At 74.0% G+C, this 57,671-nt stretch carries 47 protein-coding genes (2 of these 47 running past the window's edge); 26 read left to right on the top strand and 21 right to left on the bottom strand.

The genetic code is table 11. The features are described 5' to 3' along the window. Nucleotides 1-977 carry the 5' portion of an ABC transporter substrate-binding protein gene (locus FHX71_RS24875; protein WP_182620209.1) on the bottom strand. 538 nt of this gene lie to the left of the window's left edge, so the window shows 977 of its 1,515 coding nt (coding positions 1-977); its start codon is at nt 975-977; its stop codon lies beyond the left edge, outside the window. 37 nt (nt 978-1,014) lie between these two features. On the opposite strand from FHX71_RS24875, the gene FHX71_RS24870 reads away from it, so the two are divergent. Next, entirely contained in the window at nt 1,015-1,839 is an 825-nt protein-coding gene (locus tag FHX71_RS24870; RefSeq protein WP_182620208.1) for an exodeoxyribonuclease III, read from the top strand. 143 nt (nt 1,840-1,982) lie between these two features. Further along, a complete protein-coding gene (locus FHX71_RS24865; RefSeq protein WP_182620207.1) occupies nt 1,983-3,926 on the top strand; it encodes a septum formation family protein in 1,944 nt (647 codons plus the stop codon). Here FHX71_RS24865 and FHX71_RS24860 read toward each other — a convergent pair. Both FHX71_RS24860 and clpB read right to left on the bottom strand, forming a co-directional pair. Continuing rightward, a complete protein-coding gene (locus tag FHX71_RS24860) occupies nt 3,904-4,959 on the bottom strand; it encodes an ArsR/SmtB family transcription factor (RefSeq protein ID WP_182620206.1) in 1,056 nt (351 codons plus the stop codon). The genes FHX71_RS24865 and FHX71_RS24860 overlap by 23 nt on opposite strands. Nucleotides 4,960-5,161: 202 nt before the next feature. Continuing rightward, complete coding sequence (gene clpB / locus FHX71_RS24855; RefSeq protein ID WP_182620205.1) at nt 5,162-7,804, bottom strand: ATP-dependent chaperone ClpB; 2,643 nt, start codon at nt 7,802-7,804, stop codon at nt 5,162-5,164. A gap of 128 nt (nt 7,805-7,932) precedes the next feature. Here clpB and cpt point away from each other — a divergent pair, with 128 nt between their 5' ends. Both cpt and FHX71_RS24845 read left to right on the top strand, forming a co-directional pair. After that, the gene (cpt, locus tag FHX71_RS24850) at nt 7,933-8,490 is read left to right on the top strand and encodes a chloramphenicol phosphotransferase CPT (protein ID WP_182620204.1); all 558 of its coding nucleotides are present in this window, start codon (nt 7,933-7,935) and stop codon (nt 8,488-8,490) included. Next, the gene (locus FHX71_RS24845) at nt 8,474-9,268 is read left to right on the top strand and encodes a sulfite exporter TauE/SafE family protein (RefSeq protein WP_182620203.1); all 795 of its coding nucleotides are present in this window, start codon (nt 8,474-8,476) and stop codon (nt 9,266-9,268) included. Before cpt ends, FHX71_RS24845 begins: the two co-directional genes overlap by 17 nt. 92 nt (nt 9,269-9,360) lie before the next feature. Here FHX71_RS24845 and FHX71_RS24840 read toward each other — a convergent pair whose 3' ends face one another. The 3 genes from FHX71_RS24840 to FHX71_RS24830 are packed head-to-tail and all read right to left on the bottom strand — an operon-like array spanning nt 9,361 to nt 13,291. After that, nucleotides 9,361-10,803, bottom strand: coding sequence for a carboxyl transferase domain-containing protein (locus FHX71_RS24840; protein ID WP_312877205.1), 1,443 nt, complete (start codon nt 10,801-10,803; stop codon nt 9,361-9,363). Further along, nucleotides 10,776-11,954 (bottom strand): CaiB/BaiF CoA transferase family protein, encoded by a 1,179-nt coding sequence (locus tag FHX71_RS24835; protein ID WP_182620202.1) that lies wholly within the window; start codon nt 11,952-11,954, stop codon nt 10,776-10,778. The genes FHX71_RS24840 and FHX71_RS24835 overlap by 28 nt, the downstream gene beginning before the upstream one ends. A 5-nt stretch (nt 11,955-11,959) precedes the next feature. Continuing rightward, complete coding sequence (locus FHX71_RS24830; RefSeq protein WP_182620201.1) at nt 11,960-13,291, bottom strand: SLC13 family permease; 1,332 nt, start codon at nt 13,289-13,291, stop codon at nt 11,960-11,962. Nucleotides 13,292-13,399: 108 nt separating this feature from the next. Here FHX71_RS24830 and FHX71_RS24825 point away from each other — a divergent pair, with 108 nt between their 5' ends. The 9 genes from FHX71_RS24825 to FHX71_RS24785 all read left to right on the top strand — a co-directional run bounded on the left by FHX71_RS24825 (nt 13,400) and on the right by FHX71_RS24785 (nt 25,429). Further along, a complete protein-coding gene (locus FHX71_RS24825; RefSeq protein ID WP_312877204.1) occupies nt 13,400-14,113 on the top strand; it encodes a FadR/GntR family transcriptional regulator in 714 nt (237 codons plus the stop codon). Beyond that, entirely contained in the window at nt 14,110-14,871 is a 762-nt protein-coding gene (locus tag FHX71_RS24820; protein ID WP_182620200.1) for a sulfite exporter TauE/SafE family protein, read from the top strand. Before FHX71_RS24825 ends, FHX71_RS24820 begins: the two co-directional genes overlap by 4 nt. Before the next feature lie 121 nt (nt 14,872-14,992). Next, nucleotides 14,993-15,619: an ArsR/SmtB family transcription factor gene (locus FHX71_RS24815; protein ID WP_182620199.1), complete on the top strand. Its 627-nt coding sequence runs from the start codon at nt 14,993-14,995 to the stop codon at nt 15,617-15,619. Then, nucleotides 15,616-17,028 (top strand): MFS transporter, encoded by a 1,413-nt coding sequence (locus FHX71_RS24810; protein WP_182620198.1) that lies wholly within the window; start codon nt 15,616-15,618, stop codon nt 17,026-17,028. The genes FHX71_RS24815 and FHX71_RS24810 overlap by 4 nt, the downstream gene beginning before the upstream one ends. Beyond that, a complete protein-coding gene (locus tag FHX71_RS24805) occupies nt 17,025-17,972 on the top strand; it encodes an alpha/beta hydrolase (RefSeq protein ID WP_182620197.1) in 948 nt (315 codons plus the stop codon). Before FHX71_RS24810 ends, FHX71_RS24805 begins: the two co-directional genes overlap by 4 nt. Before the next feature lie 90 nt (nt 17,973-18,062). Next, nucleotides 18,063-22,436 carry an SCO7613 C-terminal domain-containing membrane protein gene (locus FHX71_RS24800; RefSeq protein ID WP_182620196.1) on the top strand — a complete coding sequence of 1,458 codons (4,374 nt, stop codon included), beginning with the start codon at nt 18,063-18,065 and terminating at the stop codon, nt 22,434-22,436. Nucleotides 22,437-22,468: 32 nt separating this feature from the next. After that, nucleotides 22,469-23,062: a GNAT family N-acetyltransferase gene (locus tag FHX71_RS24795; protein WP_182620195.1), complete on the top strand. Its 594-nt coding sequence runs from the start codon at nt 22,469-22,471 to the stop codon at nt 23,060-23,062. 34 nt (nt 23,063-23,096) lie between these two features. Further along, nucleotides 23,097-24,815: a DNA-3-methyladenine glycosylase 2 family protein gene (locus tag FHX71_RS24790; RefSeq protein ID WP_182620194.1), complete on the top strand. Its 1,719-nt coding sequence runs from the start codon at nt 23,097-23,099 to the stop codon at nt 24,813-24,815. 68 nt (nt 24,816-24,883) lie between these two features. Continuing rightward, on the top strand, nt 24,884-25,429 hold the full coding sequence (locus FHX71_RS24785; protein WP_182620193.1) for a methylated-DNA--[protein]-cysteine S-methyltransferase: 546 nt from the start codon (nt 24,884-24,886) through the stop codon (nt 25,427-25,429). A 94-nt stretch (nt 25,430-25,523) separates the two neighbouring features. Here FHX71_RS24785 and FHX71_RS24780 read toward each other — a convergent pair whose 3' ends face one another. The 3 genes from FHX71_RS24780 to FHX71_RS24770 form a co-directional block, all read right to left on the bottom strand. Further along, nucleotides 25,524-26,453, bottom strand: coding sequence for a carbohydrate ABC transporter permease (locus FHX71_RS24780; protein WP_182620192.1), 930 nt, complete (start codon nt 26,451-26,453; stop codon nt 25,524-25,526). Next, nucleotides 26,450-27,436 carry a carbohydrate ABC transporter permease gene (locus FHX71_RS24775; protein WP_182620191.1) on the bottom strand — a complete coding sequence of 329 codons (987 nt, stop codon included), beginning with the start codon at nt 27,434-27,436 and terminating at the stop codon, nt 26,450-26,452. Before FHX71_RS24775 ends, FHX71_RS24780 begins: the two co-directional genes overlap by 4 nt. 122 nt (nt 27,437-27,558) lie before the next feature. Continuing rightward, nucleotides 27,559-28,959 (bottom strand): ABC transporter substrate-binding protein, encoded by a 1,401-nt coding sequence (locus tag FHX71_RS24770; RefSeq protein ID WP_246403544.1) that lies wholly within the window; start codon nt 28,957-28,959, stop codon nt 27,559-27,561. Nucleotides 28,960-29,247: 288 nt separating this feature from the next. On the opposite strand from FHX71_RS24770, the gene map reads away from it, so the two are divergent. Then, complete coding sequence (gene map, locus FHX71_RS24765) at nt 29,248-30,024, top strand: type I methionyl aminopeptidase (protein WP_182620190.1); 777 nt, start codon at nt 29,248-29,250, stop codon at nt 30,022-30,024. Nucleotides 30,025-30,080: 56 nt separating this feature from the next. Here map and FHX71_RS24760 read toward each other — a convergent pair whose 3' ends face one another. The 7 genes from FHX71_RS24760 to FHX71_RS24730 form a co-directional block, all read right to left on the bottom strand. Continuing rightward, on the bottom strand, nt 30,081-30,932 hold the full coding sequence (locus tag FHX71_RS24760; RefSeq protein ID WP_182620189.1) for an HAD family hydrolase: 852 nt from the start codon (nt 30,930-30,932) through the stop codon (nt 30,081-30,083). 103 nt (nt 30,933-31,035) lie between these two features. Then, on the bottom strand, nt 31,036-31,839 hold the full coding sequence (locus FHX71_RS24755) for an HAD family hydrolase (RefSeq protein ID WP_182620188.1): 804 nt from the start codon (nt 31,837-31,839) through the stop codon (nt 31,036-31,038). Between the two features lie 58 nt (nt 31,840-31,897). Further along, on the bottom strand, nt 31,898-33,169 hold the full coding sequence (gene serS, locus FHX71_RS24750; protein WP_182620187.1) for a serine--tRNA ligase: 1,272 nt from the start codon (nt 33,167-33,169) through the stop codon (nt 31,898-31,900). A gap of 10 nt (nt 33,170-33,179) precedes the next feature. Beyond that, nucleotides 33,180-37,577, bottom strand: coding sequence for a hypothetical protein (locus tag FHX71_RS24745; protein WP_182620186.1), 4,398 nt, complete (start codon nt 37,575-37,577; stop codon nt 33,180-33,182). Nucleotides 37,578-37,603: 26 nt separating this feature from the next. Further along, entirely contained in the window at nt 37,604-38,722 is a 1,119-nt protein-coding gene (locus tag FHX71_RS24740) for a diacylglycerol/lipid kinase family protein (RefSeq protein ID WP_182620185.1), read from the bottom strand. A 34-nt stretch (nt 38,723-38,756) separates the two neighbouring features. Continuing rightward, complete coding sequence (locus FHX71_RS24735) at nt 38,757-39,554, bottom strand: glycosyltransferase family 2 protein (RefSeq protein WP_142032120.1); 798 nt, start codon at nt 39,552-39,554, stop codon at nt 38,757-38,759. A 195-nt stretch (nt 39,555-39,749) separates the two neighbouring features. Next, complete coding sequence (locus tag FHX71_RS24730) at nt 39,750-40,574, bottom strand: DUF5926 family protein (protein WP_182620184.1); 825 nt, start codon at nt 40,572-40,574, stop codon at nt 39,750-39,752. Nucleotides 40,575-40,682: 108 nt separating this feature from the next. Here FHX71_RS24730 and FHX71_RS24725 point away from each other — a divergent pair, with 108 nt between their 5' ends. Continuing rightward, a complete protein-coding gene (locus tag FHX71_RS24725; RefSeq protein ID WP_182620183.1) occupies nt 40,683-42,029 on the top strand; it encodes a CoA transferase in 1,347 nt (448 codons plus the stop codon). A 10-nt stretch (nt 42,030-42,039) separates the two neighbouring features. Here the strand turns inward: FHX71_RS24725 and FHX71_RS24720 are convergent, their stop codons facing one another. The 3 genes from FHX71_RS24720 to FHX71_RS24710 form a co-directional block, all read right to left on the bottom strand. Then, nucleotides 42,040-42,897 (bottom strand): hypothetical protein, encoded by an 858-nt coding sequence (locus FHX71_RS24720; RefSeq protein WP_182620182.1) that lies wholly within the window; start codon nt 42,895-42,897, stop codon nt 42,040-42,042. Between the two features lie 249 nt (nt 42,898-43,146). Continuing rightward, a complete protein-coding gene (locus FHX71_RS24715; RefSeq protein WP_182620181.1) occupies nt 43,147-44,541 on the bottom strand; it encodes a hypothetical protein in 1,395 nt (464 codons plus the stop codon). 190 nt (nt 44,542-44,731) lie between these two features. Continuing rightward, nucleotides 44,732-46,171 (bottom strand): glutamyl-tRNA reductase, encoded by a 1,440-nt coding sequence (locus tag FHX71_RS24710; RefSeq protein ID WP_182620180.1) that lies wholly within the window; start codon nt 46,169-46,171, stop codon nt 44,732-44,734. Nucleotides 46,172-46,220: 49 nt separating this feature from the next. Here FHX71_RS24710 and hemE point away from each other — a divergent pair, with 49 nt between their 5' ends. The 6 genes from hemE to hemL all read left to right on the top strand — a co-directional run bounded on the left by hemE (nt 46,221) and on the right by hemL (nt 53,416). Beyond that, nucleotides 46,221-47,306 (top strand): uroporphyrinogen decarboxylase, encoded by a 1,086-nt coding sequence (gene hemE, locus FHX71_RS24705; RefSeq protein ID WP_312877203.1) that lies wholly within the window; start codon nt 46,221-46,223, stop codon nt 47,304-47,306. Then, nucleotides 47,303-48,826 (top strand): protoporphyrinogen/coproporphyrinogen oxidase, encoded by a 1,524-nt coding sequence (locus tag FHX71_RS24700; protein WP_182620179.1) that lies wholly within the window; start codon nt 47,303-47,305, stop codon nt 48,824-48,826. Before hemE ends, FHX71_RS24700 begins: the two co-directional genes overlap by 4 nt. Nucleotides 48,827-48,947: 121 nt before the next feature. After that, a complete protein-coding gene (gene hemC, locus FHX71_RS24695; RefSeq protein WP_182620178.1) occupies nt 48,948-49,994 on the top strand; it encodes a hydroxymethylbilane synthase in 1,047 nt (348 codons plus the stop codon). Continuing rightward, nucleotides 49,991-50,962: a uroporphyrinogen-III synthase gene (locus FHX71_RS24690; RefSeq protein ID WP_182620177.1), complete on the top strand. Its 972-nt coding sequence runs from the start codon at nt 49,991-49,993 to the stop codon at nt 50,960-50,962. Before hemC ends, FHX71_RS24690 begins: the two co-directional genes overlap by 4 nt. A gap of 124 nt (nt 50,963-51,086) precedes the next feature. Then, on the top strand, nt 51,087-52,034 hold the full coding sequence (gene hemB, locus FHX71_RS24685; protein WP_246403583.1) for a porphobilinogen synthase: 948 nt from the start codon (nt 51,087-51,089) through the stop codon (nt 52,032-52,034). Next, the gene (hemL, locus tag FHX71_RS24680; protein WP_376770167.1) at nt 52,031-53,416 is read left to right on the top strand and encodes a glutamate-1-semialdehyde 2,1-aminomutase; all 1,386 of its coding nucleotides are present in this window, start codon (nt 52,031-52,033) and stop codon (nt 53,414-53,416) included. The genes hemB and hemL overlap by 4 nt, the downstream gene beginning before the upstream one ends. 105 nt (nt 53,417-53,521) lie before the next feature. Here hemL and fdhA read toward each other — a convergent pair whose 3' ends face one another. After that, the gene (gene fdhA, locus FHX71_RS24675) at nt 53,522-54,742 is read right to left on the bottom strand and encodes a formaldehyde dehydrogenase, glutathione-independent (protein WP_182620175.1); all 1,221 of its coding nucleotides are present in this window, start codon (nt 54,740-54,742) and stop codon (nt 53,522-53,524) included. A gap of 225 nt (nt 54,743-54,967) precedes the next feature. Here fdhA and FHX71_RS24670 point away from each other — a divergent pair, with 225 nt between their 5' ends. Together FHX71_RS24670 and FHX71_RS24665 are read left to right on the top strand one after the other, a co-directional pair. Beyond that, complete coding sequence (locus FHX71_RS24670; RefSeq protein WP_182620174.1) at nt 54,968-55,267, top strand: hypothetical protein; 300 nt, start codon at nt 54,968-54,970, stop codon at nt 55,265-55,267. Nucleotides 55,268-55,423: 156 nt separating this feature from the next. Beyond that, a complete protein-coding gene (locus FHX71_RS24665) occupies nt 55,424-55,930 on the top strand; it encodes a hypothetical protein (RefSeq protein ID WP_182620173.1) in 507 nt (168 codons plus the stop codon). Here the strand turns inward: FHX71_RS24665 and FHX71_RS24660 are convergent. Next, nucleotides 55,884-56,627 (bottom strand): response regulator transcription factor, encoded by a 744-nt coding sequence (locus tag FHX71_RS24660; RefSeq protein WP_182620172.1) that lies wholly within the window; start codon nt 56,625-56,627, stop codon nt 55,884-55,886. The genes FHX71_RS24665 and FHX71_RS24660 overlap by 47 nt on opposite strands. 83 nt (nt 56,628-56,710) lie before the next feature. On the opposite strand from FHX71_RS24660, the gene FHX71_RS29865 reads away from it, so the two are divergent. The 3 genes from FHX71_RS29865 to FHX71_RS24645 form a co-directional block, all read left to right on the top strand. Further along, nucleotides 56,711-57,085 carry a metal-sensitive transcriptional regulator gene (locus tag FHX71_RS29865; protein ID WP_182620171.1) on the top strand — a complete coding sequence of 125 codons (375 nt, stop codon included), beginning with the start codon at nt 56,711-56,713 and terminating at the stop codon, nt 57,083-57,085. A gap of 86 nt (nt 57,086-57,171) precedes the next feature. Beyond that, complete coding sequence (locus FHX71_RS24650) at nt 57,172-57,480, top strand: heavy-metal-associated domain-containing protein (protein ID WP_182620170.1); 309 nt, start codon at nt 57,172-57,174, stop codon at nt 57,478-57,480. Nucleotides 57,481-57,539: 59 nt separating this feature from the next. Beyond that, nucleotides 57,540-57,671, top strand: the beginning of a protein-coding gene (locus tag FHX71_RS24645; protein WP_182620169.1) for a heavy metal translocating P-type ATPase. The gene runs 2,418 nt beyond the window's last position; only the first 132 of its 2,550 coding nucleotides appear in the window; it begins with the start codon at nt 57,540-57,542; the stop codon falls past the right edge of the window.

The following is a 57,671-nucleotide window of genomic DNA, read 5'->3' as shown; positions in this document are numbered from 1 at the left end:
TAGTAGGGGTCGGTGGGCGGCACCATCGAGCCGATGAGCTGCCCGTGCCCGGCCCACGCCGTGTCGAGGACGGCCTGGCGGTCGATCGCGTACATGACCGCGCGGCGCACGTTGAGGTCGTCGAACGGCGGCCGGGCGTTGTTCAGGGAGAGCAGCACCTCGCCCGTCGAGGTGCCGTCGACCACCTGGAGGTCCTCGTCCTGCTCCAGGCCGGAGATCAGGTCCGGGGCCTGCATGTTGTACGCCATGTCGACGTCGCCGGCGCGGACCGCGTTGGCCTGGGCGTTGGCGTCGGCGAAGTACCGGACGGTGACGTCGGGGATCGCGGGCGCCTCGCCCCAGTAGTCGTCGCGGGCGGCGAGCGTGACGTGCTCGCCCGTGGCGACCTCCTCGACCGTGTAGGGGCCGGTGCCGACCGCCTCGGTCGCCAGGTCGGCGGACAGGTCGTCGGGGAACATGGCGCCCACGGACGTGCCCATGTCGAACAGCCAGCCGTTGCTCGGGTGCGCCAGGGTCACGGCGACCTCGGTGTCGCTGACGGCCTCCGCGCTCTCGACGACGTCCATCTTGGACTTCAGGCTCAGCGTCCAGTCGTCCTGGACCCGACCGATCGACGCGACGACGTCGTCCGCCGTGAAGGGCGAGCCGTCGGAGAACGTCACGCCGTCGTGCAGCGTGAAGGTGTAGACCGTGCGGTCGCCGTTGATCTCCCACGACTCGGCGAGCTGCGGCTGCACCTCGCCCTCCTGGTCGATCGTCACGAGACCCTCGTAGACGTTGTTCATCAGGAGCTGCGGGATGGCCGAGCCGGACGTGGTGGTGAAGTCCAGGTTGGTGGGTTCCCCGGTCAGCCCGACGACGACGTCGGTGCGCCCTCCCGAGGCTTCGCCGGACGAGCTCCCCGCGGTGCACGCCCCGAGCGCCGCGGTGCTGAGGACGACGGCGGCACCGACAAGACGCCTGCTGAGGTTCTGCACGGTGCCAGGGTAGTCGGGGTGAACATAGGGTGAGCCTGTGCGCCTCGTCACCTGGAACGTCAACTCGATCCGCACGCGGCTGGACCGCGTGACCGCCTTCCTCGACCGGTCGCAGACCGACGTCCTGGCGATCCAGGAGACCAAGTGCCGGGACGACCAGTTCCCCACCGCGGCGTTCGAAGCCGCCGGGTACGAGGTGGCGCACTTCGGCCTGTCGCAGTGGAACGGCGTCGCCATCGTCTCTCGGGTCGGCCTGGCCGACGTCGCGACCCAGTTCCCGGAGCAGCCCGGCTTCGCCAAGCCGGCCGCCGACGCCGACCCCGACGCGCTGCTCGACGTCGTCCCGCCGCTGGAGGCCCGGGCGATCGGCGCGACCTGCGGCGGCGTCCGCGTGTGGAGCCTGTACGTGCCGCACGGCCGCGCGCTCGACGACCCGCACTACGCCTACAAGCTGGCCTGGCTGGAGGCGCTGCGGGCCTCGGCGAAGGCCTGGGCCGACGCCGGCGACGCCGTCGCGCTCACGGGCGACTGGAACGTGATCCCGCTCGACACCGACGTCTACGACGCCGCCGACTTCGCCGGGAAGACCCACGTCTCCCCGCCGGAGCGCGCCGCGTTCGAGGCGTTCGGCGAGGCCGGGTACACGGAGCTCACCCGGAAGTTCCTCCCCGAGGAGCACACCTACACCTACTGGGACTACCAGCAGCTCGCCTTCCCCCGGAACAAGGGGCTGCGGATCGACTTCTGCTGGGCCTCGCCCGCGCTCGCGGGACGTGCGTCCGGCGCCTCGATCGACCGCGACGAGCGCAAGGGGAAGGGCGCGTCGGACCACGTGCCGGTGATTGTCGACCTGGCCGACTGATCCGTCCTGCGCACGCTGTGATGTGTTCAGGTTCCACTCCCGATGGGGAAATCATCGGGTGAAATTGTCCATAAATCGAGGGCACTCAAACCGGGTGCCGTTCCGGTAGCCGGGTCGTTACAGAATGTCGGTAAGTTATCCGCATGACGTCGAAGCCCGACCAGACCCCGGCCGCCACTGAAGTCGCCGAGATCCCCGGTTCGGATCCCGTTGCCAAGGCGTCCACGGTCTCGTCGGAGCCGGGTACCGCCCCCGACGGCCCCCACGGCAAGGGTGGCGACGACGACGCGGAGGCCGGCGCGACGGCCGGCGACGCCTCTCGCGAAGCGTCCCCCGACGACTCCCGGGGCGCCGGGTCCGCGGCCTCCGCGGACGAGGCCGGCGAGGCGGCGGACGACGACGTCGCCGCGGGCGAACCGGCGAGCAGCACGGCTGTGGACAACCCTGTGGACAACTCGGCCGAGAATGCTCCGGCGGCGGGCAAGTCGGCCGCGGGGGGCTCGGCAAAGGGCGGCCCGGCGAAGGCGGGCGCGACCAAGAACGAATCAGCCGACGAGGACGAGCCGGCTGCATCGAGCACGGACTCCCCGGCCGCGCCGGAAGCCACGTCGAAGCCAGCGCCGAAGCCCGCCCAGAAGCCCGCGCCCGTGCCGGAGCCCGAGGACGTGGGGCCGGCGGAGCCCGCCCCCGAGTCGTCGAACCGGCCGCGGCGGTACGAGGCGCCGACCGAGGAGATCAAGATCGTGCCGCCCGCCGCGAGCGCCGCGACAGCGACCGCACCCGAGCCCGCGCCCGCACCTGAGGACGAGGCGGAGGTGACGGAGCCCGAGGCAGAGGACGCCTCCGCGAGCACCCCGGCCGAGACGCCGGCCGCATCGACTCCCGCGAAGCCGGTCAGCAAGGCCGCGGACGAGACCGGCGCCAAGAAGCCGGCCGCCGACGTCCCGGTGATCGACGAGAACTTCGACTTCAAGGCGCTGTCCTTCGCGGCGATCTCGGCGGCGCACAAGAAGGCCCTGGGCCCGCGCACGGTCGCCGGCGAGGACGAGACGTCCGCGGACGACTCGGCCGACGCGCAGTCGCCCGACGCGCCCGAGACCGCGGCCGACGCCCAGGCCGCGACGGCCGACGCGCGGGCAGCCGACACCTCCCCGGCGGAGGCACCGGCCGCGGACACGTCCGACGCGCAGACCTCGGCCGACACAGCCCCCGTCTCGGCAGGTTCGGCGAGTTCGGCAAGTTCCGCAGCCTCCGCAAGCTCGGCCGCCTCTCCCGCGGAAGCCCCGGCAGCAGACCGGTCCCCGGCGGAGGCACCGGCACGGGAGGACGACGCCGCGACCTCCGAGCTGTTCGCGTCCCCCACGACGCGCACCCCGGTGGCCCCCACGCCGCCGAGCGCCTTCCCCACGCCCACGGCGCCGCAGCAGCACTCGCAGGGCGCCCCGGCGCAGCCCGCGCCGTCGGCGCCGCACCAGCCGCCGTCGCCGTTCCCGGTGACCCCCGGGGGCTCGCCGCACTCGTTCCCGGCCGTCCACGACTACGCGCCCGAGGCGTCCTACGCGGGCTGGCGTCCGCCCACACCGGCCGAGGAGTCGGCGAAGCGGCGCCGGTACGCCCTGATCGCCGGCGGCGCGCTGGCCGTGGTGGCGGTCGTCGCGGTGATCGCCCTGATCGTGAACATGGTGGGCCGGCAGCAGTGGGAGCCCATCGAGGCGATGATCGCGGAGCCGCAGGAGGTGCACCCGCTGCAGCTCGTGCTCGGGTCCTGCGTGGAGAGCGTGCCGGACGACGGCGAGATCCCCGACGTGCTCGCGGTCCCCTGCGACGACTCGCACACCGCCCAGGTGGTGGGCCGCACCGACTTCGCCGACGCCGCCGTCTGGCCGGGGCGCGACGGCGTGGACAAGCGCATCGCGCAGGTGTGCGGCACCAAGCAGCTCGGCCCGAACGCCCGCACCAGCCCGGTCGCGGGCTCGGTGAGCTACGTGGTCTGGGGTCCCAGCGAGGACTCGTGGGCCGACGGCGACCGGGTGGGCCTGTGCCTGGCGACCACCGCGGAACCGATCACACAGGATCTGCTGCAGTAGCCGGCGACGCCGTCGGGACCCGGACGCCGCCGCCGTCGAGCAGCGTCCGGCCCAGCGGGGTCAGCGCGTGCAGCACCGTGTTGCGCTCGCGCCCGCTGGAGACCAGCCCGGCGTTGCGCAGCACCGTGGCGTGCTCCGAGGCCGACGCCGGGGAGATCTCCAGCCGCTGCGCGAGCTCGCTGGTCGTCGCCCCGGTGCCGAGCGACCGCAGCACCGCGGCCCGGGTGCGACCGAGGAGTGCGGTGAGCGGCCGCCCGCCGTCGGCCCGCGCCTCCGAGCCGGTGGCCGTGGCCGTGCCCGGCCGGGCCTGCTCGTGGGCGATCGGGTAGATCAGCAGCGGCGGGAGCTCGGGGTCGGCCAGCGAGATCGGCGCCCGGTTGCAGAAGTACGACGGGACGATGAGCAGGCCGCGGCCCGCCAGGTGGACGTCCCGCTCCGCGGCCGTCGCCACCGACAGCACGGGGTGCTCCCACCGGATCGCGGGGTGCAGGGTCCGCAGGGCCTGCTCGGTGCCGCCCGCGACCCAGGCCCGGGTGCGCGCCGCGCGGTCGACGTCGACCGCGGCGAGGATGCCGCTCCAGTACGGCCCGAGGGCCTGCTCGTGGTACGAGCGCATGGCGACGCCGAGCCCGCGCAGCGCGGGCGCCGTCCCGTCGGCGAGGTCCCGCATCCACACGTGCGGCGTACGGCCGTGCGCCAGCCGCGAGATGTCGTGCCGCAGCCGGGCGCGCGAGGTCGACAGGACGGCGTCGAGGCCGGTCTCGAACGCGTCGGACCCGGTCAGCGGCAGGGCCGCGCCCGTGGCCGGCGTGAGGAAGTCCGGCGAGTAGCCGCGCGGCGGCGCCAGGCGCAGCAGCATCCGCGCCGCGGGCGGCAGCCCGGTCAGCACGCGCTCGCGCCACGGCTCGAACAGCGTGGCCCCGGCGCGCTGGTTCACCACGTGGGCGCTGAGCAGCGTCTCCCACAGGGGGTCCGGGCCGGGTGCGATCCGGACCCGGGCCAGATCGTCCGACGTGAAGTGGAACCGCAGCATCGGGCCTCCTTGACCGTCTGCCTCACCTGATGGCGCCCCCCGGCTCACCCCCGCGCGCCCTGACCGTGCCGGAGTCGCGCGCGGCCGACCGCGCGCGACTTCACCCCGCACATACAGAGGGACGAGCGGCAATTCGGGTTCTGGGCGTCGGGACGGCCACCTTCACAGGACCGCCACATCCGGACCGCCGTCCGGGCGCCGGCTATGCCGTGAGCACCCGCCGTTCGAGGGTCAGGCCCTCGCCGTCGGCGCGGTCCACGAGCACGGTGTCGCCGTCGGACACCTCGCCCGCGAGCAGCAGCCGCGCCAGGCGGTCGCCGATCTCGCGCTGCACGAGGCGGCGCAGCGGCCGGGCGCCGTAGGCCGGGTCGAAGCCCTCCAGGGCCAGCCACTCGCGGGCCGCCGCGGTGACCTCCAGCGTGATGCGCCGGTCGCCCAGCCGCCTGCCGAAGGCCTCGACCTGCAGGTCGACGATGCGGCCGAGCTCGTCGAGCGACAGCGCGTCGAAGATCACCACGTCGTCGAGCCGGTTGAGGAACTCCGGCTTGAACGCCGCGCGGACGGCGGTCATCACGGACTCCCGCCGCTCCTCGTCCGACAGCATCGGTTCCACGAGGAACTGCGAGCCGAGGTTCGAGGTCAGCACCAGGATCGCGTTGCGGAAGTCCACGGTGCGGCCCTGGCCGTCGGTGAGGCGGCCGTCGTCGAGCACCTGGAGCAGGATGTCGAAGACCTCCGGGTGGGCCTTCTCCACCTCGTCCAGCAGCACCACGGAGTAGGGCCGGCGCCGGACGGCCTCGGTGAGCTGGCCGCCCTCCTCGTACCCGACGTAGCCCGGGGGCGCGCCGACGAGCCGCGCCACGGAGTGCTTCTCCCCGTACTCGGACATGTCGATGCGCACCATGGCGCGCTCGTCGTCGAACAGGAAGTCCGCCAGCGACTTGGCGAGCTCGGTCTTGCCCACGCCCGTGGGACCGAGGAACAGGAACGAGCCCGTGGGCCTGTCGGGGTCGGAGACGCCGGCCCGGGTGCGCCGCACGGCGTCGGACACCGCGGCGACCGCGGCCCGCTGGCCGATGAGGCGCTGCCCGAGCACGTCCTCCATGTGCAGGAGCTTCTCGGACTCGCCCTGCAGCAGCCGCCCGGCGGGGATGCCGGTCCAGGCGGCGACCACCTCGGCGATCTCGTCGGCGCCGACCTTGTCGGCGATCATCGGCGGGGTCTCGACACGCTCGACCAGCGGCTCACCGGCGGTCGAGCCTGTCGAGACCTCGCTCGTCGCCTCCGCCTCCTCGGCGGCCGCGAGCTCCTTCTCGACCACGGGGATCTCGCCGTACCGGATACGCGCCGCGCCCTCCAGGTCGCCCTCGCGGAGCTGGCGCTCGGCGTCGGTGCGCAGCTCGTCGAGACGCGCACGCAGGTCGCCGACCCGGTTGTGCCCGGCCTTCTCGGACTCCCAGCGCGCCGTGAGCGCGGCCAGGGCCTCGCGACGGTCCGCGAGGTCGGCCCGGAGTCGTTCGAGCCGGTCCTTGGAGGCGGCGTCGGCCGACTCGGAGAGCACGACCTCCTCCATCTCCAGGCGCGTGACGGCACGCTGCAGCTCGTCGATCTCGATCGGCGAGGAGTCGAGCTCCATGCGCAGGCGGGACGCGGCCTCGTCGACCAGGTCGATCGCCTTGTCGGGGAGCTGCCGGCCGGAGATGTACCGGTCGGACAGCGACGCGGCGGCCACGAGCGCCGAGTCGGCGATCGTCACCTTGTGGTGCGCCTCGTAGCGCTCCTTGAGGCCACGCAGGATCGCCACGGTGTCCTCGACCGACGGCTCGCCCACGAACACCTGCTGGAACCGGCGCTCCAGCGCGGGGTCCTTCTCGATGTGCTCGCGGTACTCGTCGAGCGTGGTGGCGCCGACCATGCGGAGCTCGCCACGCGCGAGCATGGGCTTGAGCATGTTACCGGCGTCCATCGCGCCGTCGCCGCCCGCCCCCGCGCCGACGACGGTGTGCAGCTCGTCGATGAAGGTGACCACCTCGCCGTCCGACGCCGTGATCTCCTCCAGGACCGCCTTGAGGCGCTCCTCGAACTCGCCGCGGTACTTGGCGCCGGCCACCATCGACGCGAGGTCGAGGGAGATCAGGCGCTTGCCCTTGAGGGACTCGGGCACGTCGCCGGCCACCACGCGCTGGGCCAGCCCCTCGACGACCGCGGTCTTGCCGACGCCGGGCTCGCCGATGAGGACCGGGTTGTTCTTGGTGCGGCGGCTCAGCACCTGGATCACGCGCCGGATCTCCGAGTCGCGGCCGATGACGGGGTCCAGCTTGCCGTCCCGCGCCTGCTGCGTCAGGTCGGTGCCGTACTGCTCCAGCGCCTTGTAGGTGCCCTCCGGGTTGGGGCTCGTGACGCGGCCGGACCCGCGGACGGCGGGCAGGGCCGCGCGCAGGGCGTCGGCCGTGGCCCCGGCGTCGGACAGGATCTGGGCCGTGGGCGACTGGCCCGCCGCGAGCGCGATGAGCAGGTGCTCGGTGGAGACGTACTCGTCGCCGAGCCCCTGGGCCTCCTTGCCCGCCAGGTCGAGGACGGTCGCCAGGGCGCGGCTGGCGCTCGGCTGGGCCGTGCTGGTGCCGCTGGCCTGGGGCAGCGCGACGAGGGCCGCGCGCACCTGCCGGCCGATCGTCTGCGCGTTCGCCCCGACCGCGTCGAGCAGGCCGACGGCCACGCCGCGCTCCTGCTGGAGCAGCGAGGCGAGCAGGTGGACCGGCTCGAGCTGCGGGTTGCCGGCGGCCGACGCCGACTGGATGGCGTCGCCGATCGCCTGCTGCGACATGGTCGTGAACTTGGTGTCCATGAAGCCTCCCGGGGCTGGTGGTTGGTGGGCGGAGCCCTACCTCGATGAAACCGCCTCAAAGTTGAGTCTATTCCGCTCAACTTGTAAATCACTGTAGCGCGCGTCACCGACACTCGTACGGTGGCCGGATGAACACGCAGGTCATCGTTCTCAACGGCGGATCGAGCTCCGGCAAGTCCGCGATCGCGCGCGACCTGCAGGCCGTGCTGCCCGAGGCCTGGCTCTCGCTCAGCGTCGACACCCTCGTCGACGCGATGCCCGCCCGCCTCACGGCCGGCGGCGACGGCATCGGGTTCGCCGACGACGGCGGCGTCGCCGTCGGGCAGGACTTCATGGAGCTCCAGGACGCCTGGATCGCCGGGCTGGTCGCCATGGCCCGCGCGGGCGCGCACCTCGTGGTCGACGACGTGTTCCTCGGCGGCGCCGGGTCGCAGCGCCGCTGGCTCGACGCGCTCGGCGACGTGCCGACGCTCTGGGTCGGCGTGCGGTGCGACCCGGCGGTCGCGGCCCGGCGCGAGGCCGCCCGCGGCGACCGGGTCACGGGCATGGCCGAGCGGCAGGCCGACGTCGTCCACCGGGGTGTGCACTACGACCTGGAGGTCGACACCACGGACACCGGGTCCCTGGACTGCGCGCGGACCATCGCCGCACACCTGAGATCATCACGGAGTGACCGAGCAGACTGACGACTCCTTGACCCCACCGCGCGCCGTCCTCGTCGGGATCGTCGGTGGGGCCTTCTCCGGGCTGTTCGGGCTCGGCGGCGGCATCGTGATGGTGCCGCTCCTCACCTCGCTCGGCGGCCTGACGCAGCGCCGGGCCAGCGCCTACTCGCTCGCCGCGATCCTCCCGGCCGCGATCGTCGGGTCCATCCCGTACCTCACGCACCAGGCGGTCGACCTGATCTCCGCCGCGCTGCTCGTCGTCGGCTCCGTGGTGGGCGCGGCCTACGGGGCGCGGCTGCTCGCCCGCGTGCCGGAGACCCTGCTGCGCTGGCTGTTCGTCGGCGTGCTCGTCGCCGGCATCGTGCGGTCCCTGCTCGACTCGTTCGTCGACCCGCCGTCCGTCGACACCGCGCAGGGCATCCCCAGCCTGCTCGACGGCGCGGGCATGGTCGGGCTCGGCCTCGTCATGGGCATCGCCTCGGGCCTGCTCGGCATCGGCGGCGGCCAGATCGCCGTGCCGGGGCTGTCCGCGCTGTTCGACTTCGCTCCCGCGCTCGCCAAGGGCACGTCCCTGGTCGCGATGATCCCGACGGCGATCTCGGGCACGTGGGTCAACGCGCGCAACGGCCTGGTGCACCTCAAGACGGCGGCGATCATCGGCCTCGTGGCGTCGGTCTTCTCGTTCGGCGGCGCGAGCCTGTCGGTGGTGCTGCCCGACAACGTGGCGTCGATCCTGTTCGCGGCGCTCCTGGTGTTCGCCCTGGTCCAGCAGATCCGCAAGGCCTTGGAAAAGCGCTAGCTGCGAGGTCGGCAATTCGGGTGGTCGGCAGAATGTCAGGTGATCGGTATTCCGAGGTGCCGACTACCTGACGTTCTACCGACCACCCGAAACTACCGACCAGCCAGCACCGCCGCGCACTCCGCCGCGACCGCCACCGCGACGTCGCGGACCGTGTCGGCGTCGTGCTCCGGGACCACGCGCTGCACCGCGCCCTCGGCGAGCAGGTCCACCGCCCGGATGTGCTGCGCCTCCGCCAGCTCGGCCGCGTGCGTCGTGTCCCCGTGCACGATGACGCTCGCCCCCTCGGGCGGCAGCGGCGACAGCCAGGCGTGCTCGGCCGCGATCACGGCCCGCGCGGGCAGCAGCGCGAGCGCCCCGCCGCCGCAGCCCTGGCCGAGGATCACCGACAGCGTCGGCACGGTCATCCGGGTCAGCGCGGCCATGCAGCGCGCAATCTCGCCGGCGAGCGCGCCCTCCTCGGCGGCCTCCGAGAGCTCGGCGCCGGGGGTGTCGATCACGGCGACCAGCGGCAGCCGCAGCTCCTCGGCCAGCCCCATCGCGCGCCGGGCCACGCGCAGCGCGGCGGGCCCCATCGGAGTGCTCTCCGACTGCCGGGTCCGGTCCTGCCCGACGACGAGGCACGGCCGGCCGTCGAGCCGCGTGAGCGCGACCAGCATCGACTCGTCCCGCTCGCCCTCGTCCGTGCCGGACAGCCGGACGGTCCCGGTCGCGCCGTACCGCAGCAGGTCCCGCACCCCGACCCGCCCCTCGGTGCGGGTACGCAGCACGGAGTCCCAGGCCGACGTCGTCCCGGAGGGCTCGCCGGTACGGCGCGGCAGGGCCGACGGCGCCGGCGGGTCGACGAGCACCGCGAGCGCCCGTTCGACCAGGGCGGGCAGGCTCTCGGGGGTGACGACGCCGTCGAGCACGCCCTTGGCGGCGAGGTTCTCGGCGGACTGCACGCCGTCGGGCAGGGCCTTCCCGGTGAGGGCCTCGACGACGCGCGGGCCCAGGAAGCCGATGAGCGCGCCCGGTTCGGCGACGGTGAGGTGGGCGAGCGAGCCCCAGGACGCGTAGACGCCGCCGGTCGTGGGGTGCCGCAGGTAGACGAGGTAGGGCAGGCCGGCGTCGCGGTGCGCCATGACGGCGCGCGAGATCTCGACCATGCGCAGGAAGGCGGGGGTGCCCTCCTGCATCCGGGTCCCGCCGGACGCCGTCGTCGCCAGGACGGGGAGCCGCTCCGCCGTCGCGCGCCGGACGGCGGCGGTGATCCGCTGCGCGGCGGCCCGGCCGATCGAGCCGCCGAGGAACCGGAACTCGTTGACGACCACCACCACGGGCCGGCCGCGGACCTGCCCGCGCCCGGTGAGCACGGACTCGTCGGTGCCGGCCTTCTCGGCCGCGGCGGCCAGCACCGCGCGGTACTCGGCCGGGTGCCCGGAGGTGTCGACCGGCTCGTCCCAGGACTCGAAGCTGCCGGGGTCGAGCACCAGGTCGAGCAGCTCGCGGGCGCTCCAGCGCCGGGTCACGACGCCCCCGAGGCGTCGAGCCACGCCCTGATCCGGGCGGCGTGCTCGTCGAGCACCGGCGGCGCCCGGTGCTCGCGCCGCGTGACCTCGGCGCCGTCGGCGTCGAAGAACCGCAGCGGCGGGCCGGGCAGGGTGAGCCGGCCGAGGCTCGTGTGCACGACGTCGACGAGCAGGCCCTGGCTCGCCGTCTGCTCCCATGCGTACACCTCGTCGAGCGTACGCACCCGGCCCGCCGGGATCCCGGCGTCGGACAGCCGGGTGAGCAGCGCGTCGGAGTCGTAGGCCTCGAAGGCGTCCTCGACCACCTTGATCACCTGGTCGCGGCGGGCCACCCGCTCGGGGTTGCTCCGCAGGCCCTCCGCGTCAGCGTCGAGCCCGAAGGCGAGGCAGAACTTCTGCCACAGCGCCTCGGACCCGACGGCTATCTGGACGGCGCCGTCACGGCAGCGGAACAGGCCGTACGGCGCGATCGAAGGATGGTGGTTGCCCTGCGCGTGCCCCACCTCCCCGGCGACCGTCCAGCGGGTGCCCTGGAAGGCGTGCACGCCGGTGACGGCGGCCAGCAGCGACGTCCGTACGACCTGCCCGACGCCGGTGCGGTGCCGCTCGTGCAGCGCCGCCAGCACGCCGTACGCGCCGTAGATCCCGGCGAGCAGGTCGCCGATCGGCACGCCCACGCGCTGGGGGTCGTCGGGACCGGAACCGGTGAGCGACATCAGGCCGGCCTCGCCCTGGGCGATCTGGTCGTACCCGGCGCGGCCGCCCTCCGGCCCGTCGTGCCCGAAACCGGTGATCGAGAGCACCACCAGGCGCGGGTTGCGCTCCAGCAGCGTGTCGACGCCGAGCCCGAGCCGGTCCAGGACCCCGGGCCGGAAGTTCTCCACGAGCACGTCGGCGCGGTCGACGAGGTCGAGGAGGGTCGCCCGGTCGGCGTCGGCCTTGAGGTCGAGAGCTATCGACTCCTTGTTCCGGTTCGCGGACAGGAAGTACGTGGACTCGCGCCCGTCCTCCTCGCCGACGAACGGCGGGCCCCAGCCGCGCGTGTCGTCGCCGCGGCCGGGCACCTCCACCTTGACGACGCGCGCACCCAGGTCGCCGAGCATCATGGTGGCGTGCGGCCCGGCGAGGGCACGGGAGAGGTCGACGACGACGACGTCGGTCAGCGGTCCGGTCATGGTGCTCACCAGCCCGGCAGGACGAGGATGCCCCACACCAGCAGGGGCCCCGCGAGGGTGACGATGACGGCGTAACCGAGGATCTGCTTGTAGTAGGCCTGCTCCGAGATCGTGTCCGGGCGGTTGGCGAGCATCAGGGCTCCGTTCGTGGAGAAGGGGCTCACGTCGACGATGGTCGAGGAGACGGCGAGGGCCGCCGCCATGGCCCAGGGGCTCACACCACCGGCCGCGATGAGCGGCACGGCGATGGGGATGATCACCGGCAGCAGCGCCGTCGACGACGCGAACGCCGAGACGATGCCGCCGACGTAGCAGAGGACGAGCGCACCGATGGCCGCGATGCCGAGACCCGCCGCCCAGGTGCCGATGTACTCGGGCGCCCCCGCCGCGGTGAGGATGGTCGCGTAGGTGCTCACACCCGCCACCAGCAGCACGGTGGGCCACGCGATCTGCTTGACGGCGTCCTTGTGCTGGTGCGGCGACAGCATCGCCAGCGCGACGGCGGCGGTGATCGAGACGAAGCCGATGTTCTGGTCGAAGGCGAGCGCCGTGACGGCGACGGCGGCGAAGGCCACCAGGGTCAGCACGTGGTCGCGGCGCACGCCGAGGCCCCGGGTCACGGTCGAGACGCCGGCGCCCTGGCCGCTGACGGTGACCGAGGTCCCGCCGGTGTGCAGGTCGTCGACGACGCGCCCGGCGGCGCCGGACGCCTCCGCGGGGTCCACCCGCTCGTGCATGAGCTGGCGCCCACCGAGGGCGAGGAAGAGGACGACGGCCATCGCGGTGTTGATCGCGAGCGACGCGATGAACACGCCCATCTCGGTGCCCTCGTAGCCGACGTCGGCCATGACCGAGTTCGTGATGGTGCCGTAGATGCTGATCGGGGAGAACCCGCCGCCCTGGGCGCCGTGCACCACGAACATGCCCATCATGAGCGGGTTGATCTTGTAGCGGCGCGCGAACCCGAGCGCGACCGGGCCGATGATGGCGCAGGCCGCGGGGCTGGCGGCGCCGATCGCGGTCAGCAGCGCGGTCACGGCGAACATGACCCAGGGGATCAGCGCCACCCGGCCGCCGACCGCCTGGACCGCTTTGGCGACGATGAGGTCGACGGTGCCGTTGTTCTTGGCGATGGAGAACAGGTACGTGACGCCGATGAGCGTCAGGACGAGATCGGCGCTGATCCCGCCCAGCACCTCCTTCTCGTCCATGTTCAGGGCGAAGACGCCGACAAACCACGCCGCGACATAGGCGAGCGCGCCCATGTTGATCGGCAGGACTGTCCCGGCGACGAACAACGCGACGAGCGCGATGATCGCGATCCACTCAGGACCCATGAGAACTCCTCTGTCTCCATCGCGGCGGTCACCGTTGACCGACGAGGCACGATGGATCAGTGGCCTAGCCAATAGGCCAGTGTCCTTTCTGTCAAGTATCCTCAGGTCGTGACCCCGAAGGCTTCCGCCGAACTGCCCACCCCGCTGGCCCGCACCCGCCTCTACGAGCAGGTGGCGGAGCAGATCACCACGTGGATCCGGCAGAACGGGCTGAAAGCCGGGGACCGGCTGCCCCCGGAGCGCGAGCTCGCCGCCCGGCTCGGCGTCAGCCGTGCGACCCTCAGCCAGGCGCTCGTCGCGCTGGAGGTGGTGGGCGTCGTGGTGGTCCGGCACGGGGACGGCACCGTGCTGACCGGCAAGCTCAGCGAGAGCCGCATCGTCGAGGCCATCCGGGCGCACGCCGACCGCATGCCCGAGATCATCGACATCCGGGACGCGCTGGAGACGAAGATCGCCGCCCTGGCCGCGCAGCGCCGCACCGACGACGACCTCGCCGCGATCGACGCGTCCCTGGACGCCATGGCGGCGTCGATCGAGCACGGCGACCGCGGCGTGGACGCCGACGAGCAGTTCCACGCGGCGGTGACGGCCGCGGCGCACTCCGACCTGCTGGCCCAGACCATGCGCGAGATCGCCAGCCTGATCCGCGAGAGCCGCATCGAGTCGCTCTCGCAGCCCGGCCGGCCGCGCAACTCCCTCACGGGGCACCGCGCCATCGCGGACGCCATCCGCGCACGCGACCCGGAGGCCGCCGCCGCGGCCATGCACGCGCACGTCGAGATGGTCAGCGACGTCGCCCTGCTGCGGGGGGACGAGCGATGACCGGCTGGGAGCACCTCGCCGTCCTCGGCGCCGGCTTCGGCGCGGGCGTGCTGTCGACGACGGTCGGCGTCGCCTCGCTGCTGAGCTTCCCCGTGCTGCTGGCCGTGGGCCTGCCGCCCGTGGTCGCGAACGCGTCGAACACCGTGGGCCTGGTGCCCGCCGGGCTGAGCGGGTCGTTCGGCTACCGGCAGGAGCTGCGCGAGCACCCGCGCGTCGCGGTGATCGTGCTCGTGACCTGCGCCGTCGGGTCGATCGGCGGAGCGGTGCTGCTGCTCGCGCTGCCGCCGGGCGTGTTCGAGGCGATCGTGCCCTGGCTCATCCTGACCTCCTGCCTGCTGGTGGGTGTGCAGCCCTGGATCAGCCGGTGGCTGCGGCGCACCCGCGACGAGCCGACCCGGCTGCGGCACGGCATGTCCCCCGCGACCGTCGTCTTCTCGGTGCTGACCGGCGTGTACGGCGGCTACTTCGGCGCCGGCGCCGGCGTCATGATGGCGGCGGTCCTGGGGCTCGGGACCGACCTCGCGGTGAAGAACATCAACGCGCTGCGCACCGTCGCGCTGCTCGCGGCGAACGTGATCGCCACGGTCATCTTCGTGTTCGTCGCCGACCTGGACTGGCTGGCGATCGGGCTGCTGGCCGCGGGCTCCGTGGTCGGCGGGTACGTGGGCGCGCGCATCGGGCGCAAGATGCCGCCGAGCGTGTTCCGGGTGCTCGTGGTGGTCGCCGGCGTGGTGACCGCCGTCGTCATGCTGACCTGACCTGACTCCGCCGGCCAGGCCCGGCCCGGCTCCGGCCGAGCCGGGCCTTCGTACGTCCCGCGTGCATAATTTTTGTGCATGACTCTTGTGCACAGAGATTGTGCACGCGTACTGTGCACGTATGACCGCTCCCCAGGACGACTTCCGCCTCACCCCCGAGGCCGTCAAGGTGCTCGCACACCCGCTGCGCTCGCGCCTGCTGGGCGCGCTGCGGCGCGGCGGGCCCGCGACGGCCACCACGCTCGCCAACGCGCTGAGCACCAACACCGGCGCCACCAGCTACCACCTGCGCAAGCTGGAGTCGGTCGGCCTGGTCGCGGACACCGGCGACGGCGCCGGCAAGCAGCGCCTGTGGCGCGCCGCCACCAGCTCGCACAGCTGGGAGCGCTCGGAGCTGGCCCACGACGAGGACGCCGCCACCGCGCTCGGCTGGCTGGAGCGGGACTACCTGCGCCTGTTCACCACCGACTTCGGGCACTGGCTCGACGTCGCCGAGGCCTGGCCCGCCGACTGGCAGGACGCCACCGGCCAGGGCGACGCCTGGGTGACCGTGAACCCCGAGCAGCTCCAGGCGCTCCGCCGCGACATCGACGCGGTGCTGGAGCGCTACCGCGACGCCGAACCGGCCCCGGACGCCCGCCGCGTGCACTTCTGGCAGGCGGCGTTCCCCCTGGAGCCGGACGATGCCCCGGGCGCCGGCGCGCCCGAGGCCGGGCCCGACGGCGCCGACGAGGAGGACCGGTCATGACCCCGCTGACCCCGCGCCGCGCCCGGCAGGTCTTCCTGCTGCTCACCCTGACCCGCTGGTTCCCCGTCGGGCTGGTCGTCACGGTCACCACGCTGCTGCCCATCGAGCGCGGCCTGTCGGTGCCCCAGGCGCTGACCGCGCTGTCCGTCACGGGGTTCGTGGTGTTCGCGCTGGAGCTGCCGACGGCGGGCCTGGCCGACTCGCTCGGCCGACGGCCGATGCTCGTCGCGGCCGGTGTGCTGCAGGTCGTGGCGGCCGCGCTGTTCCTCGGCGCGCAGACGTTCTGGGCCTTCGCGCTCGCCGCCGCGGCCATGGGCGCCTTCCGGGCCCTGGACTCCGGTCCGCTGGAGTCGTGGTTCGTGGACACGGTGCACGCGACCGAGCCGGGCGCCGACGTCGACCGGCCGCTCGCCGCGCAGGGCACGGTGATGGGGGTGGCCATCGCCGCGGGCGCGCTGATCTCCGGCGGGCTCGTCTGGTGGCACCCCCTGGACGCCTGGTCGTCGCTGGTGCTGCCCTACGCGGTCTACGCCGCGCTCTCGATCGTGCACCTGTTCACCGTGATCGTCCTGGTCCGGGAGACGCCGCGCGGCGCGGGGCACCCGGCAGGGACGGGCGCGACGGCCGACGCCGTCGACGCCGAGGCGGCCGGCCCCGGGGCGACACCGGCCCTGCTGCCGGTGCCGTCGTCGGGCAGCCAGGGCACCCCGGGCGCCCAGGGCAGGCGGGGCGTGGCCGGACGCGTGCTCGACTCCGCGCGGCAGGCGCCCGGGGTGATCCGCGACGGCCTGCGCCTGGCGCGGGACAACCGGGTGCTGCGCTGGCTGCTGCTGGTCGAGGTGTTCTGGAGCGTCGGGATGGTGGTCTTCGAGACGTTCCAGCCGATCCGGCTCTCCGAGCTGCTGGGCGGCACCCAGGCCGCGGCGGCGGTCTCGGGGCCGGTCGCGGCCGCCGGGTGGGCCGTGTTCGCGGGCGGCGCGGCACTGACGGGTCTGGCCACGCCCCGGCTCGGCGTGGCCCGGACGGCGATCCTGGCGCGCGTGCTCAACGGGCTCGGGACCATCTGGATGGGGCTCGCGCTGGGGCCGGTCGGGCTGGTCGCCGCCTACCTCGTGACCTACGGGCTGCACGGCGCCTGCGGGCCCGCCTACCAGGCGCTGCTGCACCGCGAGGCCGAGTCCCGGAACCGGACCACGGTGCTGTCGATGGCGTCGATGGTCGCGTTCGCGGCCTACTCGCTGGGGGCGCCCGCGCTCGGCTGGGCGGCGGGATGGCTCTCCACGCCCGCCGCCATGGTCATCGGCGGGGTGTTCAGCACCGTGGGCGCGCTGTGCTTCCTGCCCGCGCTGCGCCGGGAGCGCCTGTTGTCTGGCCGCACGGCGCGCCTGTCGGGCACACTGGCCGGGTGAACGACTGGACCGAGGACGTGCTGGGTGCGGGCTTCGAGGCCCGCACGCTCCAGCTCCCGGGCGGCGCCGAGGCCACCCTGATCCGCTACACGCCCGAGGACGGGCCGGTGTCCGGGCGCACACCGGTGCTGTACGTCCACGGGTTCACCGACTACTTCTTCCAGCGGCACCTGGCGGAGGCGGTCGCGGGACGGGGCTACCCGTTCTACGCCGTCGACCTGCGCGGGCACGGGCGCTCCATGGACGCGTGGACGGCGGCGGGCCGCGACGCCAACATGATCAACCGCCTGGAGCTCTACGCGCAGGACCTCGACGCGGCCGCCGACGTGATCGCCGCGGACGGCCACTCGGGGCTGGCGCTCCTGGGCCACTCGACGGGCGGGCTGATCACCTCGATGTACGCCAACGCGCGCCCCGACCGGGTCACGGCCCTCGTGCTGAACAGCCCCTGGTTCGACCTGAAGGGGAGCTGGTCCGACCGGACCCTGGTCACCCAGGCCGTCTACGTGCTCGGCCGGGTCTCGCCCCGTCTGGTCGTGTCCCGGCTCGGCGAGGGCTACGGCCGGGCCCTGCACGTGACCTCGGGCGGCGAGTGGGAGTACGACCTGCGGTGGAAGCCGTACGCGGGCTTCCCGGTCCGGGCCGGCTGGCTGGCGGCGATCCGGCGCGGGCACCGCGCCGTCGGGCGGGGGCTGGCCGTCCAGTGCCCGGTGCTCGTGTGCACCAGCGGGCGCACCGGGTCCGACCTCGGGGAGATCGCGGAGCAGCTCGGCACCGACGTGGTGCTCGACGTCGCGCACATGCACGCCCGCGCGCCGCGGCTGGGGCAGACCGTGGAGATCGCCGTCATCGAGGGCGGGGCGCACGACCTGGCGCTGTCCCCGAAGCCGGCCCGCGAGAAGTACCTGAGCACGGTGCTGGACTGGCTGGACGCGCACACCTGACGGGCGAAACACACATTCGGCATGAAACTGTGACCGTTCCCTGGCGTGCCGCGGAACCCTGATACCGCGCTGCTCCGCCAGGCTTCCGCCATGGAAGAGACGTGGGTGAGTCATGCGCTGCGGCGCCTGCCCGATACCGTGTCGTGCCCCGCGTGCGGCGGTCCCCTGCGCGGCGCCGTCTGCGGGACCTGCGCGCTCGACCTGAACGGCCGGCGCGGGATCGACGTGCACGAGGCCTCGCTCGCCGTCGAGCGAGCCATCCGGGAGCGCCAGCGGATCCTCGACGAGATGCGCGCCGAGCAGCCCGCGGCGGCCGCGTACGACCGGCGGGCCGCTGCCTTGGCGGGTGCCCCGGCGACGGGGCGCCGTCCTGCACCGGAGCGCGTGGTCGCGTGGAGCGGCGACGCTCCCCCGGTGCGGCGCGCGCCCACGCGGCCGACGACGGCGCCCGCGCGCGGGCCGGTGTCCGCGGGCGGGCCGGCGTTCGCCGGAGCGGTGCCGGGCGATGCGGAGTGGGCCGGAACGGTGGTCGCCGCCTCCCCGGCCAAGGCCGCCCCGCGCAGCACCGTGGCCCTCCAGCCGATCCTGGCCGGGGTCGGCGCCGCGCTGGTCGCGGTCTCCGCGGTGGTCTTCGTGTTCTTCACGCTCGCCGACCAGCTCGTCCTGCGCACCGTCGCGACGCTGCTGGTCACGGTCGCCTCCGTGGTCGCGGCGGCGGTGATGCGCCGGGCCGGGCTGCGCTCGTCCGCCGAGGCCGTGGCGACGCTCGCGTTCGCGCTGGGCTGGGTCTGCGCGGAGCTGGGCCTGGAGGCCGGCCTGCTCGGCGGCGTGGAGCCGTTCCTCGCGCGGGCGGCGCTGCTCGCGGTGCTCGCGCCCGCGCTCGTGGTCCTCGGCGCCCGCCTGCGGGTCCGGGCCTGGGCGGCGGCCGGCGGCGTCGCCGCACCGCTGGTCCCAGTGCTGCTCGCGACGGGCCTGTCCGACGTCGGCGTCGGCCGGTGGGTCTGGGTCGTCGCCCTGGTCGCGGTGGCCCTCGTGGCGCACGCCGCGATCCGGGTCCTGGGCCGCGCGGGCGAGCGCCTCGGCGTCGTGCCGCGGTGGGAGTCGCGGGTGCTCGGCGTGGTCCGGACCGTGGCCGTGCCCGGGGCGCTCGTCGCGATCTTCACGCTGCCCGGCCTCGCCGCGCTGGCCTTCGCCGCCTGGTGGGCGGCCGTCTCGGTCGGCGCGGTCGCCGCCGGGCACGTGCTGCGGGTGCGGTCCTGGGTCACGACAGGCCTGCTCGTGGCTCCGTTCGCGGCGTTCCCCGCCGCGCTCGCCCTGCCGGACGACGCCGTCGCGCGCCCGTGGGCCGTCGTCACGGGCGCGCTGCTCGTCGCCCTGGCCGCGCTGGGCGGCCCGGTGGTCGCGCGGGTCACGGGCCCGCGCGTCGGCTCGCCCCTGCGGGCGGAGCTCGGGCTGCTCGAGGCGGTCCAGGTGCTCGGGGTGGTGCTGGCCGTCGCGACGGCGTTCCTCGTGCCCCCGACACCGCTCCTCGCCGGCGTGCCGGGGGACGCCGAGACCGCCGCCGTGCTGGCGGTCACCGCCGTCGTCGCCGCCGTGCTGCGCCGCGGCACGCACCGCCGCTGGTGGACCTTCGTCGCCGGAGGCCTCGGCGCGGCCGCGGCCATGTGCCTCGCGGCCTGGGAAGGGGCCGAGCTGATCTGGGTGCTGCCCGCGGCCGCGGGCGTGGCCTGGGCGGTCCTCGCCGTCGTGCTCACCGTCCTGGTCACGGTGCGCGCCCGCCGGCTCGTGCCCGCCGCCCGCACGCGCGCCGACCTGCTGCTCGCCGCCTGGCTCGTCGCCGCGGTCGCGACCGTCCCGGCCGTGTCGTCCGCGGGGCAGCGTGTGCCGGAGGTGCTGGTGGGACCGCTCGGCGTGTCCCCCGCGCTCACGCTTGGCGACGGCCCGCTGGGCGGCCCGTACCTGTCGCTGGACGCACGGGCCGCCGGCACGCTCGGCGTGGTGGTCCTGGTGCTGCTGGTGCTGACCGCCTCCCGGCTGGGGATCGCGGCGGGCCCGGCGTCGGCCGCCCCGGCGCCGCTGGTCCGGACGGCCCGCGCGCTCGCCCCGTGGGTGACGGCCGGCCTGGCCGTCGTCGCCGCGCTGCACACGCGGCTGGTCGCCGGGGCGTCGCTGGTGCTGCTCGCCGTGCTCGCCGCGGTGCTCCTGGCGGCGACGGCCGATCCCGACCGGTCCTGGCGCCCGCTGCGCGCCGTCGTGGTCGGGGTGCGGGCCGGGGCCGCCGGCCTGCGCCGGGCCCTAGGGTTCACCGTCCGGCTCGGCGGTTCCCCGATGGGCGCCGCCGAGGGCGCGTCCTGGCGCCCCGCCGCGCTGACCGCGGCGTGCGTCGCCCTCGGCCTCTTGACCGTCGGCTCCTGGCAGAGCCGGCCGTCCGTGCTGGCCGCCGCCGCCGTCGTCGTGCCGCTCGTGCTGGCCGCGCGGGCGGCCCTGCCGCGCGCCGTCCACCCTGCCCTCGTCCGCGGGGCGTACGCGTACGCGCTGGTCGTGGGCGGCGTCTGGCTGGGCTGGCTCGGGTTCGGCTGGGTCGCCGCCGTGTGCACCGTGTCCGCGGCGGCCTCGGTGACGGCCGTCGTGGTGACCGTCGGCACGCGGGTCACCCGCGCCGAGTGGTTCGCGGTGCTGGGCGTGACGGCCGTGCCGTTCGCGCTCGGCGTGTACACCGTGGTCGGAGAGCGCACCTGGTGGTCCGCCGGGGCCGCCGCGGCGATGCTCCTGCTGGAGCTGGTGCTGCTGCTGACCCGGCGTGCCGGGCTCGCGCCCGCCGTCCGCGTGATCGCGGCGAGCCTGGTGCTGCCCACCACGTCCGTGGCGATCGTGAGCGCGGGCGCCGCGCTGCTCCCGGGCAGCGGCTCGCCCGTGCTGCTGCCGGTGATCGCCGCGGTGGTCGCCGTGGTCGCGGGCGGCGCCCCGCGCGTGGCCGGCTTCCTCGCCGGCCGGCTGCCCGACGGCGGCGGGGTGGGCACCCTGGTGCGCGGGACGCTGGAGGTCAGCGCGCTGGTCACGGGCGCGATCACCGTGGGCCTGGCCTACGGGCGACCGGCCGCTGGGCCCGACATCGCCGTGGCCGTGCTCCTGCTTCTCGCCGTCAGCGCCGGGGTGGTCGCGCGCGAGCCCGACCGTACCCGCGTCTGGTGGCTCGCGGGCGTCCTCGCGACCGCGGCGGTCTGGACCGCGCTGGCCGACGGCGGCGTGCGGCTCGTCGAGGCCTACACGCTCCCGCCGGCCGTCGCCGCCGTGCTCGTCGGGGCGCTGCTCGCCCGCCGGGCCGGGACGCACGGCTGGCGGCTGGTCGCCGCGGGCCTGCTGCTCGGGCTGGTGCCGAGCGACCTGACGCTGGCCCTCGGCACCGGGCCCGGGGACCCGCGCGCCTGGGTCCTGCTGGCGGTCGGCGTCGTCCTGACGGTCACGGTCGTCGTGCTGCGCCGGTGGCCGCTGGTCTCGGACGCATGGGCCGCCCGGGCCCGCGTCCTGCTGGCCGGCGCCGTGCTGCTCGCGGGCGTCGGCCTGACGATCGAGTCCCTGCAGGTCGCGGGGTCGCCGTCGGGCGCGCCCGGGACCCGGTTCGCGGTCGGCCTGGGCTGGGCGTTCGCGGCGGGGCTGCTCGCCCTCGTCGCGGTCAACGCCGCTCGGACGGGCGCGTCGTCGGCCCGGCTGCGGCGGGTGCTCGACGGCGCGGGCCGCGTCCCGGCGCTGCTGTTCCTGACCGTGGGGGCCGTGGCGAACACGGAGCCGCACTGGGGCTCCATCGTGACCCTCTGGGTGCTGGAGGTCGCGGCGCTGGTGCTCCTGGTCGTGGTCGCGCGGCGGCTGCTGCGCGGGCACGGCACGGGTGTCCCGTCGTGGGCCGTCTGGCTGGCCGCGCTGGCGGCGGGCATCGCTGCCTGGCTGCCCCGGGAGCTGCGCGTCGAGGTGTTCTCCGTGCCGCTCGGCGTCGGGCTGGTGGTGGCCGGGTGCTTCGCGCTCGGCGAGTGGGAGGCCCGCACGAAGGTCAGCGGGCCCGACGCCGCGCGGGTCCCGCCGCGCACCCTGGTCGGCTGGCCGGTGGGGTGGACGGGTTCGTGGGCCCTGCTGGGGCCCGGCATCCTCGCCCTGCTCGGGCCGTCGGTGCTCGCGACCTTCACCGACCCGCAGACCTGGCGGGCCGTGCTCGTGGTCGGCGTGGCGCTGACCGGGGTGCTGGTGGGGTCCCGGCGCGGGCTCAAGGCGCCCTTCCTGCTGGGGGTCTGGGTGCTGCCCGTCGAGGTGCTGATCGTGTTCGTCAGCCAGCTGGGCACCGAGATCTCCGCGGTGCCCTGGATGCTCACGCTCGCCGCGGCCGGCGGGGTGCTGCTCATCATCGCCACCCTGGACGAGCGCCGGACGGCGGGCTACGGGGGTGCGGCGGCGTACCTCCGGGACCTGCGGTGACGGGGCCGCCGCGTGCGTGGTGGGATGACCCCATGCTGCACGACCTCACCCTCTCCGCCCACGGCGTCCGCCTCGAACCCCTGACGCGCGAGCACGCGCCGGCCCTGGCCGGGCTGGTCGACGACGGGCTCTGGGCCGGCATGACCACCGCACTCCCCGACACGACCCCGGCGATGGAGGCGTACGTCGACGCCGCGGTCGCCGCCCCCGACCACCTCGCGTTCGCGGTGCTCGGACCCGACGGCGAGGTGCGCGGGTCGACCCGGTTCTACGAGCTCAACGCCGGGCAGCGACGCGTCGAGATCGGCTCGACGTTCTACGGCCGGGACTGGTGGGCGGGCCTGACGAACCCCGCATGCAAGCTCATGCTGCTGCGGCACGCCTTCGAGACCCTCGGCCTGCGTCGGGTCGCCCTGCGCTGCGACGCCCGCAACACGCGGTCCCGCGCCGCGATCCTCAAGCTCGGCGCGCGCGAGGAGGGCCGGCTGCGCGGGCACCGCGTGGCACCGGACGGTTCCGAGGGCGACACCCTGTACTTCTCGGTCCTGTCCGACGAGTGGCCCGGCGTCCGGGACGGTCTCGTGAGCCGTCTCACGGCCCTCACTGCCGTGTCCGAATCCCGCTAGCCGGTTCGCCCGGACGGGGCGCAGGATGGTGGGCATGACCGACGTCGAGCTCCGCGATCCCGCGTTCACCGAGCGCTACCGCGCCATAGCCGCGCGCGACTCCCGCTTCGACGGGCAGTTCTACACCGCGGTCCGCACCACCGGCATCTACTGCCGGCCGTCCTGCCCGGCCCGGACGCCGAAGGCCGAGAACGTCTCGTTCTACCTGACGTCCGCCGCCGCGCACGAGGCCGGCTTCCGCGCGTGCAAGCGGTGCCTGCCCGAGGCCGCCCCGGGCACCCCCGCGTGGGACCTGCGCCGCGACCTCACGGGCCGCGCCATGCGCCTGGTGGCCGACGGCGTGGTCGACCGCGAGGGCGTGTCCGGCCTGGCCGGCCGCCTGGGCTACTCCGAGCGGCAGCTGCACCGGCTGCTCGTCGGCGAGCTGGGCGCCGGGCCGCTGGCCCTCGCCCGGGCGCAGCGGGCCCAGACGGCGCGGGCCCTGCTGGTCGGCACCACGCTGCGGCTGGCCGACGTCGCCTTCGCCGCCGGGTTCGGGTCGATCCGGCAGTTCAACGACACCGTGGCCGAGGTCTTCGGCGCGACGCCGTCGGAGCTCCGCGCCCGCGCCCGCCGGGGTGGCCGGAGTGGCCGCAGTGTGGCCGCCGATGAGATCGGTCGGTCGCACCGAGACCGGTCGGTCGATGGACCGGTCTCAGGGCAGCCGACCGATCTCGGTGAGCACGAGCCCGAGCCCGTGCGGATCTCGCTGACGCTGCCCGTGCGGGAACCGTTCGACGCGCGCGGGGTGCTGGAGTTCCTGGCCGTCCGCGCGGTCGACGGGGTGGAGTCCGCGGACCTGGGAGTCGGCGGCGCGACGGGTCTGGGCGGCGGCGCGGCCACCGTGGACGGACCTGCGCCAGTGCTCCGGTACGCCCGGACCGTGCTCCTGCCGCACGGGCCCGGCGCGTTCGAGGTGCGGGTGCCCCGTCCCGGCGGCGGACGCGTCGACCTGGACCTCGAGCTCACCGACCTCGCGGACGCGCCCGTCGCCGTCGCGCGCGTGCGGCGCCTGCTGGACCTGGACGCCGACCCGGTCGCCGTCGACTCGTCGCTCGCCGCCGACCCCGTGCTGGTGCCGTCGGTCGCGGCGGTCCCGGGGATCCGGGTGCCCGGCACGCTGGACCCGGCCGAGCTGCTGGTCCGGGCGATCGTCGGCCAGCAGATCAGCGTGGCCGCGGCGCGCACGCACCTGTCGCGCCTCGCGCGCGGCGTCGGCTCGCCGTACGTCTCGGCGTTCGAGGGCCTGACCCGGCTGTTCCCGACCCCGGCCCAGATCGCCGGGCCGGCGCACCCCGCACCGGGGGCCGACGGCGAGACCGACGGCCTCGACGTCCCGCCCGGCACGGACGCGGCCTCCGCGTATCTCCGGCTCCCGGCCCGGATGCTGGCGACCGTGCTCGGCGCGGCCCGGGACCTCGCGGACGGCAGCCTCGTCCTGAGCGTCGGCGACGACCCCGACGACCTACGACGTCGCCTGGTGTCCCGGCCCGGCATAGGCCCGTGGACGGCGGGCTACGTGGCGCTGCGCGTGCTCGGCGACTCCGACGTGCTGATGGACGGCGACGTCGCGCTGCTCTCCGGCGCCCGCAACCTCGGGCTGGTCTCCGCGGAGGCGTCCCGGCCCCACCAGTTCAAGGAGCTCGCCCTGCGCGGCGCGGCCTGGGCGCCCTGGCGCTCGTACGCCGCGATGCACCTCTGGCGCTCCGCCTGACGTGTCAGACCTACAGGTCCCCCGAGTGACCTGTGGGTCTGACAACTCGAACTCACGGAAGGAAGATCATGCAGACCACGACCCTCACCACCCCGGACGGCCCCTTCAGCGTCGTCGTCGCGGCGGTGCCCGACGGCACACTCCCCGCGGGCGAACCGCGGGAGCAGGTGCTGGCCGCCGGCTGGACCGACGACGTCGGCTCCCTGCTCGCGCTGGTCCACCCCACGCTGCGGCCGTCCGCCGTCGGCCAGGAGACGAAGCCGACGGGCCTGCTCGCGGAGGCCGCGGACGCCGTCCGCGCCTACTACGACGGCGACCACGGGGCGCCCGGCCGCGTGCCGGTGCTGCAGGCGAGCGGCCCGTACCGGACGCACGCGTGGGACGTGCTGCGGGAGGTGAAGGCCGGGGAGCGCCTGACGTACAGCGAGTACGCGGTGCGGACCGGGCGCCCGGCCGCCGTCCGGGCCGCGGCCGGGGCGTGCGCCATGAACGCGGCGGCCCTGTTCGTGCCGTGCCACCGCATCCTGCGCACGGACGGCACGCTGGGTGGGTTCCGCTACGGGCTGCCGATCAAGGAGAGCCTGCTGGCCCGCGAGGCCCCTCTGCCGAAGTAGAACTGTGGCGAGATAGAACGGGGGCTGTGGCACTGATCAGTGCCACAGCCCCCGTTCTATCTCGCCACAGTTCTACTTCGGCGGGACGGGTGGGTCAGCCCTTGACCGAACCCGCCAGCAGGCCGCGCACGAAGTACCGCTGCAGCGACAGGAACACGATCAGCGGCACGATCATCGAGATGAACGCACCGGCCGACAGCAGGTGCCAGTCGCCGCCGCGCGAGCCCGCGAGCTCGGCCACGCGCACGGTGAGCGGGAAGGTGTTCAGGTCACCCATGACGAGGGCGACCAGCAGGTCGTTCCACACCCACAGGAACTGGAAGATGGCGAACGCCGCCAGCGCCGGGGTGAGCAGCGGCAGCATCACCCGGAAGAAGACCTGCACGTGGCCGGCGCCGTCCATCCGCGCCGCCTCGACCAGGGACCGGGGGATCTCCTTCATGAAGTTGTGCAGCAGGAAGATCGCCAGCGGTAGCGCGAAGATCGAGTGCGACAACCAGATGGTCCAGAACGAGCCGTTGATGCCCAGGTCCACGTACGCCGAGAGCAGCGGCACGAGCGTGATCTGGATCGGCACGATCTGCAGGGCGAAGACCGCGATGAACAGGAAGTCGGAACCCTTGAAGTCGACCCAGGCGAACCCGTAGGCGGCCAGCAGCGCGAGGGTGATCGGGATGAACACCGCGGGCAGCGTGACCACGAACGAGTTGATGAAGAACACGGCCAGGTTGGTGGACCCGTCGAACAGCGCGGCCTCGTAGTTGCGCAGCGAGAACACGCCCTCGCCGGCGAACGCCGAGCCGAACACGGTCCACCAGCCGCTCTGGCGGATGTCCAGCTCGGGCCGGAACGACGTGACGAGCAGGCCGACCGTCGGAACCGTCCAGATGATGGCGATGACGACGGCGAGGGTGCTCGCCCACGGGTTGGAGAGCGCCTTGCGTGCCTTGCGCGCGCGGTTGCTGAGGTTCGACGTGCGACGGGGCACCTCGGGTACGGCGTCGGCTGTCTTGACGGTGCTCATCGGACGTCCTCCGAGAGGCGCTGCTGGCGCACGTTGTAGATGATCACGGGAACGACGATGACGAACAGCAGCACGGCCAGCGCCGCGCTCAGGCCCGCCTCGTTCTGCCGGAACCGCTGGTCGTAGAACTCCAGCGCCACGATGGAGGTGCCGTACTGGCCCGCCGTCATGGTGCGCACGATGTCGAAGGTTTTCAGTGTCGTCATCGCGATCGTGGTGAGCACGACCACGAGGGCGGGGCGGATGCTCGGGATGGTGATGCGCCAGAACATGCCGAACCCGGAGACGCCGTCGAGCCGGGCCGCCTCGACGATGTCGTCGGGGATGGCCTTGATCGACGCCGAGAGCAGGGTCATCGCGAAGCCGGCCTGGATCCAGACGAACACGACCATGATGAGGAACGTGTTCAGCGGCCTGCCGATGAGGAACTGCTGCGGTTCGCCGCCCAGCCAGACGATGAACTGGTTGAGCAGGCCGGTCTGGTTCACGCCCGCGGGCTTGAACTCGTAGACGAACTTCCAGATGATCGACGCGCCCACCATGGAGATGGCCATCGGCAGGAAGACCAGGCCCTTGGCCAGCGCCTCGAAGCGGCTCTTGTCGACCAGGTAGGCGTACACGAGGCCGAGGAACGTGGCCGCGAGCGGGGCGACGAGCACCCAGAGCGCCGTGTTGCCGAGCACGACGAGGAACCGCGGCTCGGTGAACGCCACGATGTAGTTGTCGAGGCCCACGAACTCGGTGCTGTTCCGGTTCATGAACGAGTTGATGATGGTGCGGATCGCCGGGTAGACGAGGCCGAGCAGCAGCAGCAACAGTGCCGCGCCCGTGAACCCGAAGCCGACGAACCAGCGGGAGGGGTTACGCGGCCTGTCGACCACGAAGAGGATGATGCCCATCAGCACGACGAACAGCACGATCGCGATGAGCATCAGCAAGATCTTGTGCACGGGGTCGGCCCCGGCATACAGCAGCCAGTCCATGGCTATCTCCTGTCGCTGACCTGGTCCGGTCGTCCTTGACGGGACCGTCCCACAGCCTAGGACGGCGGAGGCGTGGGACTGGCAGTCCCACGCCTCCGCGCGTCATGGTCGAGTTCTGGTCGTCAGTTCGACGGCCAGGAGCTCTCGATCTGGTCGGTGACCTCCTGGCTGCTCTGGTCGCTGGCGAACCAGTCGACCATGCCGCTCCAGAACGAGTCCGTGCCGACGGCGGCCGGCATGAGGTCCGACGCGTCGAACCGGGCCACGGTGGCCGGGTCGGCGAGGATCTCGGCGGAGAGCCGGTCGAAGTCCGTCGCGAGCAGGTCCGGGTCCAGGCCGTTGTTGGCGCTCACCCAGCCGCCGGCGGGGGTGGCCTGCGCCTTGGCGTTGGCCCAGTCCGCGCTGGACAGGTAGGTCTGGAAGGCCTGCACCTCGGGACGGTCCGTGAACGCGCCGATGAACTCGCCGGCGACCAGCGTCGGCTTCTCGTCGGCCGTCTGCGCCGGCAGGTAGAACGCGTAGACGTCGCCGTCCGGGCCCACCTCGGTACCCTCGGGCCACTGCGTCTGGTAGAAGTTCGCGGCACGGTGCATCCAGCAGTTGCCGTCGAGGATCGGGTAGCCCGCGTCGGTCCAGGTCGCCGTGGCGATCGAGTCGACGCCGCCGAGGCCGCCGTTCACGTAGTCCGGGTTCTTCAGGATCTCGCCCGCGGTGTCGAACGCGTCGACGATCTGCGGGTCGTTGAACGGGATCTCGTGGGTGTACCACTGGTCGTAGACGTCCGGGCCCGCGGTGCGGAGCACGACGTCCTCGATCCAGTCGGTGCCCGGCCAGCCGGTGGCGTCACCGGACTCGATGCCCGCGCACCACGGACGGGTCGCGCCCTCGTTGCCCTCGGCGATGGTCGCCGTGAGCTCCGTGAGCTCGTCCCAGGTGGTGGGGACCTCGTACCCGGCGTCGGCGAACATCGACGGCGAGTACCAGACGTACGACTTGACGTTGGAGCCCAGCGGCGCGGCGTAGAACGTGCCGTCGACCGTGCCGTACTCCTTCCACTCCGGGGCCCAGCCCTCGTCGACGTTGGCCTCGACCTGCTCCGGTGCAGGGAGGACCGCGTCGTAGTCGTTGACGAGCGTCTGCAGCAGACCCGGCTGCGGCAGGATCGCGATGTCCGGCGGGTTGCCGGCCTGGACGCGCACCGGAAGCTGCGCCTCCATCTCGCGCGAGCCCTCGTAGTTGATCGTCACGCCGGTGCAGTCCTCGAACGGCTTGTACGACGCCGTCTGGGTCTCCGCCTCGGGCTCCACGATCGTGGTGTAGACGCTGACCTCGGTGCCGTCGAGGTCGCCGAACTCGTCGAACGCGGCGCAGTCGATCGTGGCCTGGGTGGCCTCTCCGCCGCCGCCCCCGTCCCCGCCGCCGCCGTCATTGGTGTCGGCACAGGCCGTTAGGACCAGGGCCAGGCTCGCGCCGGTCGCCGCCAGGGCGACGGCTCGGCGCTTGGAAGCCATCCGGATAGTCATCTCGTGCTCCTCCACTGCTTCGTGGGCTCAGAACCCTCTGACTTGCGGGTAAGGACCGGCAAGACTGCCGGGTTGCCCGACCTCAACGCAACCGTGGTTCGCGATGCAATGCAAGCCCATACAGCATCACCTTGCATTACGAAATCGTTGCAATCGCAGCGATCGGCCAAGCGAGGTGAAACGCCGGGTCGGACACGCGCAAGGCGCCCGCCCGTGCACGACGGCGTGTCGGCGTCGGGACGTAGGCTTGTGCCGCCAGATCACTGGTGCCCCTACGGAAGGACGGTCATGATCGAGCTGAGGACGCCGCGCGAGATCGAGGAGATGCGCCCGGCGGGACGCTTCGTCGCCGACGTGCTGCTCGCCGTCCGCGAGGCAGCGGCCGTGGGGGTGAACCTCCTCGAGCTCGACGAGATCGCGCACAAGATGATCCGCGACCAGGGCGCCGAGTCGTGCTACATCGACTACCACCCCTCGTTCGGCGCGATGCCGTTCGGCAAGGTCATCTGTACCTCGGTGAACGACGCCGTGCTGCACGGCCTGCCCTTCGACTACGCGCTGCAGGACGGCGACCTGCTGTCGATCGACTTCGCCGCCTCGGTGAACGGCTGGGTCTCCGACTCGGCGCTGTCCGTCGTGGTGGGCGAGCCCGACCCGGCCCGCGCCGAGCGCGACACGAAGCTGATCCGCACCACCGAGGTGGCGCTGGAGGCCGGCATCGCCGCCGCGCAGCCGGGCAAGAAGATCGGCGACATCTCCGCGGCCATCGCCGAGGTGGCGCACGCCGCCGGTTACTCGGTCAACACCGACTTCGGCGGGCACGGCGTGGGGCGCACCATGCACGGCGACCCGCACGTGCCGAACAACGGCCGCGCCGGCCGTGGGTTCCCGCTCAAGCCGGGCCTGGTCATCGCGGTCGAGCCGTGGTTCCTGGAGACCACGGACGAGATCTTCACCGACCCCGACGGCTGGACGCTGCGGTCGGCCGACGGCTCGCGCGGGGCGCACTCCGAGCACACGATCGCGATCAAGCCGGACGGCCCGCTCATCCTCACGGCGCGCTGACCGAGGACGTGTCAGACGCTCAAGTCCCCCGGGGGACCTGAGCGTCTGACACGGCGCTAGATCAGGGTCTTGAGGGCCTGGATCACGCCGTGCTGCGAGATGTCGCCGACGGTCTCGTTCGCGATCGCCTTGACCGCGGCAGGAGCGTGCCCCATCGCGACGGCGCGCGCGGCCCAGCTCAGCATCTCGATGTCGTTCAGCCCGTCGCCGACGGCGAGGGTGTTGTGCCGCGGGACGCCGAGGGCGGAGCGGATGTTCTCCAGCGACGTCGCCTTGCTCAGGTGCCGCGGCGTCACGTCGATCCAGTCGGGCCCGGCCTCGGTGGCCGTGACGCCGTGCCGGCGCAGCGGCTCGAGCAGGTCCAGCACGTTCGGGCCCCGCAGGATCGCGCGCGAGGCGGGCATCACGCCCAGCTCGCCGACGCTGACCACGCGCTGGGCGCCGTTGACCTCGTGCGGCTCGAACAGCCGGTTCACGCGGTAGCCGATGCCGATCTCCTCGACACCCACCTGCACGTCGGGGAACCGGCTCAGCGCCATCTGCGCCACGGGGCCGACGTCGAAGGTCAGCACGTCCTCGAGCATGTAGCCGTTGGTGCACGTGGCGCACAGCCGTGCCGTCACCGCGCCGTTGGAGGCGACCACCCAGCCGTCGGTGATCCCGAGCTCCTTGGCCACGGGGAGGATCCCTGTCAACGACCGGCCCGACGCGAGGACCACGTGGTGCTTGCGCTCGCGCACGAGCCGCACGGCCAGCACCGTCGGTCCGGGCACGGGCTGCCCGGTGACCAACAGGGTCCCGTCGATGTCGAGGGCAACCAGGTGGGGCGCATCGTTGCGCACCCGCGTGGAGACCGATTGGTCGTCCAGGATCATCACGTACCCCCATGGCACCGTGAGCGCCGTCACTCTTCGACGGATCGCGCCCAAATGTACAGGCATCCGGCCAGTGATCCATACCTTTGCACGGATTACTTTCACCCGTGGTTCGCCTCGCGGGTTCTTGGCCGGTTCAGAGCAGCGAGCGGAGCACCTCCACGAGGCCGTCGTCCTCGATCGAGCCGGTCACGGCGTCGGCGGCCGCCTGCACCGCTTCGGCCGCGTGACCCATGGCCACGCCGTGTCCCGCCCAGCGCAGCATGTCGATGTCGTTGCTGCCGTCGCCCACCGCGACGGTGTCCTCGATCGCCACGCCGAGCTCCTTGCGGACCCTCTCCAGGGCCGACGCCTTGGTCACGCCCTGCGGTGCGATGTCCATCCACGCGGACCAGCCGACGGCGTACGTGACGTCGTCGAACCCGAGGCGCGCCGCGATCTCGTGGAACTCCGCGCTCGTCTCCCCGGGGCTGCGGACCACCACGCGCGTGACGTCGCCGGACCAGAGCTCCTCGAAGTCCACGACGCGGTGCTCCCCGTTGAGCTCGCCCTCGGGGAAGAGCTCGTTCATCCGGAAGCCGACGCCGACGTCCTCCACCGCGTAGCGCGCGTGCGGCAGCTCGACCTGGAGCATGCGCAGCACCGGCTCGGGGTCGAACGTCTCGACCCGCTCCAGGGTGTAGCCCATGGGCGCGGACACGTCGATGCGCGCCGTGACGGCGCCGTTCGACGCGACGATCCACTCGTCCTCGATCTTGAGCTCGGCCGCGACCGGCGTCATCGCGATGAGCGACCGCCCGGACGCGAGCACCACGTGGTGCCCGGCGGCCCGGACGGCCGCGACCGCCTCGCGCGCCTCGTCGGACAGCACCTCGTCGTACGTGACGAGCGTGCCGTCGATGTCGAGGGCGATGAGCTTTCGTTCGGAGTCACGTGCCACGCTCGCAGCCTACAGACCCGAGCATGAACGCCGGCCGACGACGAGGTGATCGACCGCCCTACTTCACGGGCTCCAGGACCTCCAGGCCGCCCAGGTACGGACGCAGGCCCTCGGGCACGCGGACCGAGCCGTCGGCCTGCTGGTGGTTCTCCAGGATGGCGACGATCCAGCGGGTGGTGCCGAGCGTCCCGTTCAGGGTCGCGACGTTCCGGGTCGAGCCGTCCTCGGTCCGCTCGCGGACGCCGAGCCGGCGGGCCTGGAACGTGGTGCAGTTCGACGTCGAGGTGAGCTCCAGCCAGCGCTCCTGGGTGGGCAGCCACGCCTCGCAGTCGAACTTGCGGGCCGCCGACGAGCCCAGGTCGCCCGCCGCCGTGTCGATGACGCGGTAGGGCAGCTCGACCTTGGCCATCATGGCCTCTTCCCAGCCCAGCAGGCGCTGGTGCTCGGCCTCGGCGTCCTCGGGGGCGCAGTAGCTGAACATCTCGACCTTGTGGAACTGGTGCACGCGGATGATCCCGCGGGTGTCGCGGCCCGCCGACCCGGCCTCACGGCGGTAGCAGGCGCTCCAGCCCGCGTAGCGCATCGGCCCGTCGGACAGGTCGACGATCTCGTCGCTGTGGTACCCCGCGAGCGCCACCTCGGAGGTGCCGACCAGGTAGAGGTCGTCCTTCTCGAGGCGGTAGATCTCGTCGGCGTGCGCGCCGAGGAAGCCGGTGCCCTGCATGGTCTCGGGCTTGACGAGGGTGGGCGTGATCATGGGCGTGAAGCCCTCCTGCACGGCCTGGTCCATCGCCATGTTGAGCAGCGCCAGCTCCAGGCGCGCGCCGATGCCGGTGAGGAAGTAGAACCGCGCCCCCGACACCTTGGCCCCGCGCTTGGTGTCGATGGCGCGCAGGCCCTCCCCGAGCTCCAGGTGGTCCTTGGGCTCGAAGCCCTCGGCCGCGAAGTCGCGGCGCGTGCCCACCTGCTTGAGCTCGACGAAGTCCTCCTCGCCGCCGGCGGGAGCGCCCTCGATCACGTTGGCGATCGAGTACAGCACGCGGTCGAGCTCCTGCTCGGCCTCCGTCGCCGTGGCCTGGTGCTGCTTGACGTCCTGGGCGAGTTGCTTGGTGCGGGCCAGCAGCGCCTGCTTCTCGTCGCCCTGCGCCTGGGCCACCTTCTTGCCCAGGGACTTCTGCTCCGCGCGCAGGTTCTCGAACTCGGTCAGAGAGGAGCGGCGGCGCGCGTCGGCGTCGAGCGCCGTGTCCACGAGGTCGGGGTCGTCACCGCGGGCCACCTGGCTCGCGCGGACGACGTCGGGGTTGTCGCGCAGAAGTCGGAGATCGATCACGGGGACGAGCCTATCGGGGCTGTCGCGCTGAATTGGTCCGCAGCGCGACCATGGTGAGCAGCGGCACGGCGGGGATGAGCGCGATCATCGCGATCCGCAGGCCGAAGTCGTTGACGAGCGAGCCCAGGACCGCCATGACCCACATCGCGACCAGCGCGGGCCGCAGGAACTCCCACTCCTTGTCCGCGCGCGTGAACCAGGCGGGGGTCAGGCGCGCCCGCCACGATGTCGGCCCGAGGAGCGCCAGCCCGACCACCACGAGGATCGCCACCGTGGCCCAGACCGCGGGCCCGCCGGTGATGGAGCCCACGGCGTACAGGGCCTTGCGCAGCACGGTCGAGACCGCCTCGCCGTCGATCACCTGGCCCACGAAGCGGCCGAGGTGCGAGCGCGACTCCGGCGGGCGCAGCCAGTCCAGGACCCCCACGAGGGCCACCACGCCGACGCCGGCCGCCGCGACCCAGGTGAACCGCCACAGGGTCAGACGTAGCCCGGAGGCGGCCATGCCGACCACCACGAACGCCGGGACGAGCACGAGGCCGCCGCCCAGGTCCGCGCCGAGGGTGGGCCAGACGTCGACCGCCATGGCGATCACGCCCACGACGCTCACGGCCAGGGTCGCCATGACCCGTTTGCCCCGGGACACGAGGAGCTGCGCCAGGGCGGCCGCGAGCGCGATCGCCGCGACCGCGTAGACCGAGAAGGTCGGGTTGCCGAAGCCGTAGAACCGCGCGCCGAAGGTCGGGGCGGACCCGAGGGGCGCCGCCCGGTTCAGGGGCGTGCCGAACAGCGCGTCCACCGTGAGCGCGACGAAGGTGATGCCCGCGACGACGGCGGGCGCCGCCCAGAGCGGCCGGCGCGGGGCCAGCAGGCTCAGCCCGGTCACGGCCGCCGTCACGAGCACGGTGGCCCCGATGATCGCGAGCACGGGCAGGTCGAACCGCCACCAGCCGGTGAGGGAGACGAGGAACCCGCCCGCCGGGAGCGCCGTCAGCGCCGTGGCGGCGACCTCGGCGGCGCGCCGCAGCCGGTTCGGGACGACGGCGATCCGGCGCGGCACCAGCCAGCAGGCCGCCGCGAGCGCGAGACCGAGCCAGAACGGCACGTCGACGAGCCAGATGTAGGCGTCGCGGCGCACGTGGTCGCGCGCCGTCATGTCGGCCAGCTCGTCGGCGGTGAGCCACGCCGAGGCGGGGCGCTCCCCGCCGCGGAGCAGCGGCGTCGGGTCGATGTCGGCGGGGAGGTCCGCGCCGACGGCGTCGAGCACGGCGGCCGGGACGTCCATCAGGCGTGCCACGCCCTCCGTGCGGGTGGCCGTGCTGGCGAGGTAGCGCGGCAGCCCGTCGTACGACGCCGAGGGGCGCAGCAGCGCGGGCCCCAGCTCGAGCGCGTGCTCGGGCGTGGTGGCGACGTCGATCACGAGCACCGTCGTGTCCGCGGGGGCGGCGTCGAGCACGCGCCACACCGTGAGGTCCACGGCGGCGACGAGGTCGGCGCGGATCGCCTCGACCTGCTCGGCGCCGTCGGGCTGCTTCTCCAGGTCGGCCCGCTCGGCGACGTCGAGCAGCGCGGAGCCGGCGTCCACGAACGTGACGGGGCAGTCCCACGCGCCCGAGTCCTCGGCCACCGCGTCGTTCAGGTCGAAGTACCGGCCGACGCTGCCGTCGCCCTGGGCGAGCGCGACCGCCGCGCCGGGCCCGACCGCCGTCGTGCACTCGCCGGCGAGGGCGTCGCCGAACGTGCCCGGGTGGGCGGCGTAGCCGGAGCCGCGCTGCAGCGCGGTCAGGCGGTCCCACTGGTCGACGACGGCGGGGCGGTCGCCCTGGGCGGTGACGTCGCCGGGGGCGGCGGGCTCGGCGACCGCACCGTCCGCCGCGGCGTCGCCGCCGGCGTCAGCGCCGGACGCGGCGTCACCGTCGGCCGCCGCGTCGGCCGTCACCGGCGTCACCGTGATGTCGTCGCAGATCCAGTGCCGGTCGGCGTCGCGCTCGTCGGCGACCTCCGCGAGCCGGCCCGACGACAGGCTGAGCCAGCCGCTGTCCGGGCAGCGCGCCGCGCGCCCGTTGGGCAGGGTCAGGCCGGCGGCGTCGGCGCCGTCGGTGAGCAGGCCGTACAGGGTGGGCGCGGGCGCCGTCCCGGTGTCGAGCGACGGCTTGACGTCGGTCCAGCGCAGGCCCTGCGTGCCGATCACGATCACGTCGTCGCCGGGCGGCACCACCGGCTGGCCGCTGCTGAGGGAGCCGGACTCCTGGCCGGCGGCCTCGGCGCCGGCCACGGGGAGCACGGCCGCCGCGAACAGCAGGCTGAGCAGCAGCGCGCCGGACAGGCCCAGGACGGCGGACGGGACGCGGCGCACCGGCTCGGTGTGCCGCCCCGAGGGGAGCCAGCCGCGGGCGCCGAGGAACCGGGTCACCAGGTCCGGCCGCGCGGCGAACGCCCCCAGCAGGGCGAACGGCACGAACAGCGCGAGGCCGCGCAGGCGGTCGCCGAAGAACGGGGCGGCGTCGACGCCGACGGTCACGAGCGCGACGAGGACCACGGCGCCCACCGCGAGCCACGCCGGGCGGGTGGGCCGGGGCGTGTCGCGGCCGCGGGCGCCGTCGCCCAGCAGGGACCCGGCGCTCGTCCCCGTACGACGGCGGCCCGCATACGCCGCGAGCCCGCCCGCGAGCACGAGGCCGGACACCGCGTAGACCACGAACGCCACGTCCGAGAAGCCGTAGAACCGGTCCGCGGTGGCGAGCGACGGGCCGAGCAGGGAGCCCTGCAGCAGCGTGAACCCGGTGACGCCGTCGACCGTGAAGACGAGCCAGGTGATCCCGGCGGCCGCCACGGCGTTGCGCCACGGGGCAGCGGGGAGGAGGCGGGAGACGCCGCGCACGGTGAGCGCGACGGCGACCGCCGCGACCGTCAGCGACAGCGCCAGGCCGAACTCGGGCGCGGGCCAGACCCACCAGCGGGAGAGCGTGGCGAGGCTCGCCGCCGCCGGTGCCGACACCGCGAGCAGCGCGGCGCCCAGCGCCAGCCGCTGGCGGTAGGGCCCCGGCTCGCGGCGCGGGCGCGCGGCACGGCGCGGCAGCACCAGGACCAGGACGGCGATCAGCAGGAACAGGACGATCGCACCGATGAACGCGGGCACCTGCGCCGGGATCGTGTCGGCCAGCACGTTGATGTACTGCCGGTTCTCGACCGTCCGGGCCACGGTGGTCCGGCGCGGCTCGCCGACCTCGATCGGCATGCCGTCGATCGAGGGCTCCTCGAGCGCCGGTTCCGGCGCGAGCTCCTCGGCCTCCGGGTCGGGAAGGGCGCCGGCGGCCTCGGCCGCGGTGGCCGTGAGGTCGGTGAGCTGCACGAAACCGGTGCTCCGCGACGCCTCCGACGTCAGCCAGCGCACGCGGGGGACGTCCACCACCCAGTCCACGACGACCTGCAGCCCCTGCTGCGTGAGCGGCGTGTCGGCGACGCCCGCGACGAGCACGCGCGTCCCGGCGAGCAGGCTCCGGGTCAGGCTGGCGAGCGTGCCGTCCAGCGTCTTCAGCGCCTGGGCCCGCTCCGGCCCCTCGGGCAGGCTGCCGGCGTCGACGACGGTGACGGGGCACTCCGTGAGGGCGTCCTGCCAGGCCTGGCCGCGCGCGCCGAACACGCTCGCCGAGCCCTCGGCGCCGTCCGTGGTCAGGGCGTCCAGGGAGGGGACGTACCGGCCCACGGTCCCGTCCTCGCGGGCGAGCATGACGGCGGCACCCGGCCCGATCGCCGTCGAGCACGCGTCCGCCTCGGCCAGCATCTCGCCGAGGAGGCCGGGGGCGGGCGCCTTCGCGCGTGCGGCGGGCTCGGTGACCGGCTCGTCCTCGTCCTCGTCCTTCTCGGGGAGCTGCGCCCAGCCGTCGACCGTGGCGCGCGCCGGCTCGGCGTCGCCGGAGCCCTGCGCGGAGCCCGTCGCGGGCTCGGGCACGGGCGTGCACGACGCCGCCCCGCGGGCCTCGCGCTCCTCGCCGTCCTGCTGCTCGGGGTCGGGCCGGTCGGCGCGTTCCGCACTGCCCGCCGAGACCGTCCGGCTCCCCGCCGAGAGCGTGAGCCAGGCGTCCAGCGGGCACGTCGCGGGCGCCGCGGTGCGCACGTTGATCGACGCGACGGAGCCGCCGCCGATCATGTGCCACAGGGTCGGGGTGGTGCTCCGGGAGACGTCCGTCCACCGCAGGCCGGCCACGCCGACCACCACGACGGGGGCGGCGGGCGCGGGCTCCGCGGCGTCCGCGCTCCCTTCCCCGTCCGCCGTCGTCGCGACGGCCGCCGGCGCGGATCGCGGGGCCGCCGACGCGGTCGTCGGGCCGATCAGGCCCAGCAGGGCCGCGACGAGCATGACGAGGGCAGCGGGCACGGTCAGTGTCCGGGTAGAACGGGGATTCACCCGCCCAGGGTAGATGGCCGCGGCGGTCACGGTGCCCGGACCAGCAGCGCGCCCGGCTGGACGCGCACGTCGACCTCGACGGCCCGGCCGAGGGGATCCCCGTCGACCTGGGCCTCTTCGCCCGCGGGCACGCGGATGCGCGCACGGCGGGCCTTGGTGTGGTCGATGCGGCCGAGCTTCTCCGGCAGCTCGTTCCGCACCCCCACGCCCTGCATGGCGATCTCCAGGGTGAGCTGGGCCCAGCCGAGCACGCCGCCGCGCACGTCGACGGCCGCCACGTCGAGCACGCCGTCGTCGAGCACGGCGTCGGGCAGCAGGGTGACGCCGCCCGGGAGCATGCCGCAGTTGCCGACCATGATCGAGCGGGCGCGGGCGTCCACGGGCGGGTGGTCGTCGAGCTGCAGGGTGGCGCGCATGCGCCGGGCCTGCATGTGTGACAGACCTGCCACGAAGTAGGCGACCCAGCCGACCTTCTTCTTCAGGTTGGAGTCGGCGGTGGCGACCATCGCGGCGTCGAACCCGAGGCCGGCGATGACCAGGAAGATGTGCTCGCGCTCCGTGTCCGGCTCGTGGTCGGGCTGGTTGGGGTGCTCGTCGTTGCGCGGGGTGTCCGCGAACTCCTCGACCCGGAGCCAGCCGACGTCGATGGCCCGCGTGCGCCCGGCCAGGATCACGTCGAGCGCCTCGTCCATGTTGACCAGCGGGAGCTCGAGGTTGCGCGCCAGGAGGTTGCCCGTGCCGACCGGCAGCACGCCCATCGGCTTGTCCGAGCCGACCATGGTCTCGGCCACGGCACGCACGGTGCCGTCACCGCCGGCCGCGATGACGATGTCCGCGCCGTCGGCCAGCGCCTGCCGGGCCTGCCCCTTGCCGGGGTCGTCGATCGTCGTCTCGTACCAGAGCGGCTCCGGGAGCCCGTTCGCCTCGAGGTGCGCGCGCACGCGCGCGGGCAGCCCGCTCGCGTGCAGCTTCGACGGGTTGACGATCACCGCGACCCGCGGGGCCACCTGCACGCTCTGCGGGACCGCGTGCCGCCGGTCCCGGCGACGCATCCAGGCCTGCTGCGACCACGCGCCGACGGCGACGGCGAGTGCCAGTACCCCGATGACGATCGCGATGATCCCAAGCCAGACCTGCCACTCCATGAGGTCAGGGTACGGGGCTGGCCTGGGGGTCGGATCAGCTGCGGACGTTGGACCCGGCGTGCCGCACGGCGTCCACCGCGCCCCGCATCTTGCGTGCGTTCACGGCCAGCAGGACGTCCCGGTACTGGGCGGCCCGGTGGATCTGGCCCTTGAGGTCGTTGGCCGACGCGCGGTGCTTCAGGTCGCACGGCACCTCGACGGCGACGTACCCCTTGCGCAGCAGGTCGATGGTCATGCCGGTCTCGACGCCCCAGCCGCGGGCGAGCGGCGTGGCCGCCTCGAACGCCTCGCGGGTGAGGCAGCGCATCCCGGACAGCGGCTGCGACGGGCTCCAGCCCGTCATGGCCTCGATCGCCCGGCGGGACGCGCCGACGACGACGCCACGGCCACCCGCGCCGGCCTGCTTGGGCAGGAGCGCGATCGCGAGGTCGGCGACGCCCTCGCGGACCGGGCGCACGAGCGGTGCGGTGTTCACGGCGGTGTCGCCGAGGTCACCGTCGATGAACATGAGCAGGCGCGGGGGGCGCCCGTCGGCGTCGCGCATCGCGACCACCGCGGCGCCGGTCTCCATCGCGGCGGCCTTGCCGCGGTTGTGGGAGTGGCGCACGACGACGGCACCGGCGGCACGCGCGACGTGCTGCGTGTCGTCCTCGGAGCCGTCGTCGACCACGAGCACGAGGTCGACATGGGGGATCGCACGCGCGGAGCGCACGGTGGCGGCAATGCGCTCGGCCTCGTCCTTGGCGGGAATGATGGCCGCCACCCGCTGGACGTTCTTGCCTGCCTGTGCATTGCCGGGACGCGTGGTCTTCGCGACCGGGAGAGCGTTCACACCTGTCCTGCCTGAAGCGTCGATTTGCCGTGGTGAGTGTTCGGATAGCCCTTTGCTTGGTGAGTGCAAAGGTTTACCCCTGGAATCCTACTCCCTTGGTCCGCTAGTTGCCGAAACCTGGGCCGCTCGTGGCGATCCTCGGTGACTGCCCTAGCGTTCCGGGCCGCTCGCGCACGACCGGCCGGGGCGTCCGGTCTAGCGCAGGGTGACCTGGCGAGAGACGATACCCGCTCTTGCGCGTCGCTCGTTCGCATCAAGCGGCTCCTTGATGGAAAGTGCTTTCGCGAGCTTCTCGCCGAGCTCGGCGACGGGACCCTCCAGGTCAGCGGCCTCGGTGCCCTTCGGCAGCTCCCACACCGGGACGACCAGGCCCGACGCGCGAAACGCTCCCACGAACCTTCCACCCGCGAGCCCTGACTCGCGCTTTGCGTGCAGCCGGGAGATCGCGTCGATCACGTCGTCCTCCGGCTCGGGACGGGCCCAGCGGAGGAACTCCCGCGTCATGCTGCACCAGTAGGCCGACTCGGCCGACTCCACCTTGACGGTGGGGATCGCGCCGTCCGCGGCGTCCTCCAGGTTCTGCTTGAGCTCCGGCGTGACGTCGGCGCTCGGGTCGAGCCAGTAGTCGAACGAGTCGTGCACGGTGACCTCGAACGGGACGCTCAGGTCGAGCACGTCCTGCAGGCGCGGGCCCTCGCCCGGCAGCTCGCCCGACTCCACGGCGGTACCCGGCTCGAGCTCCATCGCCTCCAGCAGCGCGGCGGCCAGGTCGCGGCTCACGTCGCCGGACCCGACGATGCCCTGCACGGCGAGCAGCAGCGTGCCGTCCGCGCGGTGCAGCGCGGTCCAGGCGCCCGGCAGGAGCGTCACCACGGTGACGTCGCGGGAGCCGTACTCGGCGGTGGTGCGGGCGGTAGCGGTCGCGGACGGGACGATCTCGCGCATCGACACCCAGTCGGTTTCCCCGGGGAGACCTTCGAAGGGCCGGAGCACGAAGTCGGAGGAGGGGTTCTTGGCCATGCGGCGAGTGTATCCGCGCGGCTGGTGGCAGATCTGTCGGGCCGGTGATGTTTCGGGGCGGCCCGTGCGCGACTCCTGGGGACCTGGCCGGCGGGCCATGATGGAACGGTGGAACCCTGGCTCGCCGCGCACCTGCCCGTGCTCGACCTCGCGCTGGACGCCGTCCGCGCCGTGCAGCGGGCGGCTGCGCGCGCCGTGCGCGGGGCCGGCTCGCCCGGTTCCGGCGGGTCCGACGCCGCCGTGCCGGGCGGCCCGCCCGACCCCGCCCGGGTCGCCGTCGGCTTCGCGTCCGACCGGGTCCTCGCGCTCGACGGCCGGCCCGTGCAGGGGTTCGCCGAGCTGTCCGGCTTCTTCCGCACCGCCGACGGCTGGGTCCGTACGCATGCGAACTACCCGCACCACCGGGCGCGCCTGACGGCGCTCGTCGGCCTGCCCGACGACGTCAGCCGCCCCGCCTTCGCCGAGCGGCTCGCCACGCTCCCCGCGCAGGAGCTGGAGGACAGGGCCGCCGACATCGGCGCGATCGTGGCGTGCGTCCGGACCGAGCGGGAGTGGCGGGCCTCCCCGCCGGGCCGGGCGGCGGCGTCGGGCCCGCTGGTGCGGACGGAGGTGCGCGGGGCCGAGGCGCGCCCCGAGGAGCACCCCAGGGCACGCACCGGGGAGCGAAGCGGCGCGACGGGTGCGGCGCCCCTGGCCGGGGTCCGGGTGCTCGACCTGACCCGGGTGATCGCCGGGCCGGTCGCCACGCGCACGCTCGCGCTCCTGGGGGCGGACGTGCTGCGGGTCGACCCGCCGGTGCCCGCCGAGATCGGCTGGCAGCACCTCGACACGGGCCAGGGCAAGCGGAGCACCGTCCTGGACCTTCGGGACGCCCGCGACCACCGCACGGCCCAGGACCTGCTCGACGGCGCCGACGTGCTCGTGACCGGCTACCGGCCGGGGGCGGTCGAGGCGCTCGGCCTGCGGGTCCCGCCCGGCACGGTGACCGGCCGGGTGTCCGCCTGGGGCGACGCGGGGCCGTGGGCGGCCCGCCGTGGGTTCGACTCGATCGTGCAGGCCGCGAGCGGCATCGCCCTGCTGGAGGGGCGCGACGGGGCGCCGGGGGCGCTGCCCGCCCAGGCCCTGGACCACGCCTCGGGGTATCTGCTCGCGGCGGGGGTCGTCGACGCCCTGACCCTCCGGGACGGCGACGGGCTCGGCCGCGACGTCGCGGTCTCGCTCGCCCGCACGGCCGCCTGGCTGCTCGACCTGCCGGGCCGGGACCCGCACCACCCGGCCGCCGCGGGGCCGCCGGACGGCGCGACCGTGACGCACGGGAGCGTCACGACCGCACGACCGGTGCTCCCGGGGCACGACGACTACCCGCGGCCCGCGCACCCGTGGGGCACGGACGCGCCGGGCTGGCTGCCCGCCGGCCGGGGGACGGCCGGGCGGGGCACCGCCGGGCGGGACTAGGAAGAGAGCGTCAGGCGCGGATGCGGCTGCGGCGGGCGACCAGCAGCGAGCCGGCGCCGCCGAGGACCAGCGCGCCCGCCGCCGCCGTGAGGGCGGTGGCCTCGGCACCGGTCGTGGCGAGGCGGACCGGGGCGTCCAGCGTGGCCTCCGTGAGCGTCGATGCCTCCTGCTGCACGGCCTCGACCTCGCTCGGCACGTAGGCGGTGAGCTCGGCACCGGCCGTGTCGACGGCCTCGGGCGTGCCCTCCCACTGCTGACCCGGGGCCTGGACGGCCGCGGGCGGCTCCGACGCGGCGACCTGCACGGGAGCGGCGGTCTGCTCGGGTGCCTCGACCTCGGCGACCTCGGGCTTCTCGGCCGGCGCCGCGGTCTGCTCGACCTCGGTGACGACGGTCGGCGGCGCCTTGGTGCCCGCCTCGCTCGTCTCCTTGACGTACTCCCGGACGACCTCGCGCACCTTCTCGCGGTCCTCGTCGCTCCAGCCGGCGTCGTGCCCCTGGTTGCCCTGGCCGCCCTGGTTGCCGCGCGAGGACTCGCCCCGGCCGCAGTCACGGTCACGGTCGCCGGAGCGGCCGTCCTGCGAGCCGCCGTACTGCGGCACGTCGTAGTTGGGCTGCGAGTAGCTCGACGGCTGGTACGAGCGCGGGGAGTCGGAGTGGCGACCGGAGTCCCGGTGGCCGTCGCGGCCCCGGTCGTGCCCGCGGTCGTAGTCCGCGGAGTGCCCGTCGCGCCCGTCGTGGCCGCGGCCCTCGTGGGCCATCGCCGGGCTGGCGACGGCGGTCGCCGCGGTGGCGAGCGCGATCGTCGCCACGACACGGGTGGCCGCGGACTTGGCGACGGACGAAGGCTTGACGGCGGCGTGCTTCATGAGAGCTGCTCCAGCTGGTCGGCTACAACGGCCCGGAACCCGGGATGCCACGACGCTACCTGATCGGTAATAGCGGGAAAAAGGGGTACAACCGAAAAACCTCATGCCCTGGTAACGATCCGATAACAACGGACACAAGAATGGAACCTTCGGAAAGCGCCGGAGAACGCAAACGGGGTGGAGCGCCAATGGCGCTCCACCCCGCTACGTCAAGACCGAAGAGGCTGGGGTCCTCCCGGGGGATTCAGCTCAGGAAAGACCTCCCAGCAGGCCGCCGGTGAGGCCGCCCACGGCACCGCCGGTGAGGCCGTCCACGGTGTCGGTCACGCCACCGACGGTGTCCTTCACGGCGCCGCCGGTGACGCCGCCGACGGTGTCGGTCACGGTCTTCACGGCGGGCTTGGCCACGCCGTCCACGACCACGTCCTTGACGATCGGCTTGGCCACGCCCTCGACGACGACGTCCTCGACCAGCGGCTTCGCCACGCCGTCCACGACGGTGTCCTTGACGACCGGCGTCACGACGCTGTCGACCACGTCGCCCTTGACGACGCCACCGACGCCGTCGAGCACGACGTCCTCGACGACCGGCTTCGCCGCGCCGTCCACGACGCTCGGCGCCACGTCACCGGTCACGGTGCCGACGGCACCCGGCACGACGTCGCCCGTCACGTTGCCGACGGTCGAGGTGACGCCCGGGACGACCCCACCCTGCACGGAGCCCACGGCACCCGGCACGACGTCGGTCACGGCCGGCTTGACGATGCCGTCCACGGCGACGTCGCCCACGACGGTCTCGACCGCACCGGCGGCCGGGGTGGTCACCTTGGCGACCAGGCCGGGGACGCTCGCGACGACGCCGGGCACGTTCGACACGACGCTGTTCAGCACGCCGCCCACGCCGCCGAGCACGCCCGGCAGGTTGGCCGTCAGGCCCGCGACCGGCGCGGTCACGCCGCCCAGCACGTTCGGCACGTTGCGGATCACGTCGGCAACGGTGGCCGGGACGCCGTCGACGGTGCCGCCCGCGACGCCCGCCACGGTGCCCGTGGCACCGTTCACGACGTCGCCCGCGGCCACGCCGCCCACGACGCCGTTGACGACGTCACCCTGGAGCGCGCCGCCGGCAACGCCCTGCACGACGCCGGTCGCGGACCCGACCGCGCCGGTCGCGGTGCCGAAGGCGCCGCCGCCGAGCACGTTCGCCAGCGCGGACTTCGCGGTGCCGGTCACGCCGGACAGGGCCGAGCCCTCGGTCACGCCGCCGACGACACCGGAGGCCTGGGGCAGCGCACCCTGGAGGGCGCCCGAGACGTACTGGGCCGGCTCGTAGTTCGGCGCGAGGGCCGTGGTGGGGGCGATGGAGGCGGGCAGCTCGGCCTTCTCGACCACGTCGGTGACGACGTCGGTCGAGGGCAGCTTGCCGGTGAGCTCGTTGATGTCGATCGAGGTCGACGAGATCGCGGGGAGGCCCGACTTGAGGCCCTCGGCGGTCGTGCCGAGGTCACCGAGAGAGTCCAGCGGCGACGCCTCCGCGGCCATGGCCGGCGCGGCCAGGCTCGTGGCCGCGGTTGCGATGGCGACGGTCGCGATGGTCCGCGCGCCCGCCGATGCGGTCTTCTTCTTGTGTGCTGCGTGCTTCAAAGTTGCTCCAGCATCTCGATGCGCAAAATGCGCGTTCGGTCCTTGAGCCCCCGAACTTAGCCCGCACCCCCGGGTGAATAAAATCACCCTAGTTACGATTTGGTAACGATGGACGAATTGGACCCATGATGCAGGGCCGCCCGGCATATCCGGACAATGACCACCGGTTGGTTATCGGCGCGGGGTGTGGTTATCGGCTGGAGCGGCGGTCGGCGTCCCGCTGGGCGGACGCCTCCATCGTCAGGGCCTCGGCGCCCTGGACCAGCGCCGCCTCCGCGGCGCGCGCCTCCGCGGTGGCCCGGGCCCGCACGGCGACGATCTTGTCGTGCAGGTCGGCGTGCACCCGCTTGCGGACGTCGCGGGCGATGACGTCGACGTCGGCCTCCTCCGGCGCGCGCTCGCCACGCAGGGCGAGCTCTCCGGTGAGCCGGGCGACGGCGGCCTCGATCTCGGCCACGACCCGGACCTCCGCCTCGTCGAGCAGCGCGACCACCGCGGCGTCGGCCTCCCGGCCCAGGCGGGTCTCCTCGAAGCGCCGGGCGGCGGTGTCCACGATCCCCTGCGCCTGCGCGACGACGTCGTGCGCGACGGCGGGCGCGTGGGCCTTGAGCGTGGCGAGGTCGTACAGCAGCACGCCCTCGACGTCGGCGACCTGCGGGTCGACGTCGCGGTGCAGGGCAAGGTCCAGGATCACGAGCGGGTGGGGCTCCGGCTCGTCGCCCGCCCGCTCCGCGGCACGCTCCCGCGCGCGGACGACGGCGGCGGCGTCCAGCACGTGGCCGAGGCTCGCCTCGGGACCGGCGTCGCCGGTCAGGCCGCGCGGCGGCGTCGTCGGGCCGGACTCGGCGCGCGCCGCGATGGCGCGGCCACGGGCGCCGCTGCAGCTCACCACGATGTCGGCGTCGGACAGGGCCTCGACGAGGGAGGCCACCGGCCGCACGCCGTGCGACTCGGCGAAGGCCTCGGCGCGGCCGGACTGCGAGTAGACGCTGATGTCCTCGCAGCCACGCGCCCGCAGGGCGGCGACCGAGGCGCCCGCGTAGGAGCCGGTACCGATCAGGACGGCGCGCGCGCCGTCCCACGGCGGCAGCTCGCCCTCGGCGAGGTCCAGCGCCAGGGCGACGACGGACCGGCCCGCCGCGCCGAGCTCCGTGTCGGTGCCGACGCGCTTCGAGGTGCGCGACGCCGTCTGGAACAGGAGCTCCAGGCTCTTGGACGTGGTCTCCTGCTCGCGGGCGATCGCCAGCGAGCGCTTCACCTGGCCGGCGATCTCGCGCTCGCCCACGACCATCGCGTCCAGACCCGACGCCACGGCGAACAGGTGCTCCGTGACCTCCGGGCCGGTGCGGACGGTGAAGCTGCGGGCGGCGACGTCGCCGGTCACGCCCGACGCGTGGGCCACGAGCTCGGCCACGTGGCGCGTCGCGTGCCGGATGCTGTCGCCGCTCAGCGGCGCGTCGACGTCGAGGTAGAGCTCGAAGCGGTTGCACGTGGAGATCACCACGGCACCCGCGACGGGGCCGCACGTACCCACGACGACACGACCCACTGACGACGAACCCGTGGACAGGCGCTCCAGCGCGTCGAGGTCGAGCTCGCGGTGGCTGGCGGTGAGGGAGAGGAGAACCACAGTGCTCCAACTTTATGCACCGTGGCCCGGCAGGGCAGAATCGTGAAGCGTGAAGTCCACCACGATCACCCCTGCCCACCCGCTCGCCGACGGGCGGACCGCCGCCGCACCCCTTGTGCAGGCGCTCCGGGGTGAACGTCCTGGTCGCACGCCCGTCTGGTTCATGCGACAGGCCGGCCGCTCCCTGCCCGAGTACCGCCAGGTGCGCGAGGGAACCGGGATGCTGGAGGCGTGCCTGCGGCCCGCGCTGGCGTCCGAGATCACACTCCAGCCCGTGCGCCGGCACGGCGTCGACGGCGCCGTCTTCTTCTCGGACATCGTGGTGCCGCTCAAGCTCGCCGGCGTGGGCGTGGACATCAAGGCCGGGGTGGGCCCGGTGATGGACCAGCCGTACCGCACGGCCGACGACGTCGCGCGGCTCACGTCCCGCAGCCTCGACGACGCGGCCCTCGACCCGATCCGCGAGGCCGTCGCGCTGACCGTCGCCGAGCTGGGGTCGACGCCGCTCCTCGGCTTCGGCGGCGCGCCGTTCACCCTCGCGGCCTACCTGGTGGAGGGCCGGCCGTCGCGCGACCACCTGGCCGCGCGCACCCTGATGCACGCCGACCCCGCCACGTGGGACGCGCTCGTGACGTGGACCGCCGACCTCACCGGGGCGTTCCTGCGGGCCCAGGTCGAGGCGGGCGCGAGCGCCGTCCAGCTCTTCGACTCGTGGGCCGGGTCGCTCTCGCTCGCGGACTACACGTCGCGGGTCGCCGCGTCGTCGACGCACGCGCTGTCGTACGTCGCGGACGCCGGCGTGCCCGCCATCCACTTCGGCACCGGCACCGGGCACCTGCTGCCCGCGATGCGCACGGTCCTGGCCGACGCCGGCGTGGCGGACCACGCCGTCGGCGTCGACTACCGGACACCGCTCGACGAGGCCGCGGCGCTGCTGCCCGGCGTCCCGCTGCAGGGCAACATCGACCCCGCGCTGCTGGCCGCGCCCTGGGACGTGCTGGAGGCGCACGTGCGCGACGTCGTCTCCCGCGGGCTCAAGGCGCCCGGGCACGTGGTCAACCTGGGGCACGGGGTGCCGCCCGAGACGGACCCGACGGTGCTGACCCGCGTGGTCGAGCTGGTCCACTCGTTGTGACCTCCTCGGCGGGGCGCTCCGGCGCGACGGACGTGGACGCCGTCGTCGTCGGCGCGGGGATCGGCGGGCTCGTCGCCGCGCACGCGCTCGCCGGGCGCGGGCTGCGCGTCGTCGTGCTGGAGGCCGCCGACCGGGCGGGCGGGCCGATCCGCGGCGGGGCGTTCACGTCGCTGCCGGACGTGCCTCTGGACCTCGGGGCGGAGTCGTTCGCGGTGCGCGGCGGGGCCGTCGAGGGGCTCGCCGGCGAGCTCGGGCTGACCGTCGAGGCGCCCGCCGCGCTCTCCGCCTGGGGGTACGCCGCCGGGCGCGCGTTCCCGCTGCCGGCCGCGGGCGTGCTGGGCATCCCCTCGCGGCCGTGGGCCGCCGACGTGCGGCGCGCGATCGGCTGGCCCGGCGTGCTGCGCGGCGCGCTGGACCGGGCGCTGCCCGCGCGGCTCGTCGACACCACCGACCTGGGGACCCTCGCCCGGTCGCGGCTCGGCGCCCGCGTCGCGGAGCGGCTCGTCACCCCGGTCGCGGCCGGGGTGCACTCGGCGCCGCTCGACCGGCTCGACGTCGCCGCCGTCGCCCCCGGGCTGCTCGACGCGTACGCGCGGACCGGGTCGCTGTCCCGGGCCGTGGCGTCGCTGCGGGCCGCGGCGCCGCCCGGGTCGGCGGTGCGCGGGATCGACGGCGGGGTGCACGCGCTGGTGGACGCGCTGGTGAGGCGGCTGGACGTGCGGTTCGGTGTGCGGGTGACCGGGGTGGAGCGGGCTGAGGCTGGTGCTGGGGCTTGGGCCGGTGCTGGGGCTGAGGCCGGGCCGGCGTGGCTGGTCGGCACGGCCGACGGCCAGGTGCTCCGCACCTCCCGCGTGGTCCTGACGACGCCCGCTGCCGCCGCCGAGATCGGTCGGTCGCACCGAGACCGGTCGGTTGACGGACCGATCTCAACGCAACCGACCGAGCTCATTTCCGCTCCCGCGCAGGAGACCCCCGGGCAGGGGAAGGCTCTCGTGCCGCCCGCGCCGCCTGAGCGGGGGGCCGACATCCGGCTGGTCACCCTGCTCCTGGACGCCCCCGAGCTCGACGCCGCCCCGCGCGGCTCGGGGATGCTCGTGGCCCCCGGCACCGCGCCGGGCGCCGTCCGGGCCAAGGCGCTGACCCACTCGACGGCGAAGTGGCCGTGGCTCGCCCGCCGCGTGCGCGACGCCGCCGGACCAGGCGTGCACGTGGTGCGCCTCAGCTACGGCCGCATGGGCGAGCCGACGCCGGAGCCCACCGCCCAGGAGGCGGCGCGGGACGCGTCGGCGCTGCTGGGCGTCGACCTGACGGACCGGGTGCGGGAGGTGCTGCACCAGCGCTGGGACGGCGGACTGCCCCCGCCGACGCCGGCCTACCGGGCAGCGGTCCGCGAGTTCGAGGGGTCCGTTCTGGCGGAGCCGGGCCTCGACGTCACGGGCGGCTGGATCGCCGGCACGGGTCTGGCGGCGATCGTCGCGCACGCCGGACGCACGCCCGAACGCCTCGGCGAGAGCGCCTGAGGGCTCCCGCAGGGCGCGTTCCGGTGCGACGTTCTGACAACCCGTTACCAACCCTGTGAAATCCGTCCATCGGGCACCTTCCGGTTTCCTCCCGGCGGGGGTTCGGGTGGAGACTGGGTTGGTGACCCCGACCCCCCTCTCCGTCAGCACCTCTGGAAGCACCCCCGCCGACGCCGGGCCGATCCGCCTCGGTACCCGCGCGAGCGCGCTCGCCACGACCCAGAGCGGTCTGGTGGCCCGGCGCCTGGAGGAGCTGACCGGCCGACCGGTCGAGCTGGTGCACATCAAGACCGAGGGCGACGTGAAGACCGGGAGTCTCGCGAGCCTCGGCGGCACCGGCGTCTTCGTCACCGCCCTGCGCGAGGCGCTGCTGGACGGCCGCTGCGACGTCGCCGTCCACTCCCTCAAAGACCTGCCGACCACTCCCGCCGAGGGCCTCACCTTCGTGACGCCCGAACGCGAGGACCCACGCGACGCCCTGTGCGCGCGGGACGGCCTCACGCTCGCGACGCTGCCGCACGGCGGACGCGTGGGCACCGGCTCGCCGCGGCGCGCCGCGCAGATCCGCGCGGCGCGGCCGGACCTCGACGTCGTGGACATCCGCGGCAACGTCGGCACCCGGCTCAACCGCGCGCTCGGGCCCGACGCCGACCTCGACGCCGTCGTGCTCGCCCACGCCGGGCTGTCGCGCCTGGGCCGGACCGAGGTGATCAGCGAGGTGCTCGACGTCGACGTCGTCTCCCCCGCGCCCGGGCAGGGCGCGCTCGCCGTGGAGGTGCGCACCGCGGACATCGTGTCCGACGCCGGTGCGCCGCCCGTCGCGCCCGACCTCGCCGAGGCGATCCACCTGCTGGACCACCGGCCGACCCGGCTCGCGGTGCTCGCCGAGCGCTCCGTGCTGGCCCGCCTGGAGGCCGGCTGCGCGGCCCCGGTCGGCGCGTACGCCACGGTGTCCGGCACGGTGCTGGAGCTGCGGTCCGTCGTGGCCGCCGTCGACGGCTCGGAGCAGATGTCGCGCCGCGCGGAGGCCCTGCTCTCCCAGGACGTCGCGCCCGAGGTGCTCGACGCCGCCGCGCGCACCCTGGGCATCACCGTCGCCGAGAACCTGCTGGCCGACGGCGCCGAGCGACTCGCGCCGCTGAGCGCGACCGTGCCGGAGAAGGCGTGACCGAGCAGGTCCCCTCTGCGGCCGGACCCTCGGGAACGGCCGGGCCCGACGACGCCGTCCGGCGGCCGGTCGTGCTGGTCGCGCGCGCGCCGGAGCGCGCCGCGGGGCTCGTCGCGCTGCTGCGGGAGCGTGGGTTCGACCCGGTCGCGGCCCCGGTGATCGAGCGGGCACCGGTCGAGGACCCGGCCGAGCTCGACGCCGCCCGCGAGCGCCTGGCCGACGGCGCGTACGCCTGGGTCGCGATCACCAGCGTGAACGCGGTCGACGCGCTGCTCGGACCGGCGGCGGACGGTGCGGTCGCTGGCGACGCGGACACTGGCCCGACAGCCGCGCCCGGGGAGGACACCACGTCCTCGGGGTCGGTTGCTGGGAGTGGACAACGTCTACCCAGCGCAACACACCCCGGAGCACATGACTCGCCCCCGGACGACGCGCCCGGCACGCGTCCCGCTCGACAGGTGCGGTGGGCCGCCGTCGGCCCCGCGACGCAGCAGGCGCTGGCCGCGCACGGCCTCGCCGTCGACCTGGTGCCGACGAACGCGACCGGCGCCGGGCTCGCCGAGGCGTTCCCCGCAGCGCCGGGCGACCCGAGCCCGGCCGATGCCTCCCCCGCGACCGGCGCCGCTCGCGAGCACCGGGTGCTGCTGTCGCTCGGGGACCTCGCGTCGGACACCCTGCGCGCCGGGCTCGTGGCCAAGGGCTGGGCCGTCGACGTCGTGACGGCGTACCGCACGGTCGCGCACGAGCTGCCGCCGGAGCGCCGCGGGCCTTACGACGTCGTCGTGGTCGCCTCGGGCTCCGCCGCCCGCCAGGTCGCGACCCAGCTCGGACCGCAGCGGGTGGTCGCGATCGGAGAGCCCTCGGCTCGCGCAGCGAGCGCCGTCGGGCACACGGTGCTGGCCGTGGCCGACGCACCCACGGACGCGGCCCTCGCCGGCGCCGTGACCGAAGCACTCGTCAGAACCTGATGCACCTGTCAGACGCTCAGGTCACCCTGGTGACCTGAGCGTCTGACACCACATGAGAGAGAAGGACATCGTGAGCTCCTCCGGGATCGTGTACCGGCCGCGTCGTCTGCGCGCCACGCCGGGCATGCGGCGTCTGGTCGCCGAGACCCGCCTGCACCCCGCCGACCTGGTGCTGCCCCTCTTCGTCAAGGAGGGCCTGACCGAGCCGGTGCCGCTGGCGAGCATGCCCGGGCAGGTGCAGCACACCGAGGAGTCCCTGGTCGAGGCCGTGCGGGCCGCCCGGGACGCGGGCCTGGGCGGCGTCATGCTGTTCGGCATCCCGACGGTCAAGGACGGTCACGGCTCGCAGGCGGACGCCCCGGACGGCATCCTGCAGCGGGCGCTGCGGGCCTCGCGCGCCGCGCTGGACGAGGGCCTCGCCCCCGGCGCGCCCACGCCGGTGCTCATGGCGGACACCTGCCTCGACGAGTTCACGGACCACGGCCACTGCGGCGTCCTGACGTCCACAGGGGCTGTGGACAACGACGCGACCCTGATCCGCTACGCCTCGATGGCCGTGGCCCAGGCCAAGGCCGGCGCGGACGTGATCTCGCCGTCGGGCATGATGGACGGCCAGGTCGCGATGATCCGGGACGCGCTCGACGACGCCGGGTTCGCCGACACGAGCATCCTGGCCTACAGCGCCAAGTACGCGAGCGCCTACTACGGACCGTTCCGCGAGGCCGTGGACTCGGAGCTCCAGGGCGACCGGAAGACCTACCAGATGGACCCCGCGAACGGCCGCGAGGGCCTGCGCGAGGCCGACCTGGACCTCGCCGAGGGCGCGGACCTCGTGATGGTGAAGCCGGCCGGGTCCTACCTGGACGTACTGCGCGCCGTCGCGGACCGGAGCGACGTGCCGGTGGCGGCGTACCAGGTCTCGGGCGAGTACGCGATGATCGAGGCGGCCGGCGCGAACGGCTGGATCGACCGGGACCGCGCCGTCCTGGAGTCGGTCACGAGCATCAAGCGCGCCGGCGCCGACGTCATCCTCACCTACTGGGCGCTGGAGATCGCGGAGTGGATCAAGTGACCGAACAGAACCGAGACACCGTCGAGGCCCAGGCCCTGCGCCGGACGCCCGAGGCGAACCACGCGGCGTTCCTGCGCGCCCAGGACGCGATCCCGGGCGGCGTGAACTCGCCGGTCCGCGCCTACGGCAGCGTGGGCGGCGACCCGCGGTTCCTCGCCTCGGCCAGCGGCCCGTACGTCACCGACGTCGCCGGGCGCGAGTACGTGGACCTGGTCTGCTCGTGGGGTCCCGCCCTGCTCGGGCACGCGCACCCCGACGTCGTCGCCGCCGTGCAGGACGCCGCCGCGCGCGGGCTGTCGTTCGGCGCCCCGACCGTCGCCGAGGTGGAGCTCGCCGAGGAGGTGCGGCGCCGGGTCCCCGCGGCCGAGCGCGTGCGCCTGGTCTCGACGGGCACCGAGGCGACGATGACGGCGATCCGCCTCGCGCGCGGGGTCACGGGCCGGCCGCTCGTGATCAAGTTCGCGGGCTGCTACCACGGTCACATGGACGCACTGCTGGCCGAGGCCGGCTCCGGCGTCGCGACGCTGGCCCTGCCGGGTTCCGCGGGCGTGACCGACGCGACCGCGGCGGAGACCCTGGTGCTCCCCTACAACGACCTCGCGGCCGTCGAGGCGGCGTTCGCGCAGCGCGGCTCCGAGATCGCCGCCGTCATCACCGAGGCGTCGCCCGCGAACATGGGCGTGGTGCCGCCGGTCGAGGGCTTCAACGAGGGCCTGCGCCGCATCACGTCGGCGCACGGTGCCCTGTTCATCATGGACGAGGTGCTCACCGGCTTCCGCGTGGGGCCCGCCGGCTGGTGGGGCCTGGAGAACGACGCGATCCGGGCCGCCGGGGGCGAGGGCTACACGCCCGACCTGTTCACGTTCGGCAAGGTCGTCGGCGGCGGCATGCCCGTGGCGGCGCTGGGCGGACCGGCGTCGGTCATGGACCACCTGGCCCCGCTGGGGCCCGTCTACCAGGCGGGCACGCTGTCCGGGAACCCCGTGGCGGTCGCCTCGGGCCTGACCACCCTGCGGCTGGCCGACGACGCCGTGTACGCCCGGGTGGACGAGGTCTCGCGCGTGCTGTCGGGAGCCGTGGGCGACGCGCTGACCGCCGCCGGTGTCGAGCACCGCGTGCAGCGCGCGGGCTCGCTGTTCTCGGTGTTCTTCGGCCCGCTGGCCGCGGCGTCGGGCGTGCGTGACTACGCGCAGGCCCAGGCGCAGGAGACGTTCCGGTACACGGCGCTGTTCCACGCGATGTTGGCCGCCGGGGTCAACCTGCCGCCGTCGGTCTTCGAGGCCTGGTTCGTCTCCGCGGCGCACGACGACGCCGCCGTCGACCGCATCCTGGCCGCCCTCCCGAACGCGGCGGAGGCCGCCGCGGCCGCGCAGCCGAAGTAGAACCAGGGCGAAGTAGAACCAGGGCGAGATAGAACCCCAGCGTGTGCTGGAGTTCTATCTCGCCCTGGTTCTATCTCGCCAGAGTTCTATCTCGGCGCGCTGGGGTCAGGCGGCCTTGATGTAGTCGTTCGGGTTGAGCACGAACTTCGTCGCCGCACCCTCGTCGAACTCGTGGTAACCCGTCGGCGCGTCCGTCAGGGAGATCGCCTGGGCGTTGACGGCCTTCGCGATCTGCACCTTGTCGTGCAGGATCGCCTGCATCAGGCCCCGGTTGTACTTCATCACCGGGCACTGGCCGGTCGTGAACGCGTGGGACTTGGCCCAGCCGAGCCCCAGCCGCAGCGACAGCGACCCGACCTTCGCGGCCTCGGTCGACGCCCCCGGGTCGCCCGTGACGTACAGGCCGGGGATGCCCAGCGCGCCGCCCGCCCGGGTGACCTCCATGAGGCCGTTCAGCACGGCGGCCGGGTGCTCGGTCGAGGAGTCGGACCCGTGCCCGCGCGCCTCGAACCCGACGGCGTCCACGCCGCAGTCCACCTCGGGCTCACCCAGGAGCTGCTCGATCTGGTCGCCGATCGGCCCGGCGGCGACGTCCACCGTCTCGCAGCCGAACGACCGCGCCTGCTCCAGCCGCTCCTTGTTGAGGTCGCCGACGATCACGACGGCCGCACCCAGCAGGTGCGCCGACGCCGCGGCCGCCAGGCCGACGGGTCCGGCTCCCGCGATATACACGGTGGAGCCCACGCCCACACCCGCGCTCACGCACCCGTGGAAGCCCGTCGGGAAGATGTCGCTGAGCATCGTCAGGTCCATGATCTTCTCGAGGGCCTGGTCCTTGTCGGGGAACTTGAGGGCGTTGAAGTCGGCGTACGGCACCAGCACGTACTCCGCCTGGCCGCCGACCCAGCCGCCCATGTCGACGTACCCGTACGCCGACCCCGGCCGGTCCGGGTTCACGTTGAGGCAGATGCCGGTCTTGCGCTCCTTGCAGTTGCGACAGCGTCCGCACGCGATGTTGAACGGCACGGAGACGAGGTCGCCCACGTCCAGGAACTCGACGTCCGGGCCCTTCTCGACGATCTCGCCGGTGATCTCGTGCCCCAGGATCAGTCCCGGGGGCGCGGTGGTACGGCCACGGACCATGTGCTGGTCGGAGCCGCAGATGTTGGTGGACACGGTCCGCAGGATCACGCCGTGCGGCACCTTGCGGCCCACGTTGGCCGGGTTGACCCCGGGCCCGTCACGGAGCTCGAACGTCGGGTAGTCGATGTCGACCACCTCGACCACGCCGGGTTCGCGGTAGGCGACCGCCTTGTTTCCAGGCATGTTGGGTTACCCCTTCCAGGTCATCCTTGAGCTGGCTTCGGTCCCTTGTCACGCTACGCCGGGCCCCGGTGACTCTCATCCGCGACCGTGAACATCATCCGCTGCCGACGGGCGTCGTCGGCCCGTCCCGGATGGGGAGTTCTGCCCACAGACCGCGGCCCGTCGTTCTGCCACGCTCTGCTCGCCGCGCGCAGGGTGCGCGCGGTTCGAGACAAGGGAATGCACATGGTTTTCTTCGGCTGGGGCAGCAAGAGCAAGTCGGCCCCGCTCGACGCGGGGCGCGCCCTGGTGCTGCGCTACTCGTACTTCCACCTGTTCTGGATCCTGCGGCTGTCCTGGGGCCTGCGGTACAGCCTCGCGACCGCCACGGAGGCCGGGTGGGCGACGCGACCGCTCTCGGACGAGGAGGCCATGCAGCTCGACGCGCCCAGCAGGCTGTCGCTCAACCTCTGGTGGCGGTTCGGCCTGCTGCTCTGGGCGGCGGTGGCCGTGGTCGCGATCGTCATCGGCAACCTGACCCGCTGACCGGGCCCGCCGGACCCCCGGAACACCGCGGACCTCAAGAAACCTTAAGAACCTCAAGGGCGATCCTGAGCAGCCCTTGAGGTTCTTCGCCTGGGCGTTGAGTTCCGGGCCGCACGCTGGGAGCAGCCATTCAGGCACTCACGGGGAGGCGCGGCCATGTCGGAGCTACGAGACTTCTGGACCGACGGCGACGAGCTGGCGGACGGCACGGGCCGCCCGGACGGCGACCGCCCCGGGGCCGAGCCCGGCGACTTCGCCGGCGAGGAGCCCGCCCGGGCGCCGCGCGAGCTCGCGACGGACATCCTCGACGAGGGCGTGCTCCGCGACCTCGCCCAGGACCTCGGCGGGGCGACCGCCCGCCGGCTCGCCGAGCAGTACGCCGCCGGTCTCAAGCGACGCCTCGAGCTGCTCACCGTGGCCGCCCTCGACCGCAGCGGGTACGCCGTCTACGACACGGCGGCCGGCCTGGCCGTGTCGGGCGCCATGGTGGGGGCGGTCGCGCTGGCCCGGGCGGCCTGGGCTGTCGCGCAGGACGTGGTCCGGACGCGCGCCATGCCGTCGGTCGAGACGCTGGAGCAGCTCATGCGCCTGGCGCACGACACGGAGGTCGCGCTGGTCAGGCACTCTCGAACCGGTACCCCAGCCCCCGAACCGTGTGGATGAAGCGCGGGCTCGTCGGGCTGTCGCCGAGCTTGCGGCGGACGTTCGCCACGTGCACCTCGACCGTGCGGCGGTCCGCCTCCGTGACGTCGCCGCCGTAACCGTGCTCGTCGGGCCAGAGCAGACGGGCCAGGTCGCCCTTCGGCACCGGCCGACCGCGCGCGTCGTGCAGCGCCGCGAGGAGCACGAACTCTGTGCGGGTCAGGTGGACGGGCTCGCCGCCCAGGCGGACCGTGCGGCGGGCGGTGTCGACCACGAGCCCGCCGTCGTCGTCCGGACCGGGAGCGGGTGCCTCCGGGGCCGTGGGCGCCGGGACGAGGTGGCCGGAACGGCGCAGGAGCGCGTCGATGCGCGCACGGAGCTCACGCGGCCGGAACGGCTTGGTGACGTACTCGTCGGCACCGGACTCCAGCCCCATGAGCGTGTCGACCTCGTCGACCCGGGCCGTGAGCATGACGACGACCGTGTCGGAGAACGTCCGCACCCGGCGCACGACCTCGAACCCGTCGATGTCGGGCAGGGAGACGTCCACGGTGGTCACGACGGGCTGGTGAGCCTTGACCAGCGCGACGCCCTGCGCGCCGGTGGCAGCGGGATGCACGGTGAAACCGGCCTGCTGCAGGATGACCTCGATGACCTCACGAATGAGGTCGTCGTCCTCGACCACGACAGCAACGCCCCGCCCCCCTGACTGGTCCATCGGTCGAACCTAGCAATTGGCTCGCCGCCTCGCCCGTGCCAGCACACTTGACTCACTACCCCGGTGGGGTATCTCATGGACGCATGACCGAGGCGACGGAGACCACCGAGGCGACCGAGGCCGCCGTCGGGCAGCAGGACCACGACGACCATCACGCTTCCGGTGCGCACGACGGGCCGCACGGGTACGCCTCCGACAAGACCGGCTACCTCAAGCGGATGCGCCGCATCGAGGGGCAGGTTCGCGGGATTGCCCGCATGATCGACGAGGACGAGTACTGCATCGACGTGCTCACCCAGGTCAGTGCCGTGACCAAGGCGCTGCAGGCGGTGAGCCTGGCGCTCGTCGAGGACCACCTGGGACATTGCGTGGTGGACGCCGCCAAGGCGTCCGACGCCGAGGGCGCCGCCAAGGTCCGGGAGGCCTCGGAGGCGATCGCCCGCCTCGTCCGCATGTGAACGGCGGGCAGCCCGCGCACGCCCCCTGGGCCGTGCGCGTCGGGCTGCCCGCGCACCTCCGCCAGCCCATGAACCGAGGAGACAGCATGACCACCGTGACCAAGCTCGCCGTGACCGGGATGACCTGCGGGCACTGCGTGTCCGCCGTGACCAACGAGCTGAAGGGCGTGCCGGACGTCCAGGACGTGAGCGTCGAGCTGCACGCCGGCGAGACCTCCCTGGTCCGCGTGATCTCCAGGCTCCCGCTGGCGGAGGCGCCCCTGCGCGACGCCGTGGACGAGGCCGGCTACGACGTCGCCGACGTCGAGGTGCTGGAGAACGCCGTGGCGGCCGAGTCCGCGGCCCAGGCCCCGGGCCGCCAGGCGACCCGCTCGCTGCCGATCATCCAGTCCTGACAGGATGACCCGCGCCCGTAACGACCCGTGATGACCCGTGATGACCCGTAAGGAGAACTGTGCCTGCCGCTGAGGCCCTGCACCCCCTCGGCGAGGTCGAGCTCGCGGTGTCCGGGATGACCTGCGCCTCGTGCGTCGCCCGCGTCGAGCGCAAGCTCAACCGGATCGACGGCGTCGCGGCGACCGTGAAC

Source organism: Promicromonospora sukumoe, assembly GCF_014137995.1.
GTDB classification, from domain to species: Bacteria; Actinomycetota; Actinomycetes; order Actinomycetales; family Cellulomonadaceae; genus Promicromonospora; species Promicromonospora sukumoe.
Note: the sequence above shows the minus strand (reverse complement) of the source record. Positions and strands in the feature narration are given on the sequence as shown.

Bases quoted from the DNA above. Each gene is read 5' to 3' on its own strand.
- hemB (WP_246403583.1), top strand. From the start codon at position 51,087: ATGCGGCGTCTGGTCGCCGAGACCCGCCTGCACCCCGCCGACCTGGTG.
- FHX71_RS24790 (WP_182620194.1), top strand. From the start codon at position 23,097: ATGACCGACGTCGAGCTCCGCGATCCCGCGTTCACCGAGCGCTACCGC.
- FHX71_RS24720 (WP_182620182.1), bottom strand. From the start codon at position 42,897: ATGAAGCACGCCGCCGTCAAGCCTTCGTCCGTCGCCAAGTCCGCGGCC.
- FHX71_RS24770 (WP_246403544.1), bottom strand. From the start codon at position 28,959: ATGACTATCCGGATGGCTTCCAAGCGCCGAGCCGTCGCCCTGGCGGCG.
- FHX71_RS24795 (WP_182620195.1), top strand. From the start codon at position 22,469: ATGCTGCACGACCTCACCCTCTCCGCCCACGGCGTCCGCCTCGAACCC.
- FHX71_RS24775 (WP_182620191.1), bottom strand. From the start codon at position 27,436: ATGGACTGGCTGCTGTATGCCGGGGCCGACCCCGTGCACAAGATCTTG.
- FHX71_RS24815 (WP_182620199.1), top strand. From the start codon at position 14,993: ATGACCGCTCCCCAGGACGACTTCCGCCTCACCCCCGAGGCCGTCAAG.
- FHX71_RS24740 (WP_182620185.1), bottom strand. From the start codon at position 38,722: ATGGAGTGGCAGGTCTGGCTTGGGATCATCGCGATCGTCATCGGGGTA.
- FHX71_RS24670 (WP_182620174.1), top strand. From the start codon at position 54,968: ATGGTTTTCTTCGGCTGGGGCAGCAAGAGCAAGTCGGCCCCGCTCGAC.
- FHX71_RS24835 (WP_182620202.1), bottom strand. From the start codon at position 11,954: ATGACCGGACCGCTGACCGACGTCGTCGTCGTCGACCTCTCCCGTGCC.
- FHX71_RS24865 (WP_182620207.1), top strand. From the start codon at position 1,983: ATGACGTCGAAGCCCGACCAGACCCCGGCCGCCACTGAAGTCGCCGAG.
- FHX71_RS24820 (WP_182620200.1), top strand. From the start codon at position 14,110: ATGACCGGCTGGGAGCACCTCGCCGTCCTCGGCGCCGGCTTCGGCGCG.
- FHX71_RS24785 (WP_182620193.1), top strand. From the start codon at position 24,884: ATGCAGACCACGACCCTCACCACCCCGGACGGCCCCTTCAGCGTCGTC.
- FHX71_RS24730 (WP_182620184.1), bottom strand. From the start codon at position 40,574: ATGGCCAAGAACCCCTCCTCCGACTTCGTGCTCCGGCCCTTCGAAGGT.
- FHX71_RS29865 (WP_182620171.1), top strand. From the start codon at position 56,711: ATGACCGAGGCGACGGAGACCACCGAGGCGACCGAGGCCGCCGTCGGG.
- FHX71_RS24860 (WP_182620206.1), bottom strand. From the start codon at position 4,959: ATGCTGCGGTTCCACTTCACGTCGGACGATCTGGCCCGGGTCCGGATC.
- FHX71_RS24660 (WP_182620172.1), bottom strand. From the start codon at position 56,627: ATGGACCAGTCAGGGGGGCGGGGCGTTGCTGTCGTGGTCGAGGACGAC.
- FHX71_RS24650 (WP_182620170.1), top strand. From the start codon at position 57,172: ATGACCACCGTGACCAAGCTCGCCGTGACCGGGATGACCTGCGGGCAC.
- FHX71_RS24665 (WP_182620173.1), top strand. From the start codon at position 55,424: ATGTCGGAGCTACGAGACTTCTGGACCGACGGCGACGAGCTGGCGGAC.
- FHX71_RS24800 (WP_182620196.1), top strand. From the start codon at position 18,063: ATGGAAGAGACGTGGGTGAGTCATGCGCTGCGGCGCCTGCCCGATACC.
- cpt (WP_182620204.1), top strand. From the start codon at position 7,933: ATGAACACGCAGGTCATCGTTCTCAACGGCGGATCGAGCTCCGGCAAG.
- map (WP_182620190.1), top strand. From the start codon at position 29,248: ATGATCGAGCTGAGGACGCCGCGCGAGATCGAGGAGATGCGCCCGGCG.
- clpB (WP_182620205.1), bottom strand. From the start codon at position 7,804: ATGGACACCAAGTTCACGACCATGTCGCAGCAGGCGATCGGCGACGCC.
- FHX71_RS24780 (WP_182620192.1), bottom strand. From the start codon at position 26,453: ATGAGCACCGTCAAGACAGCCGACGCCGTACCCGAGGTGCCCCGTCGC.
- fdhA (WP_182620175.1), bottom strand. From the start codon at position 54,742: ATGCCTGGAAACAAGGCGGTCGCCTACCGCGAACCCGGCGTGGTCGAG.
- FHX71_RS24810 (WP_182620198.1), top strand. From the start codon at position 15,616: ATGACCCCGCTGACCCCGCGCCGCGCCCGGCAGGTCTTCCTGCTGCTC.
- FHX71_RS24830 (WP_182620201.1), bottom strand. From the start codon at position 13,291: ATGGGTCCTGAGTGGATCGCGATCATCGCGCTCGTCGCGTTGTTCGTC.